A 54222-nucleotide genomic window follows, 5' to 3' on the forward strand; every position below is an offset into this window, starting at 1 on the left:
GTAGCCGCCCTTGTGGTCGGCGACCCGCTTGCCGTTGACGTAGACGGTCGCCTGCCAGTCGACGGCGTCGAAGTTGAGCCGCAGCCGCTTGCCCGAGCCGACCTTCCAGTCGCGCGGAACGGTGAACGACCGCTTGTACCACATGCGTTCCTCGTGCCGTTCGACCCCGGAGAGCCGGGATTCGACGGGGTAGGGCACGAGGATCTTCTCGTCGAGCTTGTTGCGCTTGCCGAGCGGCGGCTGCTCGCCCTTCTCCGCGCCGGCGAACTGCCAGGTGCCGTTGAGGTTCTTCCACTTGTCGCGCTTGAGCTGGGGGCGCGGGTACTCGGGCAGCGCGTTGTCCGGGCCGACGTCCTTGGCCCATCTGGTCTTGAGCTGGTACGTCGAGCGGTTGTCGCCCGAGGTCCAGAAGTCCCCGACGGGCTTGCCCCCGGCGGTGGTGAGGCCGCCCTCGCCGTCGTAGCGCACCTCGGCCGAGCCGCCCTGGCCGACGACGGGTTCCTTCAGTGCGACCAGCAGCTTGCGGGAGTCGCGGGGGTCCTGGCGTGCTGCGCCCAGTAGCCACTTCGCGCCGCCGATGACCGCGCTGACGTGCTCGCTCAGCCGGGCAGGCGGCGCGGCGAGCGGCTGCGGGAAGCCGAGTTCGAGCACGCGTCCCGACTTCTGGACGTGCACGCGGTCGGGCCCGTCGTAGGCGAAGTCCTCCGGGACCGTGTAGGCGGACTGCGGAACGGCGGTCTTCTTGCCGCCCGGCGGGGTCCAGCGCACATGGAGGTTGGAGCCGCCCTCGTGCTCGAAGTACTCGACCTTGAGGTCGTACGTCCTGCCGCCCTCCAGCTCGACGGGCTGCGAGGACTGCTCCTTGTCCCAGTCGTCGACCCAGTGGTCGATGACGGGCCTGCCGTCCAGCCACATCCGGAACCCGTTGTCCCCGGTGATGTGGAAGGTGTGCTTCCCGGACTTCTCCGGGGTGAGCCCGCCGGTCCAGCGGACGCTGGCATCATCGGCGCTGCCGGTGCGCTCCTTGAGGCGGGGCTCCAGGTCGTTGAAGTCGAGCGAGGGGTCGAAGGCCGTGGCCTTGAGCGTGCCGAAGTCGAAGGCGCCAGGGGCCGACTGGGCCCAGTACTCGCCCTTGAGGCCGTGGGCCCTTGGCGGGTCCGCCTGGGGTTCGGCCGCGGCGGCGAGGGGTCCGGCGCCGAGCGCCGATGCGAGCAGAGCGAGGAGGGCGAATGCGGCGGTGAGGGCCGCGGGCCAGGTGGATGCGCGTCTCACGATACCTCCGGGTCCGTGTGTCAGAGGTCGGTTACGGCTCTGCCCCTGTGGCTGATCCATCTTGTATAACGTTGGAAACAGGGGCAGTTGGCATGACAGCACGCCCGCTCTGCCCTGTCCAGGTGCCTGACACCGCAGAGACCCAGAGGGAAGTGGGGCCCAAGTGAGGGTGAGTCTCAAGGACGTCGCGGAGCGCGCGGGAGTGTCGATCAAGACCGTGTCCAACGTCGTGAACAACTACGAGCACATCACCCCGGCCACCCGGGAGAAGGTCCAGCGCGCCATCGACGCGCTCGGCTACCGCCCCAACCTGACGGCACGTCACCTGCGCAAAGGCCGTACGGGCATCCTCGCGCTGGCCGTGCCGGAACTGGGCAACCCGTACTTCGCCGAACTGGCGGGAGCGGTGCTCGACGCCGCCGCCGAGCACGACTACACCGTGCTGCTCGACCACACCCAGGGCCGCCGGGCCCGCGAACTCCTGGTCACCCAGGGCTTCCGCGCCCGTGTCATCGACGGACTCATCCTCAACCCGCTGGAGCTGGAGGCCGAGGACCTCGCCTCGCGCACGGACGAGGTGCCGCTCGTGCTCATCGGGGAGCGGCGCTATGACCTGCCCTACGACCACATCGCGATCGACAACATCGCCGCCGCACGCACGGCCGTGCGGCACCTGCTGGACCTGGGCCGCCGCCGTATCGCCTTCCTCGGCGCACGCGGCGACCGGCCCAGCCGTCCCGCGCATCTGCGACTGCTGGGCTGGCAGGCCGAGTTGGCCGCCTCGGGCGTGCCGGCCGACGAGACGCTGGTCGCGCCCGTCGAGGGCTGGGACCGCGCGGACGGTGCTGCGGCGATGGGCGCGCTCCTGGACGCGGGGGCACGGCCCGACGCGGTGTTCGCCTACAACGACCTGATCGCGATCGGCGCGATGCGGGCGATGTCCGAACGGGGGCTGCGGGTGCCGGAGGACATCGCGGTCGTCGGGTTCGACGATCTGACCGAGGGGCGGTACGGGGCTGTGACGCTCAGCACCATCGCCCCGGACAAGCGGGCGATCGCGCGGCTCGCGGTCGAGTCGATCGTCAAGCGCCTGGACGGCACCGCCAGTCCGGCGCCTCACCAGCTCCAGCCCGGCTTCGAACTGGTCGTACGCGAGAGCACGGCAGGGCCTGCCGAGCGGGCTTCGGCGTGAACTTCCGGCACACGCTGCGGCGTTGGGCCTGACGGGAGCCCTTTACACGGGCGTTCCAACGATGTAAAAACCCACCCGACGCTGTGTTCCCGCACACACCCGTGGGGTAAGCCATGAAGCCGTTCGTCAGACGCCTCTCCGCCACAGCACTTCTCACCACTCTCACCCTCACCCTGGGCTGTGCCAAGGGTGAGGACGACACGTCGGCGCCCAGCAAGGGCGCGAAGGACAGCGGGCAGGTCGCGGCCGAGCCCACGGCGGGCGCCAAGAGCTGCGACCTGGCCGCTTACGGCGGCAAGAAACTCGACCTCGCCAACGCCACCGTCGGCTTCTCCCAGTCGGAGAAGGAGGCGAACCCGTTCCGGATCGCGGAGACCGCCTCCGTCAAGGCCGAGGCCAAGAAGCGCGGCATCAAGCTGCTGACCGCGAACGCGCAGTCGCAGTTCTCCAAGCAGATCAGCGATGTGCAGGACCTCATCGCCAAGGGCGCGGACCTGCTGGTCATCGCGCCGCTGAACTCCGACGGCTGGGAGCCGGTGCTCAAGCAGGCGGCGGCGAAGAAGATCCCGATCGTCACGGTGGACCGGAAGATCAACGCCAAGGCGTGCGAGGACTATGTGAGCTTCATCGGCTCGGACTTCGTCGAGCAGGGCCGCCGCGCGGCCGACCAGATGATCAAGGCAACGGGCGGCAGCGGACAGGTCGCCATCCTGCTCGGCACCCCGGGCAACAACGTCACCACGGAGCGCACCAAGGGCTTCACCGAGCGGCTCGCGCGCAAGGCACCGAAGCTCAAGGTCGTCTTCAAGCAGACGGGCGAGTTCGCGCGGGAGAAGGGCCAGCAGGTCACCGAGCAGCTCATCCAGTCCAAGCCGGACATCGACGGGATCTACGCCGAGAACGACGAGATGGGCCTCGGCGCCGTCAACGCGCTCAAGGGCGCAGGCAAGAAGCCGGGCGAGGTGAAGATCGTGACCGTGGACGGCACCCGCAACGCCGTCCAGGGCATCGTCGACAAGTGGATCTACGGCGTCGTGGAGTCCAACCCCCGCTTCGGGCCGCTGGCCTTCCAGACACTGGAGGACTTCGGCAAGGGCGGGAAGGTCGGCCAGAGCATCGTCATCAAGGACAGTGCCTACACCCCCGCCAACGCCGAGCGGGACCTGAGCAAGGCGTTCTGATGCCCGCGACAGGCGCGCTGGACGTGCCGGAGGTGCCGGACACGGCGCAGGCGCTCTCCGTGCACGGACTCACCAAGCGCTTCCCCGGCGTACTGGCCCTGGACGCCGTCGACTTCGGCGTCCAGGCAGGCGAGGTGCACGCGCTGATCGGTGAGAACGGGGCAGGGAAGTCCACCCTGATCAAGGTGCTGACGGGGGTGTACCAGCCCGACGAGGGCGAAGTGCGCCACCAGGGCACGCCCGTGGCGTTCGGCACGCCGCTCGCCGCGCAGCGTGCCGGGATCTCCACCATCTACCAGGAGGTCAACCTCGTTCCGCTGATGAGCGTGGCCCGCAATCTCCACCTGGGCCGCGAACCACTGGGCCGCTTCGGGCTCATCGACTTCTCCCGTATGCACCGCGAGGCGGCCGAGACGCTGCGCGCCTACGGTGTGCACGCCGACGTACGCGGTCCGCTCGGCGAACTCGGCGTCGGGGCCCAGCAGATGGTGGCGCTGGCCCGCGCGGTCTCCTTCGAGGCGCGCGTCGTCATCATGGACGAGCCGACGTCGTCGCTGGAGCCCCGCGAGGTGGAGACGCTGTTCGGGGTCATCAGGCGGCTGCGGGACGAGGGCGTGGCCGTGGTCTACGTCAGCCACCGGCTCGACGAGCTGTACGCCGTGTGCGACACGGTGACCGTGCTGCGGGACGGCAGGCGCGTCCACACCGGGCCGCTGGCCGAGCTGGAGCGGCTGCGCCTGGTGGCGCTGATGCTGGGCCGCGAGATGGGCGAGGTGCGGGCCGAGGGTACGACCAAGTTCGGCGGCGAGCACGAGGCCGCTTCCCAGGAGCCCGTACTGCGGGCCGAAGGGCTCAGCGTGCCGCACCAGTTGCACGGGGTGTCCTTCTCGGTACGGCCCGGCGAGGTGGTGGGCCTGGGCGGCCTGCTGGGTTCGGGGCGTACCGAGACGGTGAAGGCCGTCGCGGGCGCGCTCCAGGCGAGCGCGGGACGGGTCACCGTCGCCGGCGTTCCGCTGCGCGGGGGCTCCCCCGCGGCGGCGATCCGCGCGGGCGTCTCGCTGCTGCCCGAGGACCGCAAGGCCGAGGGCATCGTGCCGGGGCTCTCGGTGCGCGAGAACATCGCGCTGGCGATGCTGCCCCGGCTCTCGCGTGCGGGGCTCGTCTCGGAGGCCCGGATCGACGCGCTGGTGGGGACGTTCATGGAGCGCCTGCGGATCAAGGCGTCCTCGCCCCGGCAGAAGGCGGGCGAACTCTCCGGCGGCAACCAGCAGAAGGTGCTGCTGGCCCGCTGGCTGGCGACCGAGCCGAAGGTGCTGCTGCTGGACGAGCCGACGCGGGGCATCGACGTGGGCGCCAAGGCCGAAGTGCAGCGGCTGGTGGACGAGTTGGCCGCCAACGGGCTCGGTGTGGTGCTGATCTCCTCGGACCTGGAGGAGCTGATCGAGGGCTCGGACCGCGTGGTGGTGCTGCGCGACGGCGCCGTCGTGGGCGAGCTGGCAGGAGACGAGGTCACGGAGGGCGCGTTGATGGAGGCCATCGCCGCGGCGGCGGTCCAGGGGCCGGGCGATCCGGCGGGCCGCGAGGAGGCGCCGCGTGACTGAGGTCGCCGAGGCGGCGGGAACGCGCCGCCGTACGGGCCGTGAGCGTACGCGGCTGACCGCGTGGCTCCAGGAGTACGGCGTGTACGCGGGCGTCGTGGTGCTGCTGCTGTTCAACACCGTCTTCACCGAACACTTCCTGTCGGCCGAGAACTTCCGTACGCAGGCCGTGCAGGTGGCGCCGATCCTGATCGTGGCGCTGGGCATGGCGCTGGCGATCGGGTCCGAGGGCATCGACCTGTCGGTCGGCTCGGTGATGGCGCTCTCGACGTCGCTGGTGGCGCTCTACCTGGGCTACGGCCCCTGGGTCGCGCTGCTGGTGGCGGTGGTCGGCGGTGCGGCCGTCGGCCTGGTCAACGGTTCGCTGATCGCGCACATCGGCGTGCAGCCGATCGTGGCGACGCTGGCGCTGATGGTGGGCGGCAGGGGCCTGGCGCTGGTGCTGCTCCCGCAGTTGGAGGACGTACGCGATCCGGGGATGCGCGCGCTGGGCTCCGGCGATCTGCTGGGAGTGCCGTATCCGGCGCTCGTCGCCGTGGTGCTGGTGCTGCTCGTGGGCTTCACGGTACGGCGTACGACCTTCGGCAGGCAGCTGCTCGCGATCGGCGACAGCCGCCCCGCCGCACGGCTCGCGGGGCTGCCCGTACGGCGGGTGCTGATCTGCGTGTACGTGTGCTCCGGTGTGCTCGCCGCCGTCGCCGGGTTCCTGGCGACGGCCAGGCTCCAGGCCAGCGACCCGACCTCGCTGGGCACGCTGATGGAGCTGTCGGCGATCACCGCTGTCGTCGTCGGCGGTACCCCGCTGAGCGGTGGCAGGGTGCGCGTCGGCGGCACCGTCGCGGGCGCCGTACTGATCCAGCTGCTGACGGCGACGCTCATCAAGCACGATCTGCCTCCCTCCTGGACGCAGCTGGCTCAGGCCGTCGTCATCGTCGTCGCGGTCTACGCGGCGCGGGAGAGGGGCAAGCGGTGAGCACCGTGAACACGGCGGTGAGCGGATTCGCACGCAGGCACGGCGCGCTGCTGGCACTGGCGCTCACGGTGGTGGTGGCCTCGCTGTCGTTCGACTCGTTCGCGACCGGCGACAACCTGGAGAACGTGGCGGTGTCCTCGGCGTTCCTGGCGATCGTCGCGCTGGGCATGACCTTCGTGATCGTCTCGGGCGGCATCGACCTGTCGGTCGGCTCGGTCTTCGCGCTGGGCGGCGTGCTCGCCGCCTGGGGCTCGCGGCACGGGCCGCTGGTGGCGCTGGCGCTGCCCCTGGTGGTGTGCGGGCTGATCGGGCTGGTCAACGGGCTGCTGATAGCGCGGGCCCGGCTGGCGCCTTTCATCGTCACGCTGGCGGCCATGCTCGGGGCGCGGGGCATCATGCTGAACATCACGGACGAGGGCGCCGACACCTTCCTGGTGGCCAAGGACTCGCTCTTCGCCGATCTGGGCCGCGGCAAGCTGCTGGGCCTCGGCTTCCCTGTGTGGATCACGCTGGCGCTGTTCGTCCTGGGCGGTGTGCTGCTGCGGCGCACCCGCTTCGGCCAGAACGTGTACGCCGTGGGCGGCAACGAGGACGCCGCCTCGCTGATGGGCACCTCGGTGGCCCGTACGAAGGTGTCCGTCTATGTGCTGTCAGGGCTCCTCGCCGGTCTCGCGGGAGCCCTGAACGCGGCCTGGCTGACCTCGGGCGTCACGATCCTGGGTCAGGGCATGGAGCTGGAGGCGATCTCCGCCGTGGTGATCGGCGGCACGCTGCTGACGGGCGGTACGGGCTTCGTGAGCGGCTCGCTCGTCGGGGTGCTCCTGCTCAAGGTCATCCAGAACGTCATCAACCAGATCGGATCGCTCGACTCCGCCTACCAGCAGGTGGTCAGCGGAGCGTTCCTGGTCCTGGTGGTGGTGCTGCGGGTCAGACCCGTACGCCGCGCTCGCGCAGCCACGGGAGGGGGTCGACGCCGGAGCCCATCTCCGGGGTGACGCGGGCCTCGAAGTGCAGGTGCGGCCCGGTGGAGTTGCCCGTGTTGCCTGACAGGCCCAGGCGCTGCCCGGCATCCACCTTCTCGCCCTGGCCTGCCTGGAGCCGGGAGAGGTGCGCGTACTGCGTGTAGTAGCCGTCGTGGTGGCGGACGACGATCTGGTTGCCGAAGGCGTCGCCGCAGCCGGTGGACACGACGACGCCGGGGCCTACGGAGCGTACGGGCGTGCCGGTGTCGACGGCGAAGTCCTGTCCCGTGTGGCCGCTTGCCCAGCGGGAGCCCGACGAGGCGAAGCCCGCCGAGAGCACGTAGTCCTCGACAGGCGCGACCCATCCCCGGCCCGAGCCGGCCCGGCTCCGGGGCGGCGGATCGCTGAACGGGCAGCCGCCTGGACCGCTCACGGGCATGGACTCGGCGGCGCGGGTGATGGGCCCCACAGCGGCGGCGGCGCGGGCCTCGGCCCGTTCACGCACCTTCTGTCTGGCCGCGCGGAGCCGGCGCTCGATGACGTGCTTGGCCGCCCGCTGCCGCGCGGCGTCGCGCTTGAGGCGGCGCAGTTCGGCACGGCCACTGGCGCGGTCACGTTCGAGGCGCCGCTGCGTGGTCTTCGTCGCGCGCAGCAGCCGCTTGAAGGCGTGCTCACCCTGGCGCTGCGCGTGCAGCCTGTCGAGCAGATGGTCGGGCGAGCGGGTCAGCATCAGCTGCGTTCCGGGGGCCCAACCGCCCTGCTGGTACTGGAGACGCGCGACGCTGCCCAGCCGTCCGTGCAGCATGGCGAGGCGCTTCTTGCCCCGGCTCACGGCCCACTGGGTCCTGGCGACCACGGCCCGCTGGCCGGCCGCCTTGCGCCGGGCCTTGTCGTAGCGGGCCGAGGCACGCGTCGCCTCGCGGTAGAGCCCCGCGACACTGCCGGGCAACCGCTCGGCGGCCTCGGCGGGGCCCGGGCGGGGGTCGGCTGCGACCACTCCGCCCGGTGCGGCGCCGGCGAGAACCACGGCACACAGCAGCGCTGCCGTGGTGGCCGGCGCGCGTCTGGTTGGTGCGTCCTGTGTCATTGCACGATCGTGCGCAGGTCCAGGCCCATACGGCAGCCCGTGGCCGCGCGGCACGCTGATGGCTTCGGCCGTTCGCCGCAATAACGTAGCCGGTACGGGCGGTTCAGCGGGCCGGACGGTTGGGCCGGCCGGCGGTTCAGCCCGCCAGCCGCTCCAGTACGGCATCGAGGTCGCCGGCGCCGGAACGGTTGTAGGGGAGCTTGCCGAGCACGGTGGCCATGCCGCAGGTGCCCGTGACGGCGGAGAAGACGAGGCCGGCGCCGATCGCGGCGGACAGCAGTCTGGCCCGGGGCCTGGCGAGCCCGGCGGCGAGCCCGGCGAGGACCAGCGAACCCGCGGCGAGGCGCACCTGGCGCTCCATGGGCCAGCGGTCGCCCGCGCCCTCGGCCCGGTCGGCGGGGTGGCCCTGCTGGGTCCATGCCGTGGTGCCGCCGCGCACGGAGGAGGCGGTCACCCCGGCGTCGGCGAGGGTGCGGCAGGCGCTGTCGGAGCGGTTGCCCGAGGCGCAGACGAGCGCGAGCTGTGCCTGCTGGGCCGCGACGCGCAGCGCGGAGACCGCCTCGCCGAGGCGGTCGAGCGGGACGTTGTGGGCGCCGGGGATGTGGCCCGAGGCGTACTCCCCGGGAGTGCGGACGTCGATGACGGTGAACTCGGGGCGCCGCGCTTCCAGTTCGGGAACGGTCAGCTGTGCCGGACGGCCCGTGGTGCTCTGGGTCATGGTGCTGTGCTTCCTTTCCGTCTGTACGGACCGCAGGCGGCGGGCCCGTACAATACCCCTGCGGGTATTTACCACCGTATCGCGACGACGGACGAACGGGGAGAGAGCGATGGAGCTGACACTGGTGGCCGAGGAGATGCGGTCCGTGCTGAACCGGCTGCGCAGGGCACAGGGCCAGATCGCCGGAGTGATCAAGATGATCGAGGACGGCAGGTCGTGCGACGAGGTCGTCACCCAGCTCGCCGCCGCCTCCCGCGCCCTGGACCGCGCGGGGTTCGCGATCATCGCGACGGGCCTGGAGCACTGCATGACCGAACCCGAGGGCGAGGGCGGGACCCCGGTTGACCGCGAGCAGATGCGGGCCCGGCTGGAGAAGCTGTTCCTTTCGCTGGCGTAAGGGCTCTCATGCCGGCGCCGGACGACGAGACCGGCGCGGGCGTCATGAGCGGCCGAAGTCCGCGGGGGTCATGAGCGGCCGAAGTCGGGGCCCGAGTAGTCGGGTCCCGTGAAGTCGGGGCTGGAGTAGCGGCGCGGGGAGCGGTCGGGCCCCGGGGGTTCGGGGAGTGCGGGCTCCGAGGTGCCTTTGGTGTGCCGCTCCTCCAGGAGGCGTTGCAGGAACGGCAGCATTCCGCGTTCCAGCAGCGCCGTCTGCCACGCCTTGCGTGCCCGCTCCAGCTCTCCGGCGCGGCCGTGGCTGCGCTTGGAAGCGGCACGGTTGCGCAGCGCGGTGATCAGCAGCGCCGAGGTCGCGGCGGCCAGCGAGACGGCGCCGATACCGGCGCAGGCCCAGCCGGTGAGCACGAGGGAGTGGCCCAGGCCCTTCTGGACATCGGCCAGTTGGAGGACGCTGCCGAGCACGAGGAAGATCACGGCGGCGGCACCCGAGATGGCGGGGGCCAGTACGGCGAGCGCGGCGAGCAGGCCGCGGCCCCGTACGCCCGTGGGCCTGGTGCGGCGTGCGGCGCGCTTGTCGGCGCCCGCTCTGAGCTTGAGGAAGGCGGCGTACTCGGTACTCGCGGCCGACATGATCCGGTCGGTCGCCTCTCTCGCCTCGGCCTGGAGCGCCGTTGCGGCATCGGGTGCGGGCGCGCTGCGCAGGCCCTCGCGTACCCGGTCGGTACTCATGGCCTGGTGGAGTACGCGCTCGAAGTCCGGTCTGTCGCGCTTCTGGAGGCGGATAGGGCGGCTGTTCACAGTGTCCCCATGGGTCTCGTGGCTACGGGCGCGGACAACGGTGCGGTGGCTGTGCTGTGTGCGTGTGCGGTGCCGTGTGCGTGAGCGGTGCCGCGAGCGCGTGCGGTGCTGCGCGCTGGGCCGTGCGTGCGGTGTCGGGGTCCCGGAGGTGCCGAGGTCCGCGGCCGGCGGGAAGCGTCCGGGAACCACGACGTGCCCCGTGCCCGGCCCGGCACGCCCTCTTCGCAGGTTCGCCTGGTGGCGGAGGGCGGAGGGTGTGGCAGGTCGGGAACGGGGCGTGGGGGCCGGTGAGTTCAGACGTTGACGCCGAAGTCCTGCGCGATCCCCGCGAGCCCGGAGGCGTAACCCTGGCCGACGGCGCGGAACTTCCACTCGGCGCCGTGCCGGTACAGCTCGCCGAAGACCATGGCGGTCTCGGTCGCGGCGTCCTCGCTCAGGTCGTAGCGCGCCAGCTCGGCGCCGCCCGCCTGGTTGATGACGCGGATGAACGCGTTGCTGACCTGGCCGAAGTTCTGGCTGCGCTGCTCGGCGTCGTGGATCGAGACCGGGAAGACGATCTTGTCGATGTCGGCGGGCACGGCCGCGAGGTCGACCTTGATGGTCTCGTCGTCGCCCTCACCCTCACCCGTGAGGTTGTCACCGGTGTGCTCGACGGAACCGTCGGGGCTGGTGAGGTTGTTGTAGAACACGAAGTGCTGGTCCGAGACGACCTTGCCCGACGCGTTGCACAGCAGCGCGCTGGCGTCGAGGTCGTAGTCGGTTCCGGTCGTCGTGCGCACGTCCCAGCCGAGCCCGACCAGGACCGCCGTCAGCCCCGGCGCCTCCTTGCTCAGCGATACGTTGCCGCCCTTGGCGAGTGAAACTCCCACAATCTCCTCCTGGGATCGGTTGACCGGATACCTTGAATCTACAGGACTGTAGAAGCTGACGGGTGGCCGGTCCCGCACGGCAAAGCCCTGGCGGGGGCCCGTTCCCGGAGCCCTGCCAGGGCCGCGCTTCCGGCACCCCGGGAGGGTGCGCCGAGGAGCGTTACGAGGCGGGAAGCGGCGCCGCCTCCTCCGCGGCGGGGCCGGCAGCGGCCCCCGGCTCCTCGGTGACCGTCGTCCGCGTCAGCGAGAGATGGCGGGTCTCGCGGAAGGCGAGGGCGACGACCAGCGTGGAGACGACCGCCAGGCCCGCCAGATAGAAGCCGGGCGCAAGTGCCGTTCCCGAGGCGGCCACCAGCCCGGTGGCCACGAACGGGGCCGTGCCGCCGAACAGCACATAGGCGGCCGTGTAACCGATCGCTGAGCCACTGGCCCGCAGATGGCCGGGGAACATCTCCACCAGCGCCGGCACGTTCGAGGTGCCGATGACGGCGACCAGCACCGCCAGTACCGAGGTCCCCGCCATGGCACCTGCCAGGCCCGTACCCATCAGCGCGAAGGCGGGCAGCGTCAGCACCGCGAACCCGCCGCACGCGATCAGGAGCAGCGGCTTGCGCCCGTAGCGGTCGCTGGCACGGGCCGCCAGGGGACAGGCGACGCAGTAGGCGAACATCGCGACCACCGCGGTGAGCATCGCCATGCTGCTGCTGTACCCCAGCTCCTGGGACATGTAGGCGATCATGTAGCTGCTCATGAGGTAGTAGCCGACGGCATTGGTGATGCTGTAGCCGAAGAGCGTGGCGATCTGCCGTCCGCACAGCTTCACCGCGTCACGCAGCGGGGTCGCCTCGACCTCCTGGCGCTGCTCCAACTCGCGGAAGACGGGGGTGTCCTCGACCCGTGAGCGCAGGTACAGGCCGATCAGGCCGAGCGGGGCCGCGATGAGGAACGGGACCCGCCAGCCCCAGCTCTGCATCGCCGCGTCGCCGAGCGTCGAGGTGAGGACCACGCCCACCATCGAGCCCGCGACGCTGGCCACGCCGACCGTCATCGGGACGGCGCCGGCGAAGCGGGCCCGTTTGCCGTCCGGCGCGTACTCCACGATGAAGGCCGAGGCGCCGGTGTACTCGCCGCCCGTGGAGAAGCCCTGGAGGGCCCGCAGCAGGAACAGCAGGATGGGCGCCGCGAGGCCGAGCGACGCGTACGTGGGCAGTACGCCGATGAAGAAGGTCGCCCCGCTCATCAGCAGCACGCTGAGCGCGAGCGCCTTGTTACGGCCCAGCCGGTCACCGTAGTGCCCGAAGAAGGCGGCTCCGACCGGACGGGCGACGAAGCCACCGGCGAAGATCGCCCATGTGGCGAGCAGCGAGGCCGTCGAGTCGTACTGGGGGAAGAAGAGACCGGCGATGGTCGCCGACATCACCGCGTACGCACCCGAGTCGAACCACTCGACGAAGTTGCCGATGGCGGTGGCCAGCGTGATCTTTCTGCGGTCCGCCGCTGTCCGGCCGGAGTCCTGTGTCATGGGAACCTCGATCAGTCGGAGCGGACCCTCAGTCGGCGCTCGGTGGTGGGGTGTCGGTCCTGCGGGCACGCAGTTCGGCGCGGCGGATCTTTCCGGTGGCCGACCTGGGCAGGTCCGTGACGAACTCGATGTGCCGCGGGTAGGCGAAGCGCGAGTGGCCCTCCTTCGCGAAGGCCCTGATGGCGTCGGCCAGTTGATCGTCAGGGTCGTGGCCGTCCGCGAGCTGCACGAACGCCTTGACCGCCTGGCCCCGCACCGGGTCGGGCACGCCGACGACCCCCGCGTCTGCCACGGCGGGATGGGCGCGCAGCGCCTCTTCGACCTCGTAGGGGCCGACCCGGTAGCCGGAGGTCTTGATGACGTCGTCGGTGCGGCCGAGGAACCAGAAGTAGCCGTCCTCGTCCACGTACGCCTGGTCCTTGGTGTGGAACCAGGTGCCGCCGAAGGTCTCCAGCGACGCCTCCGGCCTGTTCCAGTAGCCCAGCGGGAACTGGGGGTTGGAGCGGGCGCGCAGACAGACCTCGCCCGGCTCGCCCTGGGGCACGGGCCGCTCCTCCTCGTCGAGCAGCGCGATGTCCCAGCCGGGCAGCGGGCGTCCCATGGAGCCGTCCTTGACGGGGACACCGGGGAAGTTGCCGATCAGCGGATAGGACTCGGTGGAGCCGTAGTAGTCCAGGAGCGTCACCCCGAACTGCTCGCGGAACCAGCCGATGAGGTCCTGGGTCAGCGGCTCGTTGGAGGAGCACACCACGCGCAGCCGCTGCGGGTAGCGGGTGCCCGCGTCCGGCACGGCCTCCCGCATCTTGCGCAGGAAGGTGGGGTTGACCAGCGCCGTTGTCACACCGTTGCGGGACATCGACGCCAGCAGCCCGGCCGGGTCGAAGCCGCCCGCCGGACGGTGGACGAGGTGGACGGCGCCGGCGCGCAGCGGGCCCATCAGCTTCGCCATGGACCAGGCCCAGTCGCCGGCGCCGTAGAACACGTCGCCGGGGCGCAGGTCGTGGCAGTGCGCGAACTCGTTGTGGCCCAGCAGGGTGCGGTGCGCGTGCACGATGCCCTTGGCGGGGCCCGTCGTGCCGGAGGTGTAGAAGATCAGCGCCGGATCGTCGGCCCGTGTGTCGGCGGTCTCGAACTCGGGCGCCAGCGCGGCGATCGCCGGGTCGTCGGCGTCCACGACGGTGCCCGTGAAGTCCGGGACGCGCCCCGCGCCCTGGGCCTCCGTGAGCAGCACGCTCGCGCCCGAGTCGGTGAGCCGGTAGGCGATCGGCCCGTCGGCCCACAGCAGCGACATGGTGACGAGGACGGCTCCGGTGCGCAGCACGCCCAGATAGGCGGCCGGGGTGTCGGCGCGCTGCGGCAGCATCACCGCGACCCGGTCCCCTGGGCGTACCCCGAGGCCGTGCAGATGGGCCGCGATCCGGCGGGAGTGGTCCTGGATCTCGCCCCAGAGGACCTCGCGGTGTGCGCCGGTGTGGTCCTCGTGGATGAGGGCGAGCTTCTCGCGCGGGTGGCGGTCGGCCACGTCGGCGGCCATGTTGTAGCGCTCGGGTACGTCCCAGCCGTGGTGGTCCGGTATCCCGGCGGGCGCGTGCCCCGGCGCCGTTCCGGTGGTTCCTGCGGTGTTCATGGTGGCGTTCTTCTCCCGTGGGGGTCAGTGACCGTGGGGGTCAGCGACGGCGGCCGGCGAGGAAGCGGGCCATCTCGCGCTGCGGCTCCCCCGTCGCGTAGGCGGCGGTGTGCACCTTCTTGGCCGCCTCCACCGATTCGACGAGCGCGGCCTCGTCCAGCTCGCGGATGCGGGCCTTGGTGAGCGCGACGGCGCCCGGCGGCAACTCGCCCAGCTTCCGGGCCTGTTCGACGGCCGCGTGCAGCACCTGGTCGGGCTCGACGAGGCGGGTGAGCAGGCCGAGCCTGCGTGCTTCCTCGCCGTCCACCAGCTCGCCCGTCATGGCGAACTCGGTGGTCTTGGCCCGGCCGAGGATCTCCCACATGGCCCAGATACCGGTGATGCTCGGGATGCCGGAGAGCAGTTCGGGCTGGCCCATCCGCACGCCGGCGTGGCCGATGCGCAGGTCGGGCAGGAGCGCGAACTGGAAGCCCGAGCCGGCGACCACACCGTTCACGGCCGCAACGGTCGGCTTGTCGATGTCGCGTACGGCGCGGTAGAGCGCGTCGAAGCTGTCGATCCACGCCTCGGCCGCCGCGTGGTCGTCGGGGGCGATGTCCGTCGTCTCGCCGAGGTCCTGGCCCGCGCAGAAGGCGCGTCCAGCACCCGTGAGGACAATGGCTGTGACCTCGGGGTCCTCGGCCGCCTGACGGAGCAGGTCGATGAGGCGGCTGCGCATCGCGGCCGTCCAGGCGTTGAGCTTCTCCGGCCGGTTCAGGGTCACGACGGCGACGGGCCCCTCGTGGCTGAGAAGCACGGTCCCGGAGGCGTCCGCGCCGCCGGTCGCGCCGGTGCCGCTGTCGGTTCCGCCGGTGGTGCCGGAGTGGGTGCTGTCGGTGGCGTTCACAGGTGCTGTGCCTTTCCGCAGGGGGGTTCGGCGGTTCTTCCGCTGGTCACTCGCGAGTTGTCAGGCATACAAGCAGCCGTCACGCGCGGCTGACCAACACCAATGCGGACTGGCCGTGATATCGCATCGATATGGTTCGCGGATGGAATTCCGTCACCTGCGGTACTTCGTGGTCCTCTCCGAGGAGCTGCACTTCGGCCGCGCCGCCGCGCGGCTCCACATGGCGCAGCCCCCGCTCTCGCAGCGCATTCGCGATCTGGAACGGGAGTTGGGGGTGCGGCTCCTCGACCGGGACCGGCACCGCGTCCGGCTCACCGAGGCGGGCGCGCTGCTGCTGGAGTACGCGCGTCCCGTGCTGGACTCCGCCGACGCGGCACGCGAGGCGATGCGCCGTATCCGGCCCGGCGCCGCCGGGGTGCTGCGCGTGGGTGTACCGCCTGACACCGTTCCCGTCACGCTGCGTACGCTCGTGGACGCGTTCTCGGCGCGGGAGCCCGGCGTGCTGCTGGACCTCAACGAGATGACGACCGACGAGCAGTTGGCGCAGCTGCGCGAGGGCGGGCTCGACGTCGGCATGGTCCGCCACCCGACCGACACGGTCGGTCTGGAGTCGGGGCCCGTGGTGCACAGGCCGCTGGGCGTCGTCCTGCCCGTAGAACACCCGGCGGCCGAGGACGCTACGGTGCGCCTGCGGCGGCTGAACGGCTCGCCGCTGGTGATCTTCCCCCGGCTGATGGCGCCGAAGCTGTACGACCACATGCTCACGGCCTGCCGCGACAACGGCTTCGTACCGGGCGCCATCCGGCACGCGCGCAACCCGCACTTCGTCCACGGCCTCGTCCTGGCGGGGCGCGGTGTGCACCTCAACGAGGAGCCCTCGGCCGGGCTGCCTCCGGGCCTCGTGTGGCGGCCCGTCGACGAGCAGAGCGGGAGGCTCACATGGTCGACCTCGGTGGTGTGGCCCCGCGCGCAGACGACGCCCGTGGTCGCCGCCTTCGCCGAGTGCGCGCTCTCGGGCCTGCGCGCCGCGGGACATGTCCCGCGGGACTGAGCCCGGTAAGCGCTGGGCAACCGTGCCCCGGCCCACGCCTTCCCGGCGCTTCTCCCTGAGGACTTGGACAAAGCGGAAGCAGAACTGGACTTCTGCGCAGGTGTCTTGACCGTGCACGGCCGAGACGGGATCAATAGCCCTGTCTGCTTGAACACCGCGCGTCCCGGCACCTGTGCCGCCCGTAAGGGGACGGCGCGCGCCCTGTCTGCCGGGAGGGCCCATGTCGCACACCGGAATACGCACGGCCGCCGCCGCTGTCACGGCCGTCGCGGTTCTCGCCTCCGTCGCGGGGTGCGGATCGGGCGGCGGTTCTGACGGCAAGAGCCTGCGCTACTGGTCCATGTGGACCGAGAACGAGCCGCAGGCCGAGGTGCTGAAGTCGGCGATCAAGGACTTCACCAAGGACACCGGCATCAAGGTCGACGTCCAGTGGCAGGGCAGAACCGTGATGGAGAAGCTCGCGCCGACGCTGACCACCGGCAAGGTGCCCGATCTCGTCGACCAGTCCGACGACAAGATGTACCCGACCCTGATCGCCTCGGGCCGCGCCAAGGACCTCTCCGGCGTCTTCGACAGGCCGGCGACGGGCGAGAAGGGCCCGCTCTCCTCGAAGCTGAAGATGAGCTACATGGACTATCTGCGCGAACTGCCCGACGGCGGCGGCAAGAAGTGGATGGTTCCCTACGAGGTCACCTCGGTCAACCTCTGGTACGACGGCGCCGACAAGTCGGTGAAGGCCCCCGCGACCTGGGACGACCTCCTCGACACCTGCGCGCAGCTCAAGAAGAAGGACCGCGCCTGCATCTCGGCCGACGGTGACCAGCCGGTCTACATCGGCTGGTGGCTGGACTATCTGGCCGACCGTATCGGCGGCGACGGCGTCATGAAGAAGGCCATCACCGACAAGTCCGGCAAGGGCTGGGACGACCCGGCCGTCAAGGAGGCAGCGGAGAAGGTCCGGGAGCTGGTCGACAAGGGCTACCTCCTCAAGGGCTTCGACGCCAGCAAGTACCCCGAGCAGCAGAACCGCTGGGCCGAGGGCAAGGCGGCCTTCAACCTCAACGGGAGCTGGCTGCCCACGGAGACCGCGAAGTTCGCCAAGAAGGGCTTCGACGTCAAGGCGGCGCCCTTCCCCTCGGCCGTCCCCGGCAAGGGCGGCAAGCGGAACGCGACGGACGTGCGGCTGTTCGGCTTCGCGGTGCCCAAGCAGGCCAAGAACGCGGCGGCTGCGGAGAAGTTCATCTCGTACTTCATGGCAAAGAAGCGGCTCGACGGCATCGCCTCCAAGGCGGGCAACATCACCCCGCGCCCCGACATCGAGGCGCCGCCCGTGCTCAAGGACGTCAAGGAGCAGCTGGAGTCCACGCCCTCGCGTGAGCAGATGCCCGGCTCGGTGACCGACTACGTCGACAAGGTCTTCTACCCCGCTTACAAGGAGCTGTTCTTCGGCGAGGCCACTCCCGACCAGTTCCTCGCGAAGATCAAGAAGCTGCACACGGCCTACGCGAAGGCACGTCGCTGATGGCCGTGCTGACGGCGGGGCGCAGAGAAGGAGGCGGCCCGCCGGCGCTCTCCAGGAACAGGGAGACGCCGCTGGCGATCAAGCGGCGGCGGCTGTTCTGGCCGTTCGTCGCGCCCTCCCTGGCCTTCCTTGCGCTCTTCTACATCGGGCCGCTGCTCTTCGGTATCTGGACCAGCTTCCACCGCTGGGACGGCTTCTCGGCGATGGAGTGGAACGGCCTTGGCAGCTACCGCGCGCTGATCGACGATCCGTTCTTCCGTACCTCGATGCTGAACACCTTCAAAATCCTGGTGTTCGTGGGCCTGGCCGTGTTCGTGCTGGCCTTCGCGCTGACGATGGTGCTGCGCGAGATGGCGGGCAAGAAGTTCGTCCGGGCCGTGATCTTCTTTCCGCACATCGTCAACGCGATGGTCTTCGGCGTACTCGCGGGGTTCCTGTTCAACCCGGGCGGGCTGGTCAACTCGGCACTGTCCGCGATGGGCGTGCAGGATCCGCCCAAGTGGCTGGGCAGCGACAACATCTTTCCGCTGATCATGGCGACGATGGTGTGCACCTCGACCGGCTTCTACGTCGCCATCATCATGGCCGCCGTCGACAACATCCCCACCTACCTCTACGAGGACGCCGAGCTGGCGGGCGCCGGTGCCTTCCGCAAGTTCTGGCACATCACCCTGCCGCTGAGCTGGGACGTGGTGACCGTGTGCGCCGTGCTGTGGACGATCAGCTCGGTCAAGGTCTTCGAGCTGGTGCTCGTGTTCGGCGGAACGTTCACCACCAACGGGCCGCCGATCGAGACCTGGACGAGCGCGCTGTACATCTACCGCAACGCCTTCGCCGGCAGCGACATCCCGCAGTTCGGCGTGGTCTGCGCGGCGGGGATCACCAGCCTGGTGCTGGTGGCCGTCTTCACCGTGGTGCTGCGCCGGCTGATGCGCCGTGACCCCGTCGAGTACTGAGGAGGTGAGCCCCGTGACCCCCATGACCCCCGCGACCGCCGACCCGGCGACCCCGCCGGCGCACGTGCCGCAGCCCGGGCAGGCCGCGCCCAGGCGTTCCCGGGCCGAGCGCGCGCGGGTGAGCCCGGTGCGCACGGTCGGCATCGGGCTGATCTGGCTGTTCGTCGCGCTCAGCCTGGGGCTGCTCGTATGGATGCTGCTGACCTCGCTGCGCGACTCCCGCGCGATCTTCGCCGAACCGTGGTCGCTGCCCGACCCGTTCAAGCTGTCCAACTACACGACGGCGTTCGACTCGGGATTCGGCCGGGCCGCCTTCAACAGCGTGCTGGTCAGCGGCTCGGCCGCGCTGGTCTCCGTGGTGCTGGCAGCGCCCGCCGCCTACGCGCTCAGCCGCCGGCTGAACCGGCTCGCGGGGCCGCTGACGATGCTGTTCGTGCTGGGGCTCGGCGTGCCGGGACAGGTGCTGCTGATCCCCGTGTTCTTCATGCTGACCGAGGTCGACCTGGTGGACTCGCTGCCCGGCCTCTTCCTCGTCTACGTCGGCATCGCGATGCCGTTCACCGTCTTCCTGCTCACCGGGTTCTTCCGCGGGCTGCCGGGCGAACTGGAGGAGGCGGCGGCGCTGGACGGCGCCTCGCCCGCGCGGACGTTCTGGCAGATCGTGCTGCCACTGGCCCGCTCCGGGCTGATCACCGCCTTCATCCTCCAGCTCATCAACAACTGGAACGAGACGCTCTTCGCGCTGTCCCTGATGCAGAGCAACGACAACTTCACACTCCCGCTCGTCCTGGCCCGCTTCATCGGCGAGCAGCAGTACAAGGGCGCCGACTGGGGCGGGATGTTCGCGGGGCTCTGTCTGATCGTGGCACCGATGCTGATCATGTACGGCTGGCTGTCCCGGCGGATCATCACCGGCATGACCCTGGGGATCGGCAAGTGACCGGGCCCGCGCAGCCCTCCCCCAACGTCGTGCTGATCTGCGTCGACCAGTGGCGCGGCGACTGCCTCTCGGCCGCCGGCCACCCTGTGGTGCGTACCCCGTATCTGGACGCGTTCGCCGCACGCGGCACCCGGTTCAGCTCCGCCTACTCCGCGACACCGACCTGTGTACCGGCCCGCGCCGCGCTGCACACCGGGCTGTCGCAGACCGGGCACGGCCGCGTCGGGTACGAGGACGGGGTGCCGTGGACGTACGACACGACGCTGGCCGGCGCCTTCGGTGACGCGGGCTACCAGACAAAGTGCGTCGGCAAGATGCACGTCCACCCCGAGCGGGCACGCCTCGGCTTCGACGACGTCGAACTCCACGACGGGTACCTGCACTTCAGCCGCGACCGCACCCGCGACCCCCGGCTCTACGACGACTACCTCGCCTGGCTCTCCGAGCAGGAGGGCGCGGGCGCCGCCGCCGATTACGCGGATCACGGGCTGGACTGCAACTCGTGCGTGGCACGCCCCTGGGACAAGGCCGAGCGGCTGCACCCGACCAACTGGGCCACCAGCCGCGCCATCGACTTCCTCTACCGGCGCGATCCCCAGGCGCCGTTCTTCCTGTTCCTCTCCTACCACCGCCCCCACCCGCCCTACGACCCGCCCGCCTGGGCCTTCGACCAGTACCTCGCCGCTCCCCCGGGAGAGCCGCCGATCGGCGACTTGGCCGAGGACTACGCACCGTGGCGGCGCGACGGGCTCGACGACGCGTTCGTCGGCCGGATGGACCCGGTCACCTGGCACCGGGCACGCGCCGGCTACTACGGGCACATGGCCCACCTGGACCAGCAGATCAACAGGTTCCTCCAGACGCTCGCCGAGTTCGGGCCAGGACCAGGGCCCGAACCTGGGGCAAGCGCGGGGGCCGCCGGGGCCGCGAGGGAGACGGTGGTCGCCTTCGTCTCGGACCACGGCGAGATGCTCGGCGAACACGGACTGTGGCGCAAGGGCTACCCGTACGAGGGTTCGGCGCGGGTGCCGCTCCTGCTGGCGGGCCCCGGTGTGCCGGCGGACACGGTGTGCGACACGGTCGCCGAGCTGCGCGATGTGATGCCGACGCTGCTGGACGCCGCCGGAGTTCCCGTTCCCGAGGGCCTGGACGGGCACAGCCTGCTTCCGGCCGCGCGGGGTGAGTCACCCCGCGTACGTGAGTGGCTGCACGGCGAACACGTGCTGCTCGGGCAGTCCCTGCAGTGGCTGACCGACGGACGCGAGAAGTACGTGTGGATGTCGGGCAGCGGCACGGAACAGCTCTTCGACCTGGCTGAGGACCCCGGCGAACTGACCGATCTCGCCCGGGACCCGGCCGCGGCGCACCGGGTCGAGCGGTGGCGTGCCCGGCTCGTGTCCGAGCTGTCGGGCAGGCCCGAGGGCTTCGTCGCGCGCGGCGCGCTGGTGCCGGGCCGCCCCGTCGATCCCGTACTCCCCCACCTGCGGGAACGGGCCCGGGGGCAGGACGCGGCCCGCGAGAGGTGAGCGGGCGGCGGCGGTGCGGTCAGCCCGGGCCGCCGCTGCCGAACGAGCCGCTCTTGCCCGGAGTCCACTTGCCGTGCTCGGCCGGCTCCCCGGGGTGCTTGTCACGGTCGGCGTTGTCGTGCACGCCCACGTGCGGGAGCCGCCGTACGCCGTCCTGCGGCAGCTCGTCCGGCTCCCTGTTCTCCATGATCTCGTCGACGGGCCCCTCGTCGGGCAGCTTCGGCTGCTCCTCGGGAGGCGGGACCGGCGGCTCGCGCCTGCGGACACGTATGCCCAGCCACACCGCCGCGATCAGCACTCCGACGACGACGAGCCCCACGACGAGCGGGAAGATGCCGACCAGATGATCGCGCTCGACGGCCTGCTCCAGCGCGGTCTGCGCGAGATATGTGTCCATGTGCTCTACCCCTTGGATCGCGGGTGTCGACCCCTTGGATCACGGGTGTCGCCCTTCGGGGTTTCCCGCCTCGTGCCCGGAAAACCCCTCGCGCCCGTTCACGGCGATCATTCCGGGGATGTCGCCCAGTTCCGCCACCAGCTCGGGGATGGAACCGCGCCCTGAGAGGCCCAGAGTGAGCTGTGTACGGCCCGACTGGGGCTCCTGTGTGCTCGCGGAGTCCGTCTCCGCGACCGCGAAACCGTGCTCCGTGCACAGGGCGAGCGCTGCGCGCAGCACCCCTCGGCCGTCCTCGTAGGACAGCAGCAGCCGGGTCGGCTCCCCGTCGGGCAGGTGGTCGCCGAGCTTGGTGAAGCCCCATACGGCCAGGAAGTGCAGTGCCACCACGGCGACGGCCAGCAGCGGCAGTCCAGCGCCGCAAGCCATGCCGACGGCGGCCGAGACCCAGACGATGGCCGCCGTGGTCAGCCCGCGCACGATGTCGCGGCGCACGAAGATGACGCCGCCGCCCAGGAACCCGACCCCGGAGACGACCTGCGCCGCCACCCGGGACGGGTCGAAGGCGACGTCCGAGAGGCCGATCAGGTCGGTGAAGCCGTACTTGCTGACGAGCATGAACAGCGCGGCGCCCAGCCCCACGACCGTGTGCGTGCGCAGCCCCGCGCTCTTCCGCTTCGCACGCCGCTCCAGCCCTATGAGCGACGTGAGAACGAACGCGAGTGCCAGGTCGGCCAGTTGGGGCCACCCCTGCCCCATGTGGGAGTAGAACGCGTCCGGCATGACGGACTGCCCCTTCCAATGCGCCTCGGACCTGCTACGACGGGTCGCGAGGATACGCCGGAGAGTCAGCCCTGGCCGTCGGTGGGGAGCAGCGGACCCAGCGGTCCGAGGTCCAGGTTCAGGTCCTCGGGCGTCAGTCCGAAGCGCTCACGCAGGAGTTCCATGCGGTCCTCCAGCAGCATGAGCGTCATGCCGATCCGCTCTTCCTCCTCCTCGCTGAGGTCCCCGACCTCGACCCTGCGCAGGGCCTGCCGTTCCATGAGCTGTCTCAGCAGTTCGACGACGGTCAGTACCAGTGCTGCCAGATCGCGTTCCAGGGTGTCCGGGTCGAAGTCGAGGCGGCGCGTCACAGCGGCTGCCCTCCCTCCCAGGGGGACGGTACGTTCTCGTTGACGGAGCTGATCAGGGCGCGCAGATCCACTCGAACGAGATCGACATCGGCGATCGAGAGGGTGAGGCTGCCGGTCACCACGACCCCGGCACCGACCACCCTGTCGAGCAGATCGACGAGGGAGACCTCGCGCCGCGCCATCGGCTGGTAGGTGCCGTCACGGGCGCGCGGCGCGTACGGCTCGGGCCACGTTCCCGGCTGCGGCTCCGCCTCCGCCTCCGGTCCTGCCTCCGCCCCCGGTCCCGGTTCCGGCAGGGCGCCGTTCACCGGGACTCCGTGGCGCGTTCCGCCGCGGCGAAGGAGTACGGCGCCCAGGGGCCCGTCAGTTCCACGCGGATGTTCGGGTCGTGTCCGGCGAGCTGATCGAGGCGCGCGACGAAGTCCTCTGAGGTGTCGCGCGGTACGAGATACGCGGCGTTCAGCAGGTTCTGGCCCGGGATCCGCGAGAGCTTGGGGTTCTGCGCCGGATAGATCCTGATGTCCTCCGCGTAACCGGACAGGGCGGCGTGCAGGGCCCTGCCGAGCTGTTCGGCCTCCTCCAGGACGTTCTCGCGCGCGGTGACGGCACGCCTGCGGCTGCGCAGGTAGTCGCGCCCGCTGGTGGGCGCGGGGCGTGCCGGTTCTGCGGGCTGCGGGGCCGGCTGCTCGGCGTAGACCTTCACGCCCCACTCGACCCGGCCGTCCAGCCGCGCCAGCGTCTCCGTGAACTCCGCGTGCCCCGCCTCCAGCGCGCGGCGCACGCCCTCGTCGTCGCGGTAGAGGGTCGCGAGCCGCAGCGGCAGCGGGCAGGTGACGGCGGTGAGCGCGTCCACGACGGCCTGGTGTGCGCGCGCCGTGGCGGAGACCCAGTCCAGGTCCTCCAGGTGAGCGCGCAGCGGCTCTTCGCCGAAGTCGTCCCCGGGCACGTCGCTGAGGACGGCGACCAGGTCGCCGTGGCGCAGGGTGCGGGGGACGGTGTCCCCCACGCCCCGCAGGTCCCCGGCCAGTGCCGTGGGGAAGGGCGCCGTGACCGCGTACACGTAGCGGAGTTCAGCGTCGCTCTTCACCGCGGCTCCCTTCCAGTTCCTCGATGCGGTGGCGCAACCGCTTGTTCTCCTCCGTGAGCTGGCCCTTTCGCGCGCTCGAACTCAGCGCCGGATCGGTCTCCCACCAGTCGATGCCCATCTCCTTGGCCTTGTCGACGGAGGCGACGATCAACCGGAGTTTGATCGTGAGCAGTTCGATGTCGAGCAGGTTGATGCGGATGTCACCCGCGATCACGACGCCCTTGTCGAGGACGCGTTCGAGGATGTCGGCGAGGTTGGAGCCGCCGTCGCTCTCGTACCGCTGCGGGAGCCTGCTGGGAGTGGTCACCGGCGCTCACCGGCTTCCGCGTACTCCTCGACCGGCTCCCCCGCCTCGTCGTACGCGCCTTCCTCGGCGTCCTCGGAGTCCTCGATCTCTTCGGCGTCCTCGGTCTCTTCGTCCTCCTCGTCGTCCTCCGCTTCCTCCGGCTCGGACTCGGCCTCGGACTCGTCCTCGGCGTACGCGTCCTCACCGTTCGCGGATTCCCCGAACTCCTCGGGTTCCCCGAACTCTTCGGACTCCTGGGACCCGTGTGGGGACTCGGACCCGCCCCGTTCCTCCTCTTCCTCCGCCACGGCGTCCTCGTGGGGGACGACGACCTCGCCGTCGCGGATCTCGCCGCGCCAGCCCTCGTCCGCCTCGCCCTTCAGGGAGATGTGGCGGGCGTAGTGCTTCAGGTCGAGGCGGGCCCTGCGGCCCTGAGCGCGCCAGATGTTGCCGGTCTTCTCGAAGAGACCCTTGGGGTAGTACTCCATGACCAGCACGACCCGGGTCAGGTTCCCGGTGAGTTCGTGGAACGTGACCACGCCCTTGGTGGTGCCCTTGGCGCCCTGAGAGGTCCAGGAGATCCGCTGGTCGGGAACCTGTTCCGTGGTCGTCGCCTGCCAGCTCCTGTTCGACCAGAGGACCTTGAGCTTCCAGTCCGACGTGGTGTCGTCCGCGGTCGTCACATCCGTGACGCCCTTGGCGAAGGAGCTGAAGTCCTGGTACTGCGTCCACTGGTCGTACGCGTCACGCACGGGCACGCCCACATCGACGTGCTCCAGGATGACGACCGGCTTCCGGCCGCCGCCCTTCTTGCGCTTGCCGCCCTTGTCCAGGGCGCCCTTGACGCCCTCGACGGCCTTCTCCTTGAGCTGCGAAGCGCCTGCCTCCAGTGCGCCGCGTACGGGCCCCTTGCCCTCGACCACCTTGCGTCCGCTCTCCAGGGCGAGCCGCGCGAATCCGGGGCTGCGGCCCTCGGCCACGTCGTTGAGCATGCCCGTGGTCCGGCCCAGCCTGCGGCCGAGACCCATCAGGACGCGCTCGGCCTCGGCCGCCGCCAGTTGGGCGGCGGCCGACTTGAGGCGGTCGGCAGTCGCGGGGTCGACGGCGCCCATGACCTTGCCGGCGCCGTTCCCCGCTTTCGAGGTGTCAGCCACGGCTCCGGCCTCCCTTCGCGCCCGACGCCTTCTGCGCGCCCTGCTTCTTCTCACCCGCCGAGGACTTCGTCCCCGAGTTCTTCGGGGACGCCGAGTTCTTCGAGGACCCGGAGGACCCCGAGGATCGAGAGGGCCCCGACGAGCCTGCGGTTCCCGAGGACTTCGAGCCCGCCGCACCCTTGGCAGGAGCCTTGTTCGCGGACGCCTTGTTCGCGGGCGCCTTCTTGGCGGCCGTCTTCTTCGTGGACGCCTTCGTGGACGCCTTCGTAGCCGGCGCCTTGTTCTCGGACGCCTTCCTGGCGGGGCGCTTGGTGGTGCCCGACGCTGTGGAGTCGGTCCGTGAGGACGTACGCGCCGACGGCTTACGGGCACTGGAGAGCGCCTTCTTGGCCTTGCCCGCGCTCTTACGGCCTGCTCCTCCTGAGGTGACGCTCTTCGCGGTCTCCCCGGTGGCGGACGCCGCGTCCTTGGCCGTGGAAGCGGTCTCCTTCGCGGTGTCCTGCGCCGTGTCCGCGACGCCCGAGATCTGGTCACGCACGTGCTCCGTACGGTCGTGCAGGCGGTCGGCCAGCGCGTTGACCTGGCGGTTGACCAGCGCGCCCGTCGCGGCCTTCCCCATGCCGCGCAGGTCTTCGCGCAGCTGGTCGCCGACCTCCTTGAACTGCGGGTTCTTCGCCAGCTGTTCGGAGGCGAAGGCGGCGACGGACTGCGGGCCGAGCTTCAGCCTCTTGCCCGTCACCATCGTGGCGACGGCAAAGGCGAGCTTCGCCTTCTTCGTCCTGCCGAGGACGTATCCCCCGCCGACGGCGAGCGCCGTCGTCAGCTTGTGGTTCATGTGGGGTTCCTGTTCTCCAGCCGGGCGAGCAACTCGTCCTCGCGCCGGTCGAATTCGTCGTCGTCGATCTCACCGGCCAGCAACTGCTTCTCCAGGTCGGCGAGTTCGCGCTGGACGACGGACGGGTCTCTGTACTGCCGCTCCGCCTCGTCCCGCACCTGCCGCAGCACCCAGGCGGTGCCGCGGAAGGGTGCGGCGGGGAGCAGCAGCAGTTCGCTGATCAGCCCCATACCGGGTCACTCGGCCCGGACACCGGCGTCGGCTCCCACTCCCGCCCCGGCGCCGGTCTTGTCGACGAAGCTGTAGGGCGGCAGGGGCCCGCTCAGCCGCAGTTCCAGCTGCGGTTCCGCCATGCGCAGGTCCTCGACGGCCGCGGCGAAGTCGGCCACCGTGTCGTGGTCGACGAGGAAGGAGAAGTTGGCCAGCCACCCCATGCTCTCGGGGCCCTCGCTGACGTCGTGCGCCAGCGGCGCCAGTGTCCTGCGTACGGTGTCGGCGTCGACGGCCTCGCGGGCCTGTACGGCGGACGCGACCATCTCGCCGAGCCGCAGCCGCTCCTCGTAACTGCCGCCTCCCGCAGCGCGGTTGGCCTCGCTGGCGGCGCGCAGCTCGGGCTGGTCGGCCATCACGCGGTGCAGGACGGCCTCCTCCTCGTGGGTGGCCTTGATGTTGTACTCGACCATGCCCTCCAGCGCGTCGAGCCGCTCAAGGAAGTGCGCGGCGCGGTCGGCGAGCACCCCCGTGACGGTCTCGTCGTCGTCGGAGACGCTGCCGAAGCGCATGGGCAGCACCGTCTTGGTGGCGCCGGCCTCTGACAGCACCCGCTGGTGCGCGAGGAGTTCCCTGCGCTTGGGGGTGAGGTTCTCGGGCGCCTCACTCACGACGGCGAACAGGTCGCCCTGTTCCAGAACCCGCACCGGGCGCGGCGGGTCGCCGACGCCGGTGAGGTCCTCCGGGAGGGAGGGCACGGGGACCCGGGCGATGCCGTAGACGTAGGTACTCACTCCCGCTCCTCCTTACGGCGCGAGGCGGTGCGCTTGCGCGGTGCCGCCTCTTCTTCCCGCTTGCTCTCGTCGCGGGCCTGCTGGTAGGCGTCGGACACGGTCTGTGCCGCGCCGGTGAGCGCGCCCTTGGTCTTGCCGCGTGCGCCGGACTCGGACATGTCGCCGACCAGTTCGGGGAGGCCGGTGCTCTTCTTCGGGCCGGCCTCCAGGTCGAGGCGGTTGCACGCCTCGGCGAACCGGAGATAGGTGTCGACGCTCGCGACGACGACCCGGATGTCGATCTTGAGGATTTCGATGCCGACGAGCGAGACGCGCACGAACACGTCGATCACGAGTCCTCGGTCGAGGACAAGTTCCAGCACGTCGTACAGATTGCCGGTGCCGCCGCCTTGCTGCTGTGCCGGAGCGACAGTCATGAGGCAGGGCCTCCTTCGCTTTCTGGTCGTGGCAGCTCGGACAGGGCCGGGCTCCGTCGTGCGGCGACGGGCTCGGCCACCGTGAACTGAGTGATGGCTCCGCGCCGCTTCCATGCAACTCACGGCTGTGAAGGGCGCGTTGTCGGCCACCCGGGATGGCCAGGGTGGCCGGGTAGCCCACAGGAGTCGGGGCAAACACACGGCGCGTGACCGGGATTGACGGGGCCCGGGCCAGGGTGTACGACGGCTCGGCCCCGCGCCGGCCCGGTGCACGACAGCCCGGCCCGGTGCACGGCAGCCGGCCCCGCGCCGACCCCGGGCCAGGGGGTACGACACTCGACCCCGCGCCGGCCAGGGCTCAGCCCACGCTCCGTCCGTGCCTCGTCAGCCCGGGTCAGCCCCGGGTCAGCCAGGCGCGGAGCCTGTCGAGGACGCCGGGTCCCGGGTCGAGGGCGCGGCGCCTGGCCTGCTCGGCGCGTGCCCCCAGGTCGAAGCGTTCGCGGGCGGTGAGGGCCGTACGGAGGCGGGGGAAGGTCTCGGTCTCCTCCTCCGTGATGTGCCCCTGGATCCACCCCATGAGCGCCTGCACGGCGTTGTCGAAGGCCGCGGTCGTGGGGTCGGCCGCCTCCATGTCGCGCACGGTCGCCTCGACGGCTGCGCGGCGCGCGGGCCAGGCGGCGACGGTCAGCTCCCCGTCGGGCAGGGAGCGCACGAGGGCCGGATGGAGATGGGCCTCGCGCGCCGCGACATGGCGGACGGTCCAGGCGACGAGCTGCTGGGCCAGTGCGCGGCGGCGTGCCAGATCGCGGGTCGCCTCGTAGGCGGCGTAGACGCGTTCAGCCTCCCTGTGATCGTCCATGAGCAGCTCCAGGACATCCTGTTTGTGCGCCATAGCTCCTCCGTACGTCCTGCCGTCCCCGGCGACCAGGAAGGGAGACCCGAGGTACCCGGGGTGAAAGAGGACCAAACGGGCACTGTGCGGGCATGCGGCGTTTGCGGGGAAAGGTCATGGCTACCCGTCCGGCAGGGCGTGCCACGGCAGCGCCCCGCGCACGGAACGTGGAGGTGAACGCAGGTGCAGAAGACAGACAGCGCTCCCCGCGAGAAGGACATCGCGCAGCGCCCCGCGATGAGGGAGACAAGGCGGAGAAGCGCTGCTCCCGGGTCCCCCGGCGTGGGCGACGGACCGATGAGCTACGGTCCCCGCGGCTCCGCGGACCCGAGCGACCCCGAGGCCCACATCTTCCGGGGCGAGGACTGAGGCGGCCGGCCCCGAAGAGCCGGCGCCACGCGCGCGGAACCGTCCATACCGCACGGGGCCACATCCATGGGACGGCAGCGCCGAGGCACCGGCCAGAACGCACTGCCCCGGGGCGAAGGCCCCGGGGCAGAAGCACGCCCTGCGTCCCGGCACGGCACGCGCCGCTCACGCACCGTGCCGGGCGCTGTTCCGGATGGTTCCGGATGCCGGATCCGCTCGCTGTGCGTACGCCTGCGCGCGTACGCCTTCACCTGCGCGTACGCACGTCCACTCGTCACATGCGCAGGTCCCACTCGCCTTGCGCGTACGTCGTCACCTGGGCAGGGTCCATGCGCAGGTCCACTCGTCCTTGCGCGTAGGTAGCGGCTCGCACGGGTGTGCGTGGACGTGGGCACGCGTAGGCGTGGGCGCGCGGCCTCATCCGCCTTGCTCACCTCATCTGGCTCTGCTCATGTGCCGAAGCCCCCCTTGCCCCTTGCCCCTTGCTGGTGACGCGTTACTCGTGTGTCGTGGGCCCTACGCGGGTGCGGATACGGTCCGCCGCCGCGATGCCGAGGCCCGCGAGCGCGGTCTGTACGGCGATCTGGGCCCAGCCCGACGCTGTCGTCGTGGTGATGCCGATGCCGCGGGCGAGCGCGGCGCCGAGCAGCGCCGCCGTGAGACCGATGAGGAACGTGACCAGGATTCCGATGTGCTGACGTCCTGGGACGACGAGCCTTCCGAGTGTGCCGATGACGGCCCCCACCACGAGGGCGCTCAGAATGCCTGAGAGCAGCATGGTGTCCTCCTCGGCGGCCGGGTTGCCCTGGTTCGGCGGGCGAAACCGGCGGAGGACACCGCTTCAGGTGAGTTCCGGGTATCCGAACAGCGGGGCATATCCGCTGGGCAACTGGCTGATCAGCTTGTTGAGTTCACCGCCGGAGATGGTGTCCTTGACGGTGTGGCACACGGCCTCGGCGTGCTTGCGCGCGACCGCCTCGTTCTCCGCGCCTGTCGCCTCGCCCACCCGGGTGAGGAACTCGCCCTCGCTCCAGGTCGAGGCCCCGCCGCTGTCATGGGTCAGCGCCTCGGTCAGTTCTGCGGGCAACTGCGAGGCGAGGTGGCGGGCCGAGTTCTCCTGAAGCCTGGTACCGAGCAGTACGACCACGGCTTCGGTGACCCGCAGGGCCTCTTCACGGTCCGGGTAGCCACCGCGCTCCCGCACTCCGGCCAGAAATTCTCCGTACGTCATGGCGGTTCCCTCTCCTCTCCTGCCGGGTCCCCCCGGTCATGTCCCGTACCGGGTCACTCGGTCGTGTCCCGTGCCGGGTCTCCCGACCGTGGCCGCTCTCTCCGGTCGTGCCGGGTCTCCTCCGGTACCCACGGGCCCCCGGGTTCACTCTGCACGGAATGGGCACTCGGCGCCCGTCGCACTGCCCACCGACAGGAGACGGGATGCCGGAGCGCGGAACGGACAAGCCGAGCCCCGAAGCGGCCGAGGTGCTGCGGTCGGCGCGGGAGTCGATCGAGGAGCTGACCGGGCTGGAGAGCGAGACCGTTTCCTCGGTCGTACGGGGAGAGGGCGGCGACTGGACGCTGCACGTCGAGGTCGTGGAGCTGCGCCGGGTACCGGACAGCGCCAGCATGCTGGGCTCCTACGAGATCACCCTCGACGAGGAGGGCCGGCTGACCGGATACCGCCGCCTCCGCCGCTACGAGCGCGGCAAGCCCGACCCGAGGTAGCGCGTGTTCCGGGCGCCGGAAAGCGCGAGGAGGTCGTCAACGTGCCGTTATCGAGGGGACACGGACCGCTCGCGTCCGTAATGTCGCACGTATGGAACATTCGTACGGGAGTCGCTGTGGTGAGCGCGTGGAGGACCCGCGCTGGGTCACCGAGGTGCGCTGGGTCGGCGTGGGCGGCGCCGTCGTCCTGGGCACGCTGCTCGCCGTCGACGCCGGTTACGGGCGGCTGACCTGGCCACGCTGCGCGCTGTGGGCGGGCCTCGCGCTGCTCCTGTGCCTGGTGCTGCTGCCGCCCCGGATCACGGCGGGCAGGGGCTGGATCGCCTCGCGGGGCGTGCTGGTCGAGCGGCGGGTGAGGACCGACCGGCTCGTGGCGTTCCACTGGGACGAGGGCTCGGGCGGCGCCGTACGGCGCGTGATCCTGCACGACACCGCCGGCACCCGCCTCGAACTGGACGTGGGCGTGCTCACCGCGACGCCCGCGCTCTGGCTGCTGCTGGAGGAGGGCGCGCGGGAAGCGCTGCGGAACGGCACCCTCACCCGGGGCTCCGCCGCGCTGACCCGGCTGGCCAACAGGGTCGAGCAGGAGACGGTACGCGCCGTCCTCATGGCCTCGGGCCTGGAGGAAACCCCCAGGCGCCTCGGCTGACGCCGGGCGACCGGCCGCCGTGCCGCGCAGCCCGCAGCCCGCAGCGCGCACAGGGCGTGCGCCCGCTTCAGATGGAGACGACGATCTTTCCGCGTGTGCGGCCGAGCTCGGCGTGCGCGTGGGCGTCGGCGAACTTCTCCAGGGGGTAGCTCTGTTCGATGCGGGGTGTGTAGCGGCCTTGCCGGCCCAGTTCAGCGGCTGCGGACAGGAGAGCGGGGTCGTTCTCCGCGTTGACCACGTGCGTGCCCAGGCGCTGCCCGCGCGCGTGGTCGGCGACCGTCGCGACGCGCGCCGGGTCGCCCGTGATCGCGACGAGGTCGTCCAGGGAGCCGGAGGCCGCGGTGTCGAGCGCGATGTCGACGCCATGCGGAGCCAGGGCGGAGAGCCGCTGGGCGAGACCGGGGCCGTAGGTGGTGGGCACGGCGCCGAGGGAGGTGAGGAACGCGTGGTTGCGTTCGCCGGCCGTCCCGATCACGGTGGCACCCCGCGCCACGGCGATCTCGACGGCCGCGCTGCCCACGCCGCCGGCGGCGCCCTCGACGAGAAGGGTGCGCCCCGCGAGGGAGCCGAGCGCGTTCAGTCCGCCCATCGCGGTCACGGACGCGAGGCCGGCGCCCGCTGCCTGCTCGTCGTTCCACGTGCCGGGAGTGTGGGCCCAGGCCGAGAGGGTGACCAGCTCAGCGGTGGCGCCGGTGACACCGCCCAGCCCGAAGACACGGTCGCCGATGCTCACTCCCTGCACGCCGTCACCGATCTCGTCGACCACACCGGCGGCGTCGCGCCCGGGAATGACGGGCAGCTCCAGCGGAAGCAGTTCGCGGAGGGCGCCGGTACGCAGCTTCCAGTCGATGGGGTTGACGCCGGCCGCCGCGGCACGGACACGGATCTCGCCGGATCCGGGGTGCGGGTCGGGGGCCTGCTCGGTCACCAGGTTGTCCACGCTGCCGTACTCGTGGAAGCGGGCTGCACGCATAATGTCCTGCCTCACCTATGTATCGAAATGACGTGTTCACCCGACGCCCACCACCGTAGAACCTGACGTTGGCGTGAGGTGCAATTCGGCAAGCCGGAACTTCCCCGGCCGAAGGAGGACAGGTGCGCATCGGCGAGGTTGCCGAGCAGGCAGGGGTGAGCGTGAGAGCCCTGCGCTACTACGAAGAACAGCGGCTGCTCCCCGCTGACCGCAGCGCCGGCGGCCAGCGGCACTACCCCGACTCCGCCGTCGAACGCGTCCGGCTGATCCAACAGCTGTACGCCGCGGGCCTGGCAAGCACCACCGTCCGCCAGGTACTGCCCTGTGTGGACTCGGGCGAGGAACCCCCTGCCCTGCTGGACCGGTTGGTGACCGAACGCGCGCTCATCGAGCAGAAGATCACCGACCTGCTCACCGCACGCGACCGGCTCGACGACGTCATCGGCGTAGCGCGGAACCCGGACCCCGACTGCACTCACGGGCAGTGAGCGAAGCCGGCGCGCGAAACAGGGCTCACACCCCCGGCACGAGGGCAATGCACCTAGCCCCAGGCGACGTGCAGGCCGAGGATCGTCGCGTCGTCCTCGGCGCCAGGGCCGAGGAGCGTGGACATCAGGCAGTCGGTCGCCGCCCGTGCGTCGGCTCCCGAGGCGCAGCGGACGACCGCCTCCAGCAGCGCGTGCACCCCGGTGTCCAGGTCGTGCCCCCTGCGTTCGACGACGCCGTCCGTGTAGAGGAGCAGCAGGTCACCGGGGGCCAGCTGGGTGGTGTTGACGGGGTAGGACGCCTCGGGCATGACGCCGAGCAGCAGCCCGTGCTCGGCGTCCAGGACGTACGGCACGCCGTCCCTGACGAGGATCGGCGAGGGGTGGCCCGCACTGGCCCAGCGGAAGAGGCGGGTCCGCGGGTCGAGGTGGCCGACGACGGCGGTCGCCGTGGTGTCCAGGTCGCCGGAGTGGACGACTTCACCCAGCTCCCTGGTGAGCTGTCCGGGGTCGCCGTCCGTATAGGCGAGCCCGGCGAGCGCCGAGCGCTGCTGTACGGCCCTGCTGGCCGCGTCGACCCCGTGCCCTGAGGCGTCTCCGACGGCCACCAGCACGCGCCCGTCGGGCAGTTCGCGGCACTTGTACCAGTCGCCGCCGATCCCGGAATCGGACGGCACATACGCCGCGCCGACCGAGAGCCAGGGCGGGGTGAAGGCGGGCAGCGGCGGAGTCAGGGCCTTACGCAGGATCTCCGAGACGCGGCGCTCGGCCGCCGCCTCCTGGCGCAGCCGCTCGGCGTCGCTCAGCGCGCTGCGCAGCCGGCGCTCCTGCTCGGTGATGTCACGTGCGGCGAAGAGCACGCTCTCCGGGGTGTCGGAGCCCGTGGGGCGCGCGTGCCCCATCCAGCGCACACGGCGCTCCTCACCTTTGACGTGCAGGGTCATCTCGTGGTCCGCGATCTCCTCACCGGCCAGCAGCCGCTCCATGTCGGCCTCGAAGTGCGGCAGATCGGCCGGATCGATCATCCGCGCGATGGTGCGCATATCGGCGCCGATGTCCCGCGCGGAGGCCACGGTCGGTGGCATCTCACCGGTGGCCATGGCATCGGCGACCGCTTCCGTACCGGCGTCGGGCCCTCCCCCGGTACCGGTGGCGGACGTGTCGGGGGTGGACGAGACATCGGAGCCGGGGGCGGACGTTCGGGGGGCGGAGGCATCGGAGCCGGTGGCGGACGTATCGGGGGCGGCGGCGCCCTCCCCGCGCACCTCCGTGCCCCCCTTCGTGCCTCCCTTCGTCCCTCCCCTCGTCTCCAGTTCCTCCGGCAGGGGAACGGAGAGCCCGAGCAGCACCCGCATGCCCTCGGACCACTGCACCTTTCCGGTGACCAGGTCCCACTCGGCCCATCCGATCCGGGCGCTCTCCTGGGCGCGGCGGGCGATGCGGCTCTCGCCCACGGGCTCCCAGTTCGTCAGCAGCAGCCCCTCTTCAGCCAGCGGGGTCACGGTGCCGCGCAGCCTGGCGCGGCGGAGCGTGCCGTCGACGACGTCGAAGTAGTCGATGCTGTCGGTGCCGACGGGCCCGTTCCTGGCGAGGGCCGCGGCGTAGAGGTCGTACATCCCGCTCGTACGGGCCCCCGGCCGGGTCTCGGAGAGGGGGCGGCCGAGGAAGTCGAGGGGGTCGTTGCCCGAGCCGCTCAGTTCGAGGTGGTTGGCGCCCATGACCGTGTAGTCCCGCACGGCGCCGTCGGACCCGTACTCCGGGCGCAGCACGCTGGCGCTGCCGCGGATGAGGGCGAGCACGGAACCGATCCAGGGCGGGAGCCCGGGCAGCACGGCGACGTGGGACGTCGCGGCTCCGGAGGAGTCGTCGTACGCGAAGGGGCCGCCGGCCGCACCCTCGGTCGTGTTCCCCTCCGGCACGCTCCCCCCGGCGGTACCTGCCCTGGAACGGGCGGTCACCTGCCTGGTCTTCGAACCGGCCCCGACCCGCGTGCGCACCCTGTGCCGGGCCCGCGCCACCGACCGCAGGGCCAGCCTGTCGAGCTTCTGGAGGAACTCGTCGCTGCGGGCCCCGCCGGGCTCCCGCTCCGGGGAAGCCTCGCGGCCGTCTGTGGGGAAGGACGGTTCGTTCATGTACGAGCATTCTGTGCCGTCCCGCAGCGGTGCGCCGTCCGGGAGCATCCCGGCGGGCGACGTGCGACCTCGCCCGCCGCTCTCGGCAGGGCGCCGTCTCTGGCCTAGAGTCGGACGCATGACTGCGGACGAGGAGCCGGTGCGGATCGACAGCTGGATCTGGTCGGTACGGCTGACGAAAAGCCGTTCCGAGGCAGCGACAGCCGCGCGCGGCGGCCGGGTCAAGGTCAACGGGGCCACCGTGAAGGCGGCGCACGCCGTACGGCAGGGCGACGAGGTGCGCGTACGGCGCGACGGGTACGAGCGGATCGTCGTGGTCAAGCGGCTGATCAAGAAGCGGGTGGGAGCGCCCGTCGCCGCTGAGTGCTACATCGACAAGAGCCCGCCGCGCCCGCCCCGCGAGGAAGTACCGCTGGTCGCCCACAGGCAGCGGGGCGCGGGACGCCCCACCAAGCGCGACCGCCGCGAGCTGGAGAAGCTGCGCGGCGAACGGTAGCTGTGCCTGTGCCCGGACGGACGGACGGACGAGGCGGGCACAGGCACCGTGGCGCCCACCGGCCCGGACGCACGGGGCACCGCTGGTTCGCTCCTTGAGACCGGTCGGCCCGAGCCCCGGTCGCCCCCCGAGCCCGGTCGCCCCCTGATGCCGGTCGTTCCCAGAAACCGGTGTCCCCTGAGCCCGGTCATTCCATGAGGAAGACCCGCTCCATGGGTGCCCACCACTCCCCCTCGCGCGCCTCGGGCACGGGCTCCTGGCAGGGGTCGGTGAGCTTCCACCACTCCTGGGTCGCCGGGTCGGCCGCGACCGCGGCGAGGTCGGCGTCCAGACCGTCGCCGTGGTACTCGAAGTAGCTGAAGAGCCGGTCGCCCAGCAGATGGATGGAGTAGTTGGCGATCCCGCTCGCGCGCAGCCGCTCCAGCACGGGTTCCGGTACCGCGCGGTGCAACTGCCTGTACTCCTCCAGCCGTTCGGGCCGTACTCGTATCACCTGGGCCACCCGCCGCATGCACCCTCCCTGAACCGACACCGGATCATGCCGCGCGCAGCGTACAGCGCACTTCCGGCGGCGGACAGGTGGGTCAGCTGCCGGTGTCCCTGATGCGCTCGGCGATCACGGCAGCCTGCACGCGGCGGCCGACACCGAGCTTGGCCAGGATCGAGGAGATGCGGTTCTTGACGGTCTTCTCCGCGAGGTAGAGCCGCTCCCCGATCTGCCGGTTGGTGAGCCCCTCACCGATCAGTTCCAGCACCTCGCGCTCGCGCGTCGAGAGCCGGGCCAGCTCGGGCGGGCCCGGCTGGTGCTCACGTGCGCGGAGCCGGGCCATGACGCGTCCCGTCGCACTCGGGTCGAGGAGCGAGGTGCCCGACGCGACGGTACGGATCGCGGTGACGAGGTCGGCGCCCTTGATCTGCTTGAGGACATAGCCGGACGCGCCCGCCATGATGGCGTCGAAGAGTGCCTCGTCGTCGTCGAAGGACGTCAGCATCAGGCAGACCAACTCGGGCATGAGCGTGCGCAGTTCGCGGCACACCTCGATGCCCGCGTGGTCACCCTCCTGGTCCGTGCCGCCCAGTCGCACGTCCAGCACCGCCACGTCGGGGCGCACGGCGGGTGCCCGCGCCAGCGCCTGCCGCGCGTCCGCCGCGTCGCCCACGACGGCCATGTCGGGCTCGGCGTCCAGCATGTCGCGCAGACCTCTGCGGACGACCTCGTGATCGTCGAGCAGGAAGACGCGGATGGGCGAGCCGTCCCTGGCGTGTGGTTCTGGCACTGGACCTCCTCGGTACGCCCACAGCCTGCGGCACGTCGGTGCCCCAAGGAAGGGCCGTTCGGCACCTGCGCGGAATCCCGCCTTCCCGCTCGGAACGTGCCAACGACCCGGTGGAGCAAGGGGTTTCCGCCGTACACTGCGGTCCCGGGGTGCAGGCGGGCGCCCGGCTGTCGCACGGAGGTCGTATGACGGACTCTGCCGACCAAGACCAAGGCCAGGATCAAGGCCAGGATCAAGGCCAGGACCGGGGATACCGGGAAGAGCTGCCCCACTTCCGGCTCGATGAGCTGCTCGACGAGTTGCAGACACGACTGGACGCGGCCCGCACCACCCAGGACAGGATGCACGGTCTGCTGGAGGCCGTGCTCAGCGTCGGCCGGGAGCTGGACCTCGCGCAGGTGCTGCGCCGAATCGTTCAGGCGGCGCTCGCGCTGACCAACGCGGAGTACGGGGCGCTGGGCGTCATCGGCGAGGGCAGGCGGCTGTCCAACTTCCTGCCGGTCGGCATCTCGGAGGAAGTCGCCGCGCGCATCGGCCCGTTGCCCTCGGGGCACGGCATTCTCGGCGAGCTGATCCGGCACCCCGAGCCGCTGCGGCTGACCGACCTGACCGCGCACCCCGCCAGCCACGGCTTCCCCGCGCACCATCCGCCGATGCGCTCCTTCCTCGGTGTGCCCGTACGGGTGCGCGACGAGGTGTTCGGGAACCTGTATCTCACCGAGAAGCGCGGCGGAGCCCAGTTCGACGCGGACGACGAGGCCGTCGTCACCACGCTCGCCGTGGCGGCGGGCGTCGCGGTCGACAACGCGCGCCTGTACGCGGAGAGCCGCCGCCGCGAGCAGTGGCTGGAAGCGCTCGGAGAGATCACCAGACTGCTGCTGAGCGGCGCCTCGTCCGGCGAGGTGCTGCGGCTGATCGCCTGGCACGCGATGGAGGTCGCGCAGTCGGACTCGGCCTGTGTGCTGCTTCCCGACCCGGCGACGGACCGGCTGCGGGTCCATGTGGCCGTCGGCGCGCTGTCGAAGGATCTGACGGGCCTCCTGGCCTCCTACGACAACACGCTGCCCGGCCTCGCGGCACGTATGGGCGAGTCCGCCGTGACCTCCGACATCAAGAACGACCCGCGCACACACGCCTTCCCCGGCGTGGAGAACGCGCACGGACCCGCCGTCGCCGTGCCCCTGCTGGCCCAGAAGCACGCGCCCGGGGCGCTGCGCCTGAGCAGGCTCAACGGGCGTCCGCCATACGACGAGACCGAGGTCGGCCTCCTCTCGGACTTCGCGGCACAGGCGGCTCTCGCGCTCGAACTCGCCCAGCACCGGGACGAGTCCGAGCAGCTGGCGCTGCTGCACGACCGCGACAGGATCGCCCGTGATCTGCACGACCTGGCCATCCAGCGGCTGTTCGCGACCGGCATGACCCTCCAGAGCGCCGGCCGGCTCATCGACAGACCCGAGGCGGCCGAGCGCGTGGGGCGTGCCGTGGACGATCTGGACGAGACGATCAAGATCATCCGCTCGACCATCTTCGCGCTGCGCTCCTCCGGCCAGGGGCACAGTGCCCCCGGCACCAGCTTGCGCAGAACCGTCGCGAAGGCCATCGGCGACGCCGCCGAGCGGCTGGGTTTCATGCCGGCGCTGCGTATGGAGGGCCCGGTCGACACCGATGTGCCTGCCGAAGCGGGCGAGCATCTCGGCGCCGTGCTCGCCGAGGCGCTCAGCAACATCGTGCGGCACGCACGCGCGCACCGTGTCGACGTCGTGCTGACCGTCGGCGAGAGGATCACCCTGGAGGTCGCCGACGACGGCGTGGGCATCGGCGACAGCCCGCAGACCGGCGGCCTGGCCAACATGCGCTCGCGTGCCGAACTCCTCGGCGGGCAGCTGACGGTGGCGCCGGGCGACATCGAGCGGACCGGCCGGACCAAGGAGAACGAAGGCGAACGCTGCATGTCCGGCACCCGCGTCGTCTGGAGCGTTCCGCTGCCCGGGGAACGCGAAGACAGCGAGGACGGAATCAGCCCGGACGGCCGGGACAGCGAGGACGTAAACAGCAGGGACAGCGGGGACGGCAGTGATGGCAGTGACGGCGGGAACGGGGGCAGCCACCGGGGAGAGGACGGGACCGGCGGGCGCGACGGGACCGGTGAAGGATGACCGCGGCGGACACCGCGAGCACCGCGAACGCGGCGGCATCCGCGGGCCCGGCGGAAACCCCGTAGGCGACGGAATCGCCGTAGGCAACGGAAACCACACACCCGGAGGCAACGCGCAGTGAGCCCTACCCCCACTTCCGCCGCACGGGCGGCCCGGCGTACGCGGATCGCGGACTTCTGGTTCGATCCCGCCTGCCCCTACACCTGGATCACCTCGCGCTGGATCCGCGAGGTCGAGCGCGTGCGGGACGTGGAGGTGCGCTGGCACGTGATGAGCCTGTCGGTGCTCAACGAGGCGCGCGAGGTGGACCCCGAGGGCGACACCGACGGCTATCTGTGGATGCCCGTACGGGTCTGCGCCGCCGTACAGGAGCGGCACGGACAGCGTGCGCTCGGCGACTTCTTCACCGCCTTCGGCAGCCGTGTCCACGGGCACGGTGACTGGAACTGGGAGACCGTGCTCCCCGACGCGCTCGCCGAGGCGGGCCTCCCGCGTGAACTCGCCCAGGCGGCGGGGACGCACACGTACGACGCCGCCGTACGTGCCTCGCACGCCCGGGGCATCGGCCTGGTCGGCGCTGACGTGGGCACGCCGGTCATCGCCGTGCGCGAGGGCGAGGAGGGCGAGCGGACCGCGTTCTTCGGGCCGTGTGTCTCACCGGCACCGCGCGGGGAGGCTGCGGGCAGGCTCTGGGACGGCACGCTGCTGATGGCGGGCGTACGGGAGTTCTACGAGTTCCGGCGTACGGCGGCCCCGGTGGACTTCCGCGGATGAGCCTTCCGCCGTCGAGACTTCCGCGGTGAGTCGCGGTGAGAGGGGACGGGCAGACGTGAGGACACTGACGTTCGTGGTCGGGACGGGGCGCAGCGGCTCCACCGCGCTCTCCAGGATCCTGCGCGAGCACCCCGACGTGCTCAGCCTCAACGAACTGGGTGCCACCTCGCTCCGCCCCGCCACGCTGTGCGAAGAGCCCCTGCCGGGGCGGGAGTTCTGGGCACGCGTCACCGCGCCCCATCCGGTCTTCGACAGCATGATCCGCAGCGGGGCACCGCTCCCCGAGTTCCTCTACAACCGCTCCCCCGGCCGCTACTCCGCCGAGACGACCGGCATTCCCGCGCTGAGCCTGATGGTCCTCCCGCACCTCACCGAGGACCCCGACGGCCTTCTCGACGCGCTGGAAGCGGAGATCGCCGGCAGGCCCGAGCAGCCGTGCGCCCAGCACTGGGAGGCCCTCTTCGACGTGCTCGCGGCACATACCGCCGATTCGGCGCGTACCGCTGATACGGCGCGTACCGCGAGCACGGCAGGTGACGGGGCAGCGGCCGGCGCGGCCGTCGAACGGTCCGGGTACTCGGTCGGGAACGTTCCGCTGTTCCACCGGCACTTCCCCTCCGCGCGCTTCGTGCACCTGCACAGGGACGGCCCCGACTGCGCCGTATCCATGTCCCGGCACCCCGGATACCGCATGATCACGCAACTGCTGGAGGCAGCGGAGACAGCGGGGGTCGGCTCCCTCGCCGACCTGACGCCCGCACACGCCGCGGCGCTGCCGCCGCACCTCGCGCCGCTGCTCTCGGAGCGCTTCGACCCCGCACTCGTCCTGGAACGGCCGTTGCCGGTCGTACGGTTCGCAGCGCTGTGGTCGCAGCTCGTACGGGAGGGTACGGAGAATCTGGCGGCCCTGCCCTCCGGATCCGCCACGACGCTCTCCTACGAACAGCTGCTGGAGGCGCCCCACAGGGAGCTGGCACGCCTCGCGCGGTTCGCCGGGGTCGAGCCGCTGCCCTCCTGGCTCGACACCGGCGCCGCCCTGCTCGACCCGTCACGGCGCGGCGCCGCACTGCGGCTGCCCCCGGAAGAACTGGCGGCCCTGCGCGAAGCCTGCGCCCCCGGCGAGGCCGCGCTGAGCCAGGCCCCGTAACCCGAAGCGGGCCCCTTCCCCGCCGAATCCTCCCGCCGAATTCCCCGGCCGAATCCCCCGCCGAAGCCAGAATTGACTCAGTCCAATTTAGCGGGTTAATGTCGTGTTCGCGCACCGGTGGACGACTGCTCCCTCTTTCCACGCGGTTGTGCCGCCCCTTCAGTCATGCGCGGACGCGCCGCCGCTCCGGTACGCCGGACCGCTGCCCGCGCCCGGCGAGCGCGCGCCCCGATCCCCGACCCGCACGGAGTTCCCCCATGAAGTGCTACGACTGCGACCAGAACGGCCGCAGCGATACGACGCCCATCGGCGTCTGCTCCCGCTGCAACCTCGTCATCTGCCCCGAGCACGGACGCGTCACGCAGGCGCTCGTCCACCTGGTGCGCGGAACCGGCAAGTCGACCAGCGATCTGCCCGCACGCCGGGCGGTCTGCCTGACCTGCCACGCGGCCGAGAACGTCGGCTGAGCCACGCCCCCGCCGCTCCGGCGTACGGACCCGGCCTGTCTTGACCGGGTCAATTCTGCTGCTTACAGTGCAGCCGGGCTCACAGGGGCATCCGCGCGGTGCCCGCGTTCGACCGCGAAGGGTGTGACGACGGCATGGAACAGGCGGGCGAACTGCTGCGGTCCAGGGGGCTGCGCAGCACGGTGCAGCGCCGCGCCGTACTGGAAGCCCTGCGCGGCCACGCGCACTCCACGGCGGCCGAACTGGAACACCGCATCGGTGTCGGCACCGCGACGACGGCGCCCGGCGGGCTCTCCCGGCAGGGCCTCTACAACGTGCTCGACGACCTCACGCGCGCCGAACTGGTCCGCAGCATCGAGCCCGCCGGATCCCCCGCGCGGTACGAGTTGCGGGTCGGCGACAACCATCACCATCTGGTGTGCCGTGGCTGCGGACGCATCGAGGACGTGGACTGCACCGTCGGCCGTGCGCCCTGCCTGGATCCGGCGGAGGACAAGGGGTTCCGTATCGACGAGGCGGAGATCGTCTGGTGGGGGCTGTGCGACCGCTGCCGGCCGGCTGACGGCTGAGGCGCACGAACCCCCACCGTCCGCAACGCCCGCACCCCGTACGGGAGTTCAGTGCCCGTCCGAGGCGGCCTTCTCCGCCTGCTTCTCCAGTTCGAACGCCTGGTTTCCCAGCCCGATGCGGGCGAAGACCTGCGGCCTCCTCGACCGCAGGACAAGGCCGACGGTGAGTCCGACGAGTGCCGCCACGCCGATGATGCCGGGCAGCACCCAGCCCAGCACGGAGTCGGGGCCCGCGCCCAGCAGCACATCGAAGTCCTTGACCGCGTAGACGAACACGAAGCCGAGCCCGAGCGCCGCGAGCCCCGAGCACAGCAGCCTTCCCGCCTGGACCCGTGCCGCTCCGCGCCGCGAGAAGAAGGCGATGACCGCGACCGAGGTGACGGTCATCAGGAGGATCACGCCGAGCGCTCCCACGTTCCCCATCCAGGTGAACAGCCGCAGCACGGGCGCTGTGGGGTCGCCGTCCGGCTTGTCGTCGGTGATCACGAAGGCGCCGACGACCACGACGGAGATCAGCGTCTGGAGCAGGGAGCCGAAGGCGGGCGCTCCCGTGCTGGCGGAAGCGCGGCCCACGGCGCGGGGCAGCAGCCCTTCGCGGCCCATGGCGAAGGCGTAGCGCGACACGACGTTGTGGAAGGCGAGCATGCAGGCGAAGGCACCGGTCACGAAGAAGATGTGCAGCACATCGGTGAACGCGGTGCCCAGGCGCGGTTCGGCGAGCGTGAAGATGAGCCCCGAACTCTCCTTCCTGGCCGCGTCCACGACGCCGCCCGGGCCTGTGGCGACGCTGATCAGCCAGGCGGTGAGCGCGTAGAAGACGGCGATGATGCCGACCGCGAGGAACATCACGCGGCGCACGACGGTCTGCGGTCTGTCGGTCTCCTCCGCGTAGACGGGGGCCTGTTCGAAGCCGAGGAAGGCGGCGACGGTGAAGCAGAGCGCGGTACCGAGCCCGGCGCCCGTGAGGGTGTCCGGGTTGAAGGCGTGCAGCGAAAGGCCCTCGGGGCCCGGGTCGGCCGCGTAGGCGAAGTCGATGACCAGGACGAGCAGCACCTCGACGATCAGCACGATGCCGACCACCTTGGCGTTGAGGTCGATCTTGAGGGCGCCGAGGACCCCGGTGAGCAGCAGCGCGAGAAGCGCGGGTATCCACCAGGAGACGGTCAGGTCGAAGAACTTCTCGCACAGGACGGAGACTTCGAAGCCGAAGATGCCGTAGACGCCGACCTGGAGCGCGCTGTAGGCGACGAGTGCGACATAGGAGGCCGCGGCTCCCGCCAGGCCGCCGAGGCCGCGGGCGATGTAGGCGTAGAAGGCACCCGCGTTGTGCACATGGCGGCTCATCTCGGCGTAGCCGATGCCGAACAGCGCCATGATCACGCCGAGGATGACGAAGAGCAGCGGCAGCCCGACGACGCCCATCACGGCGTACGTCGTGGCCATGACGCCGGCGACGGTCATCAGCGGTGCCGTGGCGGCGAGCACGGACAGCAGGAGCCCCGCCGTGCCCAGGCGGCCCGCGCGCAGGGACGCCTGTTCCTGGCCTTTGAAGGTGCTGATCTCCTGCGGTGGTGACGGCTGACTGCCGGTGAGCATGGCGGGAACGTCCTCTCCAGGGTGCGGTGGCTGGGTGCTGCGCTGGCTGGATGGTGCGTGTGCGCTGTGCGGTGGTCAGGCGGAGCCGAGTGCGGCCTTGTGCGCCGCGCGGAAGACCTTGTGCGGATCACGCCCGGAGAACGACCACGGCTCGGGGGTGACATGGGGGCCGATGCGCTGGAAGAGGGCCGCTGCCTCGGCCATGCGGCCCTCGTGGAACTTCGCGTGCGCGAGATGGTTGAGGTCGACCAGACGGCGCGGGTTACGGTCCTCGGCGCCCCATTCCAGCCACCAGTTGAAGGCGGCGCGCACGATCTGCTGGGGGTACCGCCCCTGCCAGTGGCCGGCCCCGGTGGCGTCCGGATCGCTCTGTCCCTGCGCCACCAGGACGCGGAAGCGCTCGGCGTGTGCCACGACGGGAAGCAGCGCCAACGGGCAGTCGGCGGGCGCGCGTTCGGCCGTCTCGGCGGCGAAGTCGTAGACCCCGGTGCCCTTTTCGGCCAGGGCGGCGGCCATGAGGTGGTGCGCGTGGTGGTGCTCGGGGTGCCGCGCCGACAGCTCCTCGTAGGCGTGCCGGCAGTCCTCGGAGGTGGCGGTGGCGCGGAAGAGCAGCAGCAGCGCGAGCCAGGGCGTGGGGTCGGCCGGCGCATGGCGCACGGCGGCGCCGATGGCCGCGCGGGCGACGTGGGGATCCTGCTTGCCGCGTACGGCGCGGAGCGTGGAGGCGCAGGCGAGGAGGGTCGCGGCATGCGCGCTGTCGGGCTCTGTCAGCTGCCATTCACGGGCCCACGCCTCGGCGGCCGGGGTCATGGCGAGTGCGGTGACGCGGTGCCCGCGCAGGTCCCAGCGTTCGCCGGTCTCCAGGAGGAGGCCGCGCGCCTCTGCCCAGTGCCCCTGGACGAAGGCGTCGCGGGCGGCGCGTAACGGCCCGTCGTCCAGCGCGGGGTCGCATCGCCGCCCGTCGCCGGAGCGGCGGAAGGTGAGGGGAGGAGGTGGAGGAGTCATGGTCAGCGATCACCCAACCGGACTGAACCGGTCACGTCAAGTGTTGCCTTGCGGAGTGCTGCCGACCGGGAAGCGGTGCGCCCCGGGAGCGTCAACTCAGGTGCTCCCGGGGCGCGTTGAACCGTTCAGGCCGTACCGTTCGCCGCGCTGGTCAGAGGGTGAGTGCCAGGATCAGAAGGTGAGCTTCCAGGAGTTGAGGGTGCCCGCGTCGGTGCGGTAGATGTCCGTGACGCGGAGCTTCCAGGTGCCCGTCGCCTTCTCCGAGGAGGCGTTGACGGTGTAGGTCTCCTTCACGTTGTCGGCCGAATCGCTGGAGCTGGTGTTCTTCAGGCGGTACGCCGAGCCGTCCGGCGCGATCAGGTCGAGGCGCACGTCGCCCCGGTAGGTGTGGGTGATGTCCACGCCCACCTTGAGGGCGCTGGGCGCGTTGCCGTCCCGGGTGACGCTGATCGGTGAGTCCACGGTGCCCGGGTCGGGGATGCGGTACGCGGTGGTGTTCTCGTAACCGTCACCGGGGCCTGGTCCGGGTCCCGGGCGGGTGCCGACGTTCACGGCCGCCCAGGCGTTGGCGACGGCGGTGTACTGCGCGCTGGTCTGCCCGAACAGGTCGCTCGCGGCGGAGAGCGTGGCGGTGCGCGCCGCGGCGTAGTTGGTGTTCGAGGTCATCTTCTCGCTGAGCGCCTTGAACCAGATCTTCTCGGCGTCCTTGATGCCGATGCCGCTGACCGGGAGGTTGTCGTAGGTCGGCGAGTCGTAGCGGACGCCGTTGATCTCCTTGACGCCGCTGCCCTCACTCAGCAGGTAGAAGAAGTGGTTGGCGACGCCGGACGAGTAGTGCACGTCGATGTTGCCGATCCCGGCGTACCAGTTGTCCTTGGACTGCCCGTCCTTGCTGGGCTTGTCCATGTAGCGCAGCGGGGTGCCGTTGCCCCTGATGTCGATCTTCTCGCCGACGAGGTAGTCACCCGGGTCGTTGGGGTTGTTGGCGTTGAACTCGACCGCGGCGGCGAAGATGTCGGAGGTCGCCTCGTTGAGGCCGCCCGACTCACCGCTGTAGATCAGCCTGGCCGTGGCCGAGGTGACACCGTGGGTCATCTCGTGCGCCGCCACGTCGATGGACGTCAGCGGCTTCTGGTTGCCCGCCCCGTCCCCGTAGGTCATGCAGAAACAGGAGTCCTGCCAGAAGGCGTTGACGTAGTTGTTGCCGTAGTGGACCCGCGTGGACGCGCCGACGCCGTCGCCCCTGATACCGGAACGGCCGTGCACGTTCTTGTAGTAGTCCCAGGTGAGCGCCGCGCCGTAGTGCGCGTCGACGCCCGCGGTCTGCGCGTTGGCGGGTGTGCCGTCACCCCAGATGTCGTCGGCGTCCGTGAACAGCGTTCCGGTGCCGGAGGTGCCGCGGTTGAGGTTGTACGTCTTGTGCGCGCCACGCGCGGTGTCGCTCATGCTGTACGACCCGCTGGAGCCCGCGGTACCGAGGGTGACCTTCCCGCTGTACTGGCTGTTGCCCGTGCCGTTGTGCACGCCCTGGTACGAGAACAGCTTCTTGCCGCTCTTCGCGTCGGTGATCGTGTGCAGTTCGTTGGGCGTGCCGTCCTTCTGCTTGCCGCCCTCGACGGTCTCCCAGGCCAGCACCGGCTTGCCCTGCGCCGCCCAGATCACCTTGCGGGGCTCGGCCGCCTTCTTCTTCAGGGACGGTGCCGCCTCGGCCGCCTTGGTCGTGGCGACCTCGATCTTGGCCTTCGTCGCCTTGGTGACGCCCTCGACCTTGCCGCCCTTGGTCTCGTGGACGACCAGGTCGCCGCCCAGCACGGGCAGTCCCGCGTAGGTCCGTTCGTAGCGCGTGTGCACGGAGCCGTCCGCGTTCTTCACGACATCGCGGGGCTTGAGCTGCTCCTCGGCGCCGAGCTTCAGCACCTCGGCGGTCTCGGCCCTGGTCTCGCTCGCCGCCTTGAGCAGACCGGCGCGCTGCGGCGCCGAGAGCTTCACGGGAAGCTCCCCGGCGTCAGGCTTGCCGAGCTTGCTCGCGTCGGGACCTGCAGAGGCGGTACCGCTCTGCATGCCCACCGCGACCATCGCAGCCGCGGCGACCAGCGCACCACCAACGGTGGCACGTCTTCGGGGGGTGTTTCTCTTACGCACGCTGAACTCCTTCTGCGAGAGATGGCAGAACAGGTGGAGCTGTGTGTACGCGTGGGAGGAAGTCGCCGGAGCGCTACGGGGGGGGTGTCTGTGGGGGTGCGGCGCCTCGGCGTGCTGAACGATGGCACCAGTGACCCCGCGTGTCAGGAGCCTGACACTAAGTTGGCCAGAAGTCGTCCGTTGACCCCGCTGCCGTGTCCGCTCACCGAACGTGAGAAGGGCCGCGCGATCGCCGCACGGCCCCGTGCCCCGGCCCCTCGTACGCGCCGCCTTCAGGCCCCGCCTCGGCGTCCCGGGCCCCCCGTGCGCGCCGCCTTCAGGACCCGTCCCCGCGTCCCCGGCCGGCGCTCAGCTCACGGCGCGTGCCGCCGCACGGCCGGCCGTCCGGCCCGAGAAGAGGCACCCGCCCAGGAAGGTGCCCTCCAGCGAGCGGTACCCGTGTACGCCGCCACCGCCGAACCCGGCGGCCTCCCCTGCCGCGTAGACGCCCGGCAGCGGCGTGCCACCCTCCGTCAGCACACGCGATGACAGGTCCGTCTCCAGCCCGCCCAGCGACTTGCGCGTCAGGATGTTGAGCCGCACGGCGATGAGAGGACCTGCGTCCGGGTCCAGCAGCCGGTGCGGCGAGGCCACCCGGATCAGCTTGTCGCCGAGGTACCTGCGGGCACCGTGGACGGCGGCGACCTGGAGGTCCTTGGTGAACGGGTTTCTCATCTCCCGGTCGCGCGCGGTCACTTCGCGCCGCAGCTCCTCGGCGTCGATCAGCTTCTCACCTGTCAGTTCGTTCATCTTGCGCGCCAGCGTCCCCAGGTCACGCTCGACGATGAAGTCGGCGCCGCGCTCCATGAAGGCACGCACGGGACCCGGCGCTCCCGCCCTGGCCCGCCCGAGCACGTCCCGCACGGAACGCCCCGTGAGGTCGGGGTTCTGCTCGGAACCGGAGAGCGTGAACTCCTTCTCGATGATCTTCTGGCTGAGCACGAACCACGTGTGGTCGTACCCGCTGTGCATGATGTGGTCGAGCGTGCCCAGCGTGTCGAACCCCGGGAAGAGCGGTACGGGCAGCCGCTTGCCCGTGGCATCCAGCCACAGCGAGGAGGGTCCGGGCAGGATACGGATCCCGTGCCGGGCCCAGATGGGGTTCCAGTTCTCGATGCCCTCGGTGTAGTGCCACATCCGGTCACGGTTGATGACCCGCCCGCCCGCGCTCTCGGTGATGCCGAGCATCAGCCCGTCCACATGCGCGGGCACACCGGAGAGCAGCTTGGCCGGCGGAGTGCCCAGCCGCTCGGGCCAGTTGGCGCGTACGAGGTCGTGGTTGCCGCCGATGCCGCCCGAGGTGACGATCACGGCCTGCGCGCGCAGCTCGAAGGAACCGGCCACCTCCCGGCCGCTGGCCGTACCGCGCGGCGCCGCACTGGGCGCGAGCAGCTCGCCGCTGACGGTGTCCACGGCGCCCGCCGTACGGGAGAGCCCGGTGACCCGGTGCCGGAAGCGCAGGTCGACCAGGCCGCGGGCCACACCGGCACGCACGCGCCGCTCGAACGGTTCGACGAGCCCCGGGCCCGTGCCCCAGGTGATGTGGAAGCGGGGCACGGAGTTGCCGTGCCCCGTCGCGTCGTAGCCGCCGCGCTCGGCCCAGCCGACGACGGGGAAGATCTTCAGCCCCTGGGAGCGCAGCCAGGCCCGCTTCTCCCCCGCCGCGAAGTCGACGTACGCCTCCGCCCAGCGGCGCGGCCAGTGGTCCTCGGGACGGTCGAAGGCCGCGGTGCCCAGCCAGTCCTGCCAGGCCAGTTCGCGGCTGTCCTTGATCCGCAGGCGGCGCTGTTCCGGGGAGTCCACGAAGAACAGCCCGCCGAAGGACCAGTGCGCCTGGCCGCCGAGGGACTGCTCGGGCTCCTGGTCGAGCAGGATCACCCGCCGCCCCGCCTCGGCCAGTTCGGCGGTGGCCGCGAGGCCCGCGAGCCCGGCCCCGATCACGATCACCTCGGCGTCGTACGCCATGCTGCCCACCTTCTCGCACACCCGAACGGTCTGGTGACCGGAGAGTAACCTCCCTGTCCGGCCCATGGCACCCCCTGGGGCGCCGGGTGCTTTCATGGTCACCATGGACGCACAGTCACGCTCGGCGGATGAACTTCTGGACATCGTGGACGAACAGGACCGCGTGATGGGCCAGAGACTGCGGGGCGAGGTGTACGCACACCGTCTGCGGCACCGCAGTACGTCGATCCAGGTACGCGACCCCGAGGGCCGGATCTTCGTCCACCGGCGCACCCCCACCAAGCTGATCTTCCCCTCGATGTACGACGTGGTCGTCGGTGGCGTGGTGGGCGCGGGCGAGTCGTACGACGCGGCGGCCCTGCGCGAGGCCGAGGAGGAACTGGGCGTCACGGGACTGCCCATGCCCGAGTTCCGTTTCAAGTTCCTCTTCGAGACGCCGGAGCACTCCTGGTTCCTTCGGGTGTACGAGGTCGTCTGCGCGCTCCCCGTACACCCCCAGGCCGAGGAGGTCGCCTGGTGGGACTGGCTGCCCCCCGACACCCTTGAGGCCCGCCTCCCCACCTGGGACGTGGTACCCGACGGTCTGGAGTGCCACCGCCGCCTGCACTCCTGAGAGCCCGGTCCCCGTGGCGGGACCCCGCCGGGCCCGGTGGCAGGTCCGTACCGCGGGGACACATACGCTCGGGACATGATCAGGAACACCCTGGCGGCCCTCAGCCTCTGGTTCGCGCCCGAGAGGATCAAGAGCGAGGGCACCACTCCCGACTACCGCTTCTCGCTCGCCAACGAACGGACGTTCCTGGCCTGGATCCGCACGGCGCTGGCGCTGGTGGCGGGCGGTATCGCCGTCGACCAGTTCCTCACACATCTGCGCTGGGGCGTACGGACGACGATCGCCATCGCCCTGCTCGCGGGAGCCGCGGCATGCGCACTGCGCGCCGTGAACCACTGGGTGCGCTGCGAACGCGCCATGCGCCGCGGCGAGGACCTCCCCTCCTCCCGCTTCCCCGTACTGCTCGCCCTGGGCACGACGGTCGCCGCCGTGCTGGTGATCGTGGCCGTGGTGTTCGGCTACGCGGGCAGGTGAGCCCGGCATGAGCGCGGAGGACGGACCGCGGGTACCGCACCCGAGGGACCCCGGCGCACAGCCGGAACGCACCCGGTTGGCCTGGCGGAGAACGACGTTGACGTGCGCCGTCGCGGTGGCACTCGCGGTACGGGTGGCTGTCGTGCGGGGAACGGCGGTCGCCGTGCTGGCGGCTGCTCTCGGGGCACTCGCGTGGCTGGCACTGCTGCTCGGCGCGCACCGGCGCATCGGAAGACTCGCGGAGACACAGCCCGTCACGATGGGAGCGGCCGAGGTACGGGGAACCCTGATCTGCCTCCTGGTGTTGATCGGTGTAGGGGTGATGCTGCTGTGGACAGTTCGTTGAGTGACGGTCAGGGACGCCGCACACCGCGCGGGGGGCCACTGGTCGTGGTGATGGGGGTCTCCGGCTCCGGCAAGACGACGATCGGGGAGGCGCTGGCCCCGCAGCTCGGGGTGGCGTTCGCGGACGCCGACGGATTCCACCCGCGGGCGAACATCGACAAGATGTCGGCCGGTGTCCCGCTGGACGACGAGGACAGGGCGCCGTGGCTGGCCGCGATGGCCGACTGGCTGGCCGAGCACGCCGGCGGCGGCGCCGTCCTGGTCTGCTCCGCGCTCAAGCGGCGCTACCGCGACCGGCTCAGGCGTGCCTCGCCCCGGCTCTTCTTTCTCCATCTGGACGGCTCCTACGAGCTGATCTCGGAGCGCCTTGAGCAGCGCAAGGGGCACTTCATGCCGCCCAGCCTGCTGCGCTCCCAGTTCGAGGCGCTGGAGCCACTGGAGGAGGACGAGCGGGGTGCGGCGATCCCCATCGAGGGACCGCCCGAGCGGACCGTCGCCGAGGCGAGGGCAGCGCTCGCACGTTCGGGCAGCGGGAGCCCGAGCCGTTAGCCTTCGGGCATGCCACTGGGTGACAAAGAAGAGCCGCTCTTCGTCCGCGACAGCAAGGCGAAGAACGGATACGTGCTCAACCACCGCAATCCGACGGGCCTCGCGCTCATCGTGCTGGTCCTCGCCGGCCTGCTGATCACGGCACTCGTCGTGCTGGCCTAGGGCCGGTGGGGGCGGCCCGCGCGGCGTTGTGGCCACCGTCTCGGCGGCAACCCCTGGACGCCATACCGACTAGTCGGCATGATCGGGGCGACCGACGCAGAGGAGCGCGCACGATGAGCGAACAGAACCCGCCCGGACTCGACCTGGCAAGGCTGGCCGAGCACTTGGAGCGTGAGCGCCCCGGTCTGGTACGCGGCCCGCTGGAAGCCGAGGTCGTGCAGGGCGGGCGGTCGAATCTGACGTACCGCGTCACCGACGGCGCCTCCCGCTGGGTCGTACGGCGTCCTCCGCTCGGACATGTGCTGGCCACCGCACATGACATGGGGCGCGAGCACCGGGTCATCAGCGCACTGCGCGAGACGGAAGTCCCTGTTCCGGGAACGGTGCTGCTGTGCGAGGACCCCGAGGTGCTCGGGGCGCCGTTCTATGTGATGGAGCACGTGGACGGCACGCCGTACCGCACGGCCGAACAGCTCGTACCGCTGGGACCCGAGCGCACCCGGCGCATCGTGCTCTCGCTGCCCGACACGCTGGTCGCGCTGCACTCCGTCGACCCCGCCCGGGTGGGGCTGGCCGACTTCGGGCGGCCCGAAGGGTTCCTTGAGCGGCAACTGCGGCGGTGGAGCAAGCAGCTGGAGGCGTCCCGCAACCGTGAGCTGGACGGCATCGACGAGCTGCACACCGCGCTCGCGCGTGCGCTGCCCGCCTCGCCCGAACCGGCCGTCGTGCACGGCGACTTCCGGCTCGACAACGTTCTGGTGCACACGGAAAGCACGGACGACCGGATCACGGCCGTTCTCGACTGGGAGATGTCCACCCTCGGTGACCCGCTGACCGATCTGGGACTGCTGTCGATGTACAGCGAGCTGGACCTGCCCGGCTCCCCCGTCAGCACCACCAGCGGCGCCCCGGGGCACCCGGAGGCAGCCGAGCTGATCGAGCGCTACGCGCGTGCGTCGGGGCGCGACGTGTCCCGCATCAACTGGTACACGGCGTTCGCCTACTTCAAGCTCGCCGTGATCCTTGAGGGCATCCACTACCGCTACACGCTCGGCCAGACCGTCGGCGCGGGCTTCGACCGGATCGGCGCGCTCGTCCCGGTCTTCATCGACAACGGACTCACCACCCTACGGAAGGGCTGAGGCAGCACATGGACTTCGCATACGACGCCCGTACCGAAGAGCTGCGCGAGCGGCTGCTCGCCTTCATGGACGAGCACGTACGGCCCGCCGAGCGCGTGGTGGACGAGCAGCGGGCCCAGCTGGACTCGCCGTGGCTCACCCCGCCCGTGGTCGGTGAACTCAAGGACACCGCGAAGAAGCTGGGCCTGTGGAACCTCTTCCTGCCCGACCCCGCCTACGGTGCGGGGCTCACCAACCTCCAGTACGCGCCGCTCGCCGAGATCACCGGGCACAGCCCGCAGCTGGCGCCGACCGCGCTCAACTGCGCGGCCCCCGACACCGGGAACATGGAGCTGCTCGCCGAGTTCGGCACCCCCGAACAGCGCGAGCGCTGGCTGGAGCCGCTGCTCGCCGGAGAGATCCGCTCCGCCTTCGCCATGACCGAGCCCGAGGTGGCCTCCTCGGACGCGACGAACATCGGCACGCGGATCCGGCGCGAGGGCGACTCGTACGTCATCACGGGGCGGAAGTGGTACATCTCCGGCGCGATGAACCCCGACTGCCAGATCTTCATCGTCATGGGCAAGACCGATCCCGACGGCGCCGACGTCCGCCGCCAGCAGTCCATGATCCTCGTCCCGCGTGACACCCCCGGTGTCGAAGTGCGGCGCGCGATGACCGTCTACGGGTACGAGGACCACTACCACGGAGGGCACGCCGAGGTCGTCTTCCACGACGTACGCGTTCCCGCTTCGCACCTCGTCGGCGAGGAAGGGGGCGGCTTCGCCATCGCGCAGGCCCGGCTCGGTCCTGGCCGCATCCATCACTGCATGCGGCTCATCGGGATGGCCGAGCGGGGGATCGAGCTGATGTGCCGGCGGGCCGTCTCCCGCACCGCGTTCGGCAAGCCGCTCGCTGCGCAGGGCGCTGTGCAGGGCTGGATCGCCGATGCGCGGGTTCAGGTCGAGCAGTTGCGGCTGCTCGTGCTGAAGACTGCGTGGCTGATGGACACGGTCGGGAACCGGGGCGCGCACACCGAGATCCAGGCGATCAAGATCGCCACGCCTCGTGCGGTGGTCGGCATCCTCGATGACGCCGTTCAGTTGCACGGCGCCGGGGGTGTGTCCCAGGATTTCCCACTGGCCGAGCTGTGGGCCGGCGCCCGTACGTTGCGGCTTGCCGACGGGCCCGACGAGGTGCACCAACGATCACTCGCCCGCCACGAACTGCGCCGGTACGCCTAAGTCTCCTCCCCTTCTCTTCGGGCCTGCGGCCCATGCCCCCCTCCCTATCGGGCCTGCGGCCCACGCCCCGCCGTTTCCTGACCGGCCAGTCCCCGCCTTTCCGTTCCTAATGGGGCTTCGCCCCTTACCCCGTTGGCCTCGCCGGCCGGGCGTCGGGGGGCTCCGCCCCCCGGCAATCCCCCCGCCAAAAGGGGCTCCGCCCCCTCTGGACTCCCCCGCCCGTATCCGGGCCCGCCCTGAAGTGCCCGCACCCCAACAGAGCAACAACCCCGAAATCGGGCCCCCCTTACTTCAGGGCTGGTCCCGATACGGGCGGGGGGAGTCCTAGAGGGGGGCGGAGCCCTCCTCTAGATGGTTGATGCGCTTTTATGTGCTGGTCAGTGGGGTGGGGTGGTCGTAGTGGATCAGTGATCGTTTCCTGTCGGCTCGGCAGGCCCAGTTGTGCCAGATCGCCGCGTTGAGGGCCAGGAGTCGCTGGAGGACCCTGGCCCACAGTCCGGGCCGGGTGCGTCCGCCGTGGTTTTCCAGGCCGAGTTGGCTCTTGAGGGTCCAGTTCACCGACTCGATGCGCTGGCGGAGCCACTGCGGGAAGATCCCCGGGTCGGTCTCGTCCTTGCGGGCCGGGCGGATCACGGTGATCCCGAGCGTGGACATGTCGGCCTCGAACCCGGCTCCGGCGAAGCCCTTGTCGCACACTCCGGTGGTGCCCGGCTCGGGCCGGTTCTTGGCCAGCGCGAACATCGTCCGTATCGCATCGCGTTCCTTGACGAGTTTCGGGTTGACCAGGATGAAGCCGGTGACCAGGCCGTCCGGTGCGCAGACCAGCATCAGTTCGGCGCCCCAGTAGAAGCGGTGGTGGGACTTGTCCATGCCATAGCCCGCCCATCCGGCCAGGTCGGAGCGTTTCGCGGTCTCGCGGGACGCTCCGCACGGCACCGGGGTGCCGTCCCACAGCCGCACCGCATCGGCGCTGGAGGGGGTACGGGACGCCAGTCGGCGCAGGGCTTCCTCCAGCAGGCCGCCGACCGCACGCAGCCTCCGGTTGTACTCGCTTTGCGAGAGCAGGCGCGGGAAGAGGTGGCCGACCAGCGCGGGAGCGGAGCGGAGCCAGTGCCGCTCGTCGTCGTAGCGCAGCAGGACCTGGGCGACGGCCAGGCAGACCAGCTCGGCGTCGGTGACCTCCAGCGGATGACCGGGCCCGGTACGAGGCCCCCGCGAGGGGATGATGCCGTCGTCCAGCTCGACGTACAGTGCGATAAGAAGGGTGTCCAGATCGGTGTTCACAGCGCGTCCCTCGGGTCGAGCCGGTGTTCAACACCACCGATTCTGGGCACTCTTCGCCATTCCGGACAGAGGCCAAAGCGCATCAATCATCTAGGCGCCCCCGCCCGGGGCGATCAGCCCTGTCTCATAGGCGAAGACGACGGCCTGGACGCGGTCGCGCAGGTCCAGCTTCGACAGGATGCGGCCGACG

General features: G+C 71.0%; 60 protein-coding genes (2 of these 60 cut by a window edge). 28 read left to right on the forward strand and 32 right to left on the reverse strand.

Annotated features, from left to right (window positions below):
• Positions 1-1272, reverse strand: partial view of a PA14 domain-containing protein gene (locus NMN56_RS20745; protein WP_274046564.1) — the beginning only. Its footprint begins 1356 nt before the window's first position; the window shows 1272 of its 2628 coding nt (coding positions 1-1272); it begins with the start codon at positions 1270-1272; its stop codon lies beyond the left edge, outside the window.
• 163 nt (positions 1273-1435) lie between these two features.
• Here NMN56_RS20745 and NMN56_RS20750 point away from each other — a divergent pair, with 163 nt between their 5' ends.
• From NMN56_RS20750 to NMN56_RS20770, 5 genes are all read left to right on the forward strand, one after another.
• Positions 1436-2464: a LacI family DNA-binding transcriptional regulator gene (locus tag NMN56_RS20750; RefSeq protein WP_274046563.1), complete on the forward strand. Its 1029-nt coding sequence runs from the start codon at positions 1436-1438 to the stop codon at positions 2462-2464.
• A 113-nt stretch (positions 2465-2577) separates the two neighbouring features.
• Entirely contained in the window at positions 2578-3645 is a 1068-nt protein-coding gene (locus NMN56_RS20755) for an ABC transporter substrate-binding protein (protein WP_274046561.1), read from the forward strand.
• Complete coding sequence (locus NMN56_RS20760; protein ID WP_274046560.1) at positions 3645-5246, forward strand: sugar ABC transporter ATP-binding protein; 1602 nt, start codon at positions 3645-3647, stop codon at positions 5244-5246. Before NMN56_RS20755 ends, NMN56_RS20760 begins: the two co-directional genes overlap by 1 nt.
• A gap of 52 nt (positions 5247-5298) precedes the next feature.
• A complete protein-coding gene (locus tag NMN56_RS20765) occupies positions 5299-6216 on the forward strand; it encodes an ABC transporter permease (RefSeq protein WP_274046628.1) in 918 nt (305 codons plus the stop codon).
• Complete coding sequence (locus NMN56_RS20770; protein ID WP_274046559.1) at positions 6213-7211, forward strand: ABC transporter permease; 999 nt, start codon at positions 6213-6215, stop codon at positions 7209-7211. The genes NMN56_RS20765 and NMN56_RS20770 overlap by 4 nt, the downstream gene beginning before the upstream one ends.
• Here NMN56_RS20770 and NMN56_RS20775 read toward each other — a convergent pair.
• Positions 7144-8265, reverse strand: coding sequence for a peptidoglycan DD-metalloendopeptidase family protein (locus NMN56_RS20775; protein ID WP_274046558.1), 1122 nt, complete (start codon positions 8263-8265; stop codon positions 7144-7146). The genes NMN56_RS20770 and NMN56_RS20775 overlap by 68 nt on opposite strands.
• A gap of 136 nt (positions 8266-8401) precedes the next feature.
• Entirely contained in the window at positions 8402-8983 is a 582-nt protein-coding gene (locus NMN56_RS20780) for a rhodanese-like domain-containing protein (protein ID WP_274046557.1), read from the reverse strand.
• Between the two features lie 109 nt (positions 8984-9092).
• On the opposite strand from NMN56_RS20780, the gene NMN56_RS20785 reads away from it, so the two are divergent.
• The gene (locus NMN56_RS20785) at positions 9093-9380 is read left to right on the forward strand and encodes a metal-sensitive transcriptional regulator (protein ID WP_274046556.1); all 288 of its coding nucleotides are present in this window, start codon (positions 9093-9095) and stop codon (positions 9378-9380) included.
• A 68-nt stretch (positions 9381-9448) separates the two neighbouring features.
• Here the strand turns inward: NMN56_RS20785 and NMN56_RS20790 are convergent, their stop codons facing one another.
• The 5 genes from NMN56_RS20790 to NMN56_RS20810 form a co-directional block, all read right to left on the reverse strand.
• The gene (locus tag NMN56_RS20790; RefSeq protein ID WP_274046555.1) at positions 9449-10177 is read right to left on the reverse strand and encodes a hypothetical protein; all 729 of its coding nucleotides are present in this window, start codon (positions 10175-10177) and stop codon (positions 9449-9451) included.
• Positions 10178-10470: 293 nt separating this feature from the next.
• Positions 10471-11046 (reverse strand): TerD family protein, encoded by a 576-nt coding sequence (locus tag NMN56_RS20795; RefSeq protein WP_274046554.1) that lies wholly within the window; start codon positions 11044-11046, stop codon positions 10471-10473.
• Positions 11047-11206: 160 nt separating this feature from the next.
• Positions 11207-12568, reverse strand: coding sequence for an MFS transporter (locus tag NMN56_RS20800; protein WP_274046553.1), 1362 nt, complete (start codon positions 12566-12568; stop codon positions 11207-11209).
• A gap of 28 nt (positions 12569-12596) precedes the next feature.
• Entirely contained in the window at positions 12597-14195 is a 1599-nt protein-coding gene (locus NMN56_RS20805; RefSeq protein ID WP_274046552.1) for an acetate--CoA ligase, read from the reverse strand.
• Positions 14196-14235: 40 nt separating this feature from the next.
• Positions 14236-15081, reverse strand: coding sequence for an enoyl-CoA hydratase/isomerase family protein (locus NMN56_RS20810; protein ID WP_274046551.1), 846 nt, complete (start codon positions 15079-15081; stop codon positions 14236-14238).
• Positions 15082-15223: 142 nt separating this feature from the next.
• Between NMN56_RS20810 and NMN56_RS20815 the strand changes: the two genes are divergently transcribed.
• The 5 genes from NMN56_RS20815 to NMN56_RS20835 all read left to right on the forward strand — a co-directional run bounded on the left by NMN56_RS20815 (position 15224) and on the right by NMN56_RS20835 (position 21076).
• Complete coding sequence (locus NMN56_RS20815; protein WP_274046550.1) at positions 15224-16132, forward strand: LysR substrate-binding domain-containing protein; 909 nt, start codon at positions 15224-15226, stop codon at positions 16130-16132.
• A gap of 220 nt (positions 16133-16352) precedes the next feature.
• Complete coding sequence (locus tag NMN56_RS20820) at positions 16353-17654, forward strand: ABC transporter substrate-binding protein (RefSeq protein WP_274046549.1); 1302 nt, start codon at positions 16353-16355, stop codon at positions 17652-17654.
• The gene (locus NMN56_RS20825; protein WP_274046548.1) at positions 17654-18610 is read left to right on the forward strand and encodes a carbohydrate ABC transporter permease; all 957 of its coding nucleotides are present in this window, start codon (positions 17654-17656) and stop codon (positions 18608-18610) included. The genes NMN56_RS20820 and NMN56_RS20825 overlap by 1 nt, the downstream gene beginning before the upstream one ends.
• A 22-nt stretch (positions 18611-18632) precedes the next feature.
• Positions 18633-19550 (forward strand): carbohydrate ABC transporter permease, encoded by a 918-nt coding sequence (locus NMN56_RS20830; protein ID WP_274046627.1) that lies wholly within the window; start codon positions 18633-18635, stop codon positions 19548-19550.
• Positions 19547-21076: an arylsulfatase gene (locus NMN56_RS20835; RefSeq protein ID WP_283742499.1), complete on the forward strand. Its 1530-nt coding sequence runs from the start codon at positions 19547-19549 to the stop codon at positions 21074-21076. The genes NMN56_RS20830 and NMN56_RS20835 overlap by 4 nt, the downstream gene beginning before the upstream one ends.
• Before the next feature lie 19 nt (positions 21077-21095).
• Here the strand turns inward: NMN56_RS20835 and NMN56_RS20840 are convergent, their stop codons facing one another.
• From NMN56_RS20840 to NMN56_RS20895, 12 genes are all read right to left on the reverse strand, one after another.
• Positions 21096-21473 carry a DUF6479 family protein gene (locus NMN56_RS20840; protein ID WP_274046546.1) on the reverse strand — a complete coding sequence of 126 codons (378 nt, stop codon included), beginning with the start codon at positions 21471-21473 and terminating at the stop codon, positions 21096-21098.
• Between the two features lie 39 nt (positions 21474-21512).
• Entirely contained in the window at positions 21513-22253 is a 741-nt protein-coding gene (locus tag NMN56_RS20845) for an MgtC/SapB family protein (RefSeq protein ID WP_274046545.1), read from the reverse strand.
• Positions 22254-22318: 65 nt separating this feature from the next.
• Positions 22319-22603 (reverse strand): gas vesicle protein K, encoded by a 285-nt coding sequence (locus NMN56_RS20850; RefSeq protein ID WP_274046544.1) that lies wholly within the window; start codon positions 22601-22603, stop codon positions 22319-22321.
• Positions 22600-22785: a gas vesicle protein GvpJ gene (gvpJ, locus tag NMN56_RS20855; protein WP_274046626.1), complete on the reverse strand. Its 186-nt coding sequence runs from the start codon at positions 22783-22785 to the stop codon at positions 22600-22602. The genes NMN56_RS20850 and gvpJ overlap by 4 nt, the downstream gene beginning before the upstream one ends.
• A 122-nt stretch (positions 22786-22907) precedes the next feature.
• Positions 22908-23690, reverse strand: a complete 783-nt coding sequence (locus NMN56_RS20860) for a GvpL/GvpF family gas vesicle protein (RefSeq protein WP_274046543.1) — start codon at positions 23688-23690, stop codon at positions 22908-22910.
• Positions 23674-23997, reverse strand: a complete 324-nt coding sequence (locus NMN56_RS20865) for a gas vesicle protein (RefSeq protein WP_274046542.1) — start codon at positions 23995-23997, stop codon at positions 23674-23676. The genes NMN56_RS20860 and NMN56_RS20865 overlap by 17 nt, the downstream gene beginning before the upstream one ends.
• A complete protein-coding gene (locus tag NMN56_RS20870; RefSeq protein ID WP_274046625.1) occupies positions 23994-25088 on the reverse strand; it encodes an SRPBCC family protein in 1095 nt (364 codons plus the stop codon). The genes NMN56_RS20865 and NMN56_RS20870 overlap by 4 nt, the downstream gene beginning before the upstream one ends.
• A 34-nt stretch (positions 25089-25122) precedes the next feature.
• Positions 25123-25965, reverse strand: a complete 843-nt coding sequence (locus NMN56_RS20875; RefSeq protein WP_274046541.1) for a hypothetical protein — start codon at positions 25963-25965, stop codon at positions 25123-25125.
• Positions 25962-26195, reverse strand: coding sequence for a gas vesicle protein GvpG (locus tag NMN56_RS20880; protein ID WP_274046540.1), 234 nt, complete (start codon positions 26193-26195; stop codon positions 25962-25964). Before NMN56_RS20880 ends, NMN56_RS20875 begins: the two co-directional genes overlap by 4 nt.
• A 6-nt stretch (positions 26196-26201) precedes the next feature.
• Entirely contained in the window at positions 26202-26969 is a 768-nt protein-coding gene (locus NMN56_RS20885; protein ID WP_274046539.1) for a GvpL/GvpF family gas vesicle protein, read from the reverse strand.
• A complete protein-coding gene (locus NMN56_RS20890) occupies positions 26966-27385 on the reverse strand; it encodes a gas vesicle structural protein GvpA (protein WP_274046538.1) in 420 nt (139 codons plus the stop codon). Before NMN56_RS20890 ends, NMN56_RS20885 begins: the two co-directional genes overlap by 4 nt.
• A gap of 394 nt (positions 27386-27779) precedes the next feature.
• The gene (locus tag NMN56_RS20895) at positions 27780-28277 is read right to left on the reverse strand and encodes a hemerythrin domain-containing protein (RefSeq protein ID WP_274046537.1); all 498 of its coding nucleotides are present in this window, start codon (positions 28275-28277) and stop codon (positions 27780-27782) included.
• Positions 28278-28460: 183 nt separating this feature from the next.
• Here NMN56_RS20895 and NMN56_RS20900 point away from each other — a divergent pair, with 183 nt between their 5' ends.
• The gene (locus NMN56_RS20900) at positions 28461-28646 is read left to right on the forward strand and encodes a hypothetical protein (protein WP_274046536.1); all 186 of its coding nucleotides are present in this window, start codon (positions 28461-28463) and stop codon (positions 28644-28646) included.
• A 496-nt stretch (positions 28647-29142) separates the two neighbouring features.
• On the opposite strand, the gene NMN56_RS20905 is transcribed toward NMN56_RS20900, so the two are convergent.
• Positions 29143-29424 (reverse strand): GlsB/YeaQ/YmgE family stress response membrane protein, encoded by a 282-nt coding sequence (locus tag NMN56_RS20905; RefSeq protein WP_274046535.1) that lies wholly within the window; start codon positions 29422-29424, stop codon positions 29143-29145.
• Between the two features lie 63 nt (positions 29425-29487).
• Positions 29488-29877 (reverse strand): DUF2267 domain-containing protein, encoded by a 390-nt coding sequence (locus NMN56_RS20910; RefSeq protein ID WP_274046534.1) that lies wholly within the window; start codon positions 29875-29877, stop codon positions 29488-29490.
• Positions 29878-30080: 203 nt separating this feature from the next.
• On the opposite strand from NMN56_RS20910, the gene NMN56_RS20915 reads away from it, so the two are divergent.
• Complete coding sequence (locus NMN56_RS20915; protein WP_274046533.1) at positions 30081-30368, forward strand: gas vesicle protein GvpO; 288 nt, start codon at positions 30081-30083, stop codon at positions 30366-30368.
• 91 nt (positions 30369-30459) lie between these two features.
• On the forward strand, positions 30460-31017 hold the full coding sequence (locus NMN56_RS20920) for a hypothetical protein (protein ID WP_274046532.1): 558 nt from the start codon (positions 30460-30462) through the stop codon (positions 31015-31017).
• A 67-nt stretch (positions 31018-31084) separates the two neighbouring features.
• Here NMN56_RS20920 and NMN56_RS20925 read toward each other — a convergent pair whose 3' ends face one another.
• Positions 31085-31990 carry an NADP-dependent oxidoreductase gene (locus NMN56_RS20925; RefSeq protein WP_274046624.1) on the reverse strand — a complete coding sequence of 302 codons (906 nt, stop codon included), beginning with the start codon at positions 31988-31990 and terminating at the stop codon, positions 31085-31087.
• A gap of 122 nt (positions 31991-32112) precedes the next feature.
• Here NMN56_RS20925 and NMN56_RS20930 point away from each other — a divergent pair, with 122 nt between their 5' ends.
• The gene (locus NMN56_RS20930) at positions 32113-32478 is read left to right on the forward strand and encodes a MerR family transcriptional regulator (RefSeq protein ID WP_274046531.1); all 366 of its coding nucleotides are present in this window, start codon (positions 32113-32115) and stop codon (positions 32476-32478) included.
• Positions 32479-32531: 53 nt separating this feature from the next.
• Here NMN56_RS20930 and NMN56_RS20935 read toward each other — a convergent pair whose 3' ends face one another.
• Positions 32532-34607, reverse strand: a complete 2076-nt coding sequence (locus tag NMN56_RS20935) for a PP2C family protein-serine/threonine phosphatase (protein WP_274046530.1) — start codon at positions 34605-34607, stop codon at positions 32532-32534.
• A gap of 118 nt (positions 34608-34725) precedes the next feature.
• Between NMN56_RS20935 and NMN56_RS20940 the strand changes: the two genes are divergently transcribed.
• Entirely contained in the window at positions 34726-35103 is a 378-nt protein-coding gene (locus tag NMN56_RS20940; protein ID WP_274046529.1) for an RNA-binding S4 domain-containing protein, read from the forward strand.
• Positions 35104-35290: 187 nt separating this feature from the next.
• On the opposite strand, the gene NMN56_RS20945 is transcribed toward NMN56_RS20940, so the two are convergent.
• Together NMN56_RS20945 and NMN56_RS20950 are read right to left on the reverse strand one after the other, a co-directional pair.
• Entirely contained in the window at positions 35291-35614 is a 324-nt protein-coding gene (locus NMN56_RS20945; protein WP_274046528.1) for an L-rhamnose mutarotase, read from the reverse strand.
• Positions 35615-35687: 73 nt separating this feature from the next.
• Complete coding sequence (locus NMN56_RS20950; RefSeq protein WP_274046527.1) at positions 35688-36380, reverse strand: response regulator; 693 nt, start codon at positions 36378-36380, stop codon at positions 35688-35690.
• A gap of 185 nt (positions 36381-36565) precedes the next feature.
• Here NMN56_RS20950 and NMN56_RS20955 point away from each other — a divergent pair, with 185 nt between their 5' ends.
• The 5 genes from NMN56_RS20955 to NMN56_RS20975 all read left to right on the forward strand — a co-directional run bounded on the left by NMN56_RS20955 (position 36566) and on the right by NMN56_RS20975 (position 41493).
• Positions 36566-38536: a GAF domain-containing sensor histidine kinase gene (locus tag NMN56_RS20955; RefSeq protein WP_274046526.1), complete on the forward strand. Its 1971-nt coding sequence runs from the start codon at positions 36566-36568 to the stop codon at positions 38534-38536.
• A 117-nt stretch (positions 38537-38653) separates the two neighbouring features.
• Positions 38654-39310, forward strand: a complete 657-nt coding sequence (locus NMN56_RS20960; RefSeq protein ID WP_274046525.1) for a mycothiol-dependent nitroreductase Rv2466c family protein — start codon at positions 38654-38656, stop codon at positions 39308-39310.
• Between the two features lie 55 nt (positions 39311-39365).
• Positions 39366-40457, forward strand: a complete 1092-nt coding sequence (locus tag NMN56_RS20965; RefSeq protein WP_274046524.1) for a sulfotransferase — start codon at positions 39366-39368, stop codon at positions 40455-40457.
• Between the two features lie 257 nt (positions 40458-40714).
• Entirely contained in the window at positions 40715-40924 is a 210-nt protein-coding gene (locus tag NMN56_RS20970) for a DUF2180 family protein (RefSeq protein WP_274046523.1), read from the forward strand.
• A gap of 134 nt (positions 40925-41058) precedes the next feature.
• A complete protein-coding gene (locus NMN56_RS20975) occupies positions 41059-41493 on the forward strand; it encodes a Fur family transcriptional regulator (protein WP_274046623.1) in 435 nt (144 codons plus the stop codon).
• A gap of 48 nt (positions 41494-41541) precedes the next feature.
• On the opposite strand, the gene NMN56_RS20980 is transcribed toward NMN56_RS20975, so the two are convergent.
• From NMN56_RS20980 to NMN56_RS20995, 4 genes are all read right to left on the reverse strand, one after another.
• Entirely contained in the window at positions 41542-43089 is a 1548-nt protein-coding gene (locus tag NMN56_RS20980; RefSeq protein ID WP_274046522.1) for an APC family permease, read from the reverse strand.
• Positions 43090-43164: 75 nt separating this feature from the next.
• Positions 43165-44094: a hypothetical protein gene (locus NMN56_RS20985; RefSeq protein WP_274046521.1), complete on the reverse strand. Its 930-nt coding sequence runs from the start codon at positions 44092-44094 to the stop codon at positions 43165-43167.
• 171 nt (positions 44095-44265) lie between these two features.
• Positions 44266-46170 (reverse strand): M4 family metallopeptidase, encoded by a 1905-nt coding sequence (locus tag NMN56_RS20990; protein ID WP_274046622.1) that lies wholly within the window; start codon positions 46168-46170, stop codon positions 44266-44268.
• 414 nt (positions 46171-46584) lie between these two features.
• Positions 46585-48240, reverse strand: coding sequence for an FAD-binding dehydrogenase (locus NMN56_RS20995; protein ID WP_274046520.1), 1656 nt, complete (start codon positions 48238-48240; stop codon positions 46585-46587).
• A gap of 103 nt (positions 48241-48343) precedes the next feature.
• On the opposite strand from NMN56_RS20995, the gene NMN56_RS21000 reads away from it, so the two are divergent.
• The 7 genes from NMN56_RS21000 to NMN56_RS21030 all read left to right on the forward strand — a co-directional run bounded on the left by NMN56_RS21000 (position 48344) and on the right by NMN56_RS21030 (position 52748).
• Positions 48344-48853, forward strand: coding sequence for an NUDIX domain-containing protein (locus NMN56_RS21000; protein WP_274046519.1), 510 nt, complete (start codon positions 48344-48346; stop codon positions 48851-48853).
• 75 nt (positions 48854-48928) lie between these two features.
• Complete coding sequence (locus NMN56_RS21005; protein ID WP_274046518.1) at positions 48929-49327, forward strand: YidH family protein; 399 nt, start codon at positions 48929-48931, stop codon at positions 49325-49327.
• A 7-nt stretch (positions 49328-49334) separates the two neighbouring features.
• Positions 49335-49673 carry a DUF202 domain-containing protein gene (locus NMN56_RS21010; protein WP_274046517.1) on the forward strand — a complete coding sequence of 113 codons (339 nt, stop codon included), beginning with the start codon at positions 49335-49337 and terminating at the stop codon, positions 49671-49673.
• Between the two features lie 50 nt (positions 49674-49723).
• A complete protein-coding gene (locus tag NMN56_RS21015; RefSeq protein ID WP_274046621.1) occupies positions 49724-50221 on the forward strand; it encodes a gluconokinase in 498 nt (165 codons plus the stop codon).
• Between the two features lie 9 nt (positions 50222-50230).
• Positions 50231-50383 (forward strand): hypothetical protein, encoded by a 153-nt coding sequence (locus tag NMN56_RS21020; protein ID WP_274046516.1) that lies wholly within the window; start codon positions 50231-50233, stop codon positions 50381-50383.
• A gap of 113 nt (positions 50384-50496) precedes the next feature.
• Positions 50497-51525: a phosphotransferase family protein gene (locus NMN56_RS21025; RefSeq protein WP_274046515.1), complete on the forward strand. Its 1029-nt coding sequence runs from the start codon at positions 50497-50499 to the stop codon at positions 51523-51525.
• 8 nt (positions 51526-51533) lie between these two features.
• Positions 51534-52748 (forward strand): acyl-CoA dehydrogenase family protein, encoded by a 1215-nt coding sequence (locus tag NMN56_RS21030; protein WP_274046514.1) that lies wholly within the window; start codon positions 51534-51536, stop codon positions 52746-52748.
• A gap of 366 nt (positions 52749-53114) precedes the next feature.
• Here the strand turns inward: NMN56_RS21030 and NMN56_RS21035 are convergent, their stop codons facing one another.
• Both NMN56_RS21035 and NMN56_RS21040 read right to left on the reverse strand, forming a co-directional pair.
• Positions 53115-54032: an IS982 family transposase gene (locus tag NMN56_RS21035; RefSeq protein ID WP_283742500.1), complete on the reverse strand. Its 918-nt coding sequence runs from the start codon at positions 54030-54032 to the stop codon at positions 53115-53117.
• A gap of 90 nt (positions 54033-54122) precedes the next feature.
• A protein-coding gene (locus tag NMN56_RS21040) for a response regulator (protein ID WP_274041936.1) crosses the window boundary here: on the reverse strand, positions 54123-54222 show its 3' end. 587 nt of this gene lie beyond the right edge of the window; only the last 100 of its 687 coding nucleotides appear in the window; its start codon lies beyond the right edge, outside the window; the stop codon is at positions 54123-54125.

Source organism: Streptomyces iconiensis (assembly GCF_028657195.3).
Taxonomy (GTDB): Bacteria; Actinomycetota; Actinomycetes; order Streptomycetales; family Streptomycetaceae; genus Streptomyces; species Streptomyces iconiensis.

Bases quoted from the DNA above. Each gene is read 5' to 3' on its own strand.
- NMN56_RS20940 (WP_274046529.1), top strand. From the start codon at position 34,726: ATGACTGCGGACGAGGAGCCGGTGCGGATCGACAGCTGGATCTGGTCG.
- NMN56_RS20840 (WP_274046546.1), bottom strand. From the start codon at position 21,473: ATGGACACATATCTCGCGCAGACCGCGCTGGAGCAGGCCGTCGAGCGC.
- NMN56_RS20870 (WP_274046625.1), bottom strand. From the start codon at position 25,088: ATGGGCGCCGTCGACCCCGCGACTGCCGACCGCCTCAAGTCGGCCGCC.
- NMN56_RS20980 (WP_274046522.1), bottom strand. From the start codon at position 43,089: ATGCTCACCGGCAGTCAGCCGTCACCACCGCAGGAGATCAGCACCTTC.
- NMN56_RS20910 (WP_274046534.1), bottom strand. From the start codon at position 29,877: ATGACGTACGGAGAATTTCTGGCCGGAGTGCGGGAGCGCGGTGGCTAC.
- NMN56_RS20800 (WP_274046553.1), bottom strand. From the start codon at position 12,568: ATGACACAGGACTCCGGCCGGACAGCGGCGGACCGCAGAAAGATCACG.
- NMN56_RS20995 (WP_274046520.1), bottom strand. From the start codon at position 48,240: ATGGCGTACGACGCCGAGGTGATCGTGATCGGGGCCGGGCTCGCGGGC.
- NMN56_RS20755 (WP_274046561.1), top strand. From the start codon at position 2,578: ATGAAGCCGTTCGTCAGACGCCTCTCCGCCACAGCACTTCTCACCACT.
- NMN56_RS20760 (WP_274046560.1), top strand. From the start codon at position 3,645: ATGCCCGCGACAGGCGCGCTGGACGTGCCGGAGGTGCCGGACACGGCG.
- NMN56_RS20785 (WP_274046556.1), top strand. From the start codon at position 9,093: ATGGAGCTGACACTGGTGGCCGAGGAGATGCGGTCCGTGCTGAACCGG.
- NMN56_RS20775 (WP_274046558.1), bottom strand. From the start codon at position 8,265: ATGACACAGGACGCACCAACCAGACGCGCGCCGGCCACCACGGCAGCG.
- NMN56_RS20985 (WP_274046521.1), bottom strand. From the start codon at position 44,094: ATGACTCCTCCACCTCCTCCCCTCACCTTCCGCCGCTCCGGCGACGGG.
- NMN56_RS20890 (WP_274046538.1), bottom strand. From the start codon at position 27,385: ATGACTGTCGCTCCGGCACAGCAGCAAGGCGGCGGCACCGGCAATCTG.
- NMN56_RS20875 (WP_274046541.1), bottom strand. From the start codon at position 25,965: ATGAACCACAAGCTGACGACGGCGCTCGCCGTCGGCGGGGGATACGTC.
- NMN56_RS20945 (WP_274046528.1), bottom strand. From the start codon at position 35,614: ATGCGGCGGGTGGCCCAGGTGATACGAGTACGGCCCGAACGGCTGGAG.
- NMN56_RS20805 (WP_274046552.1), bottom strand. From the start codon at position 14,195: ATGAACACCGCAGGAACCACCGGAACGGCGCCGGGGCACGCGCCCGCC.
- NMN56_RS21030 (WP_274046514.1), top strand. From the start codon at position 51,534: ATGGACTTCGCATACGACGCCCGTACCGAAGAGCTGCGCGAGCGGCTG.
- NMN56_RS21020 (WP_274046516.1), top strand. From the start codon at position 50,231: ATGCCACTGGGTGACAAAGAAGAGCCGCTCTTCGTCCGCGACAGCAAG.
- NMN56_RS20825 (WP_274046548.1), top strand. From the start codon at position 17,654: ATGGCCGTGCTGACGGCGGGGCGCAGAGAAGGAGGCGGCCCGCCGGCG.
- NMN56_RS20920 (WP_274046532.1), top strand. From the start codon at position 30,460: ATGGAACATTCGTACGGGAGTCGCTGTGGTGAGCGCGTGGAGGACCCG.
- NMN56_RS20820 (WP_274046549.1), top strand. From the start codon at position 16,353: ATGTCGCACACCGGAATACGCACGGCCGCCGCCGCTGTCACGGCCGTC.
- gvpJ (WP_274046626.1), bottom strand. From the start codon at position 22,785: ATGGCGCGGCGCGAGGTCTCCCTCGTCGATCTGCTCGACAGGGTGGTC.
- NMN56_RS21025 (WP_274046515.1), top strand. From the start codon at position 50,497: ATGAGCGAACAGAACCCGCCCGGACTCGACCTGGCAAGGCTGGCCGAG.
- NMN56_RS21010 (WP_274046517.1), top strand. From the start codon at position 49,335: ATGAGCGCGGAGGACGGACCGCGGGTACCGCACCCGAGGGACCCCGGC.
- NMN56_RS20905 (WP_274046535.1), bottom strand. From the start codon at position 29,424: ATGCTGCTCTCAGGCATTCTGAGCGCCCTCGTGGTGGGGGCCGTCATC.
- NMN56_RS20815 (WP_274046550.1), top strand. From the start codon at position 15,224: ATGGAATTCCGTCACCTGCGGTACTTCGTGGTCCTCTCCGAGGAGCTG.
- NMN56_RS20935 (WP_274046530.1), bottom strand. From the start codon at position 34,607: ATGAACGAACCGTCCTTCCCCACAGACGGCCGCGAGGCTTCCCCGGAG.
- NMN56_RS20915 (WP_274046533.1), top strand. From the start codon at position 30,081: ATGCCGGAGCGCGGAACGGACAAGCCGAGCCCCGAAGCGGCCGAGGTG.
- NMN56_RS20975 (WP_274046623.1), top strand. From the start codon at position 41,059: ATGGAACAGGCGGGCGAACTGCTGCGGTCCAGGGGGCTGCGCAGCACG.
- NMN56_RS20780 (WP_274046557.1), bottom strand. From the start codon at position 8,983: ATGACCCAGAGCACCACGGGCCGTCCGGCACAGCTGACCGTTCCCGAA.
- NMN56_RS20970 (WP_274046523.1), top strand. From the start codon at position 40,715: ATGAAGTGCTACGACTGCGACCAGAACGGCCGCAGCGATACGACGCCC.
- NMN56_RS20880 (WP_274046540.1), bottom strand. From the start codon at position 26,195: ATGGGGCTGATCAGCGAACTGCTGCTGCTCCCCGCCGCACCCTTCCGC.
- NMN56_RS20830 (WP_274046627.1), top strand. From the start codon at position 18,633: ATGACCCCCGCGACCGCCGACCCGGCGACCCCGCCGGCGCACGTGCCG.
- NMN56_RS20925 (WP_274046624.1), bottom strand. From the start codon at position 31,990: ATGCGTGCAGCCCGCTTCCACGAGTACGGCAGCGTGGACAACCTGGTG.
- NMN56_RS21000 (WP_274046519.1), top strand. From the start codon at position 48,344: ATGGACGCACAGTCACGCTCGGCGGATGAACTTCTGGACATCGTGGAC.
- NMN56_RS20895 (WP_274046537.1), bottom strand. From the start codon at position 28,277: ATGGCGCACAAACAGGATGTCCTGGAGCTGCTCATGGACGATCACAGG.
- NMN56_RS20955 (WP_274046526.1), top strand. From the start codon at position 36,566: ATGACGGACTCTGCCGACCAAGACCAAGGCCAGGATCAAGGCCAGGAT.
- NMN56_RS20990 (WP_274046622.1), bottom strand. From the start codon at position 46,170: ATGGTCGCGGTGGGCATGCAGAGCGGTACCGCCTCTGCAGGTCCCGAC.
- NMN56_RS20845 (WP_274046545.1), bottom strand. From the start codon at position 22,253: ATGCCGGACGCGTTCTACTCCCACATGGGGCAGGGGTGGCCCCAACTG.
- NMN56_RS21005 (WP_274046518.1), top strand. From the start codon at position 48,929: ATGATCAGGAACACCCTGGCGGCCCTCAGCCTCTGGTTCGCGCCCGAG.
- NMN56_RS21015 (WP_274046621.1), top strand. From the start codon at position 49,724: ATGGGGGTCTCCGGCTCCGGCAAGACGACGATCGGGGAGGCGCTGGCC.